The sequence below is a fragment of the Mycobacterium sp. 3-98 genome (genome assembly GCF_035918355.1).
Lineage (GTDB): Bacteria > Actinomycetota > Actinomycetes > Mycobacteriales > Mycobacteriaceae > Mycobacterium > Mycobacterium intracellulare.
This window is the reverse complement of record NZ_CP142360.1, coordinates 3,004,412-3,062,082: the sequence shown is the minus strand read 5'-3', so window position 1 is coordinate 3,062,082 and position 57,671 is coordinate 3,004,412. Positions and strand designations below refer to the sequence as shown.

General features: G+C 68.5%; 49 protein-coding genes, 1 pseudogene and 3 riboswitches (2 of these 53 running past the window's edge). Of the genes and pseudogenes, 8 read left to right on the top strand and 42 right to left on the bottom strand.

The features are described 5' to 3' along the window. The 12 genes from gcvP to QGN30_RS14470 form a co-directional block, all read right to left on the bottom strand. A protein-coding gene (gene gcvP / locus QGN30_RS14525; RefSeq protein ID WP_248923096.1) for an aminomethyl-transferring glycine dehydrogenase crosses the window boundary here: on the bottom strand, nt 1-2,239 show its 5' portion. The gene continues 587 nt to the left of window position 1, outside the view; the window shows 2,239 of its 2,826 coding nt (coding positions 1-2,239); it begins with the start codon at nt 2,237-2,239; its stop codon lies off the left edge, out of view. Nucleotides 2,240-2,291: 52 nt separating this feature from the next. After that, a riboswitch (glycine riboswitch) is annotated at nt 2,292-2,418 on the bottom strand. Beyond that, nucleotides 2,419-2,516: riboswitch (glycine riboswitch) on the bottom strand. It lies immediately after the preceding riboswitch. Between the two features lie 61 nt (nt 2,517-2,577). Then, entirely contained in the window at nt 2,578-3,207 is a 630-nt protein-coding gene (locus QGN30_RS14520) for a MerR family transcriptional regulator (RefSeq protein ID WP_008256979.1), read from the bottom strand. A gap of 255 nt (nt 3,208-3,462) precedes the next feature. Beyond that, complete coding sequence (locus QGN30_RS14515) at nt 3,463-3,957, bottom strand: bifunctional nuclease family protein (protein WP_008256980.1); 495 nt, start codon at nt 3,955-3,957, stop codon at nt 3,463-3,465. 111 nt (nt 3,958-4,068) lie between these two features. Next, nucleotides 4,069-4,818 (bottom strand): transcriptional regulator FtsR, encoded by a 750-nt coding sequence (gene ftsR / locus QGN30_RS14510; RefSeq protein ID WP_248923097.1) that lies wholly within the window; start codon nt 4,816-4,818, stop codon nt 4,069-4,071. Then, the gene (gene garA, locus QGN30_RS14505; protein ID WP_014382626.1) at nt 4,818-5,291 is read right to left on the bottom strand and encodes a glycogen accumulation regulator GarA; all 474 of its coding nucleotides are present in this window, start codon (nt 5,289-5,291) and stop codon (nt 4,818-4,820) included. Before garA ends, ftsR begins: the two co-directional genes overlap by 1 nt. 238 nt (nt 5,292-5,529) lie before the next feature. Continuing rightward, nucleotides 5,530-5,928 (bottom strand): glycine cleavage system protein GcvH, encoded by a 399-nt coding sequence (gene gcvH, locus QGN30_RS14500; protein WP_008256987.1) that lies wholly within the window; start codon nt 5,926-5,928, stop codon nt 5,530-5,532. Between the two features lie 27 nt (nt 5,929-5,955). Beyond that, the gene (locus tag QGN30_RS14495; RefSeq protein WP_416366860.1) at nt 5,956-6,768 is read right to left on the bottom strand and encodes a DUF881 domain-containing protein; all 813 of its coding nucleotides are present in this window, start codon (nt 6,766-6,768) and stop codon (nt 5,956-5,958) included. A gap of 24 nt (nt 6,769-6,792) precedes the next feature. Beyond that, nucleotides 6,793-7,125, bottom strand: a complete 333-nt coding sequence (locus tag QGN30_RS14490; protein WP_008256991.1) for a small basic family protein — start codon at nt 7,123-7,125, stop codon at nt 6,793-6,795. Between the two features lie 52 nt (nt 7,126-7,177). Next, nucleotides 7,178-8,089, bottom strand: coding sequence for a DUF881 domain-containing protein (locus QGN30_RS14485; RefSeq protein ID WP_202288116.1), 912 nt, complete (start codon nt 8,087-8,089; stop codon nt 7,178-7,180). Further along, on the bottom strand, nt 8,082-8,711 hold the full coding sequence (locus QGN30_RS14480) for a CDP-alcohol phosphatidyltransferase family protein (protein ID WP_201407371.1): 630 nt from the start codon (nt 8,709-8,711) through the stop codon (nt 8,082-8,084). The genes QGN30_RS14485 and QGN30_RS14480 overlap by 8 nt, the downstream gene beginning before the upstream one ends. A gap of 93 nt (nt 8,712-8,804) precedes the next feature. Then, complete coding sequence (gene secA2 / locus QGN30_RS14475) at nt 8,805-11,129, bottom strand: accessory Sec system translocase SecA2 (protein ID WP_009957618.1); 2,325 nt, start codon at nt 11,127-11,129, stop codon at nt 8,805-8,807. A 37-nt stretch (nt 11,130-11,166) separates the two neighbouring features. Then, entirely contained in the window at nt 11,167-12,810 is a 1,644-nt protein-coding gene (locus QGN30_RS14470; protein ID WP_009957619.1) for an acetolactate synthase, read from the bottom strand. An 87-nt stretch (nt 12,811-12,897) separates the two neighbouring features. Between QGN30_RS14470 and QGN30_RS14465 the strand changes: the two genes are divergently transcribed. Continuing rightward, entirely contained in the window at nt 12,898-14,817 is a 1,920-nt protein-coding gene (locus tag QGN30_RS14465) for an ABC transporter ATP-binding protein/permease (protein WP_009957620.1), read from the top strand. Between the two features lie 35 nt (nt 14,818-14,852). Here QGN30_RS14465 and QGN30_RS14460 read toward each other — a convergent pair whose 3' ends face one another. The 3 genes from QGN30_RS14460 to QGN30_RS14450 all read right to left on the bottom strand — a co-directional run bounded on the left by QGN30_RS14460 (nt 14,853) and on the right by QGN30_RS14450 (nt 17,719). After that, the gene (locus tag QGN30_RS14460) at nt 14,853-16,346 is read right to left on the bottom strand and encodes an FAD-binding protein (RefSeq protein WP_009957621.1); all 1,494 of its coding nucleotides are present in this window, start codon (nt 16,344-16,346) and stop codon (nt 14,853-14,855) included. A 49-nt stretch (nt 16,347-16,395) separates the two neighbouring features. Further along, the gene (locus QGN30_RS14455) at nt 16,396-16,899 is read right to left on the bottom strand and encodes a VOC family protein (protein ID WP_009957622.1); all 504 of its coding nucleotides are present in this window, start codon (nt 16,897-16,899) and stop codon (nt 16,396-16,398) included. 136 nt (nt 16,900-17,035) lie between these two features. Further along, the gene (locus tag QGN30_RS14450) at nt 17,036-17,719 is read right to left on the bottom strand and encodes a TetR/AcrR family transcriptional regulator (RefSeq protein ID WP_014380182.1); all 684 of its coding nucleotides are present in this window, start codon (nt 17,717-17,719) and stop codon (nt 17,036-17,038) included. A gap of 122 nt (nt 17,720-17,841) precedes the next feature. Between QGN30_RS14450 and QGN30_RS14445 the strand changes: the two genes are divergently transcribed. Next, complete coding sequence (locus QGN30_RS14445; RefSeq protein WP_038536449.1) at nt 17,842-18,288, top strand: nitroreductase/quinone reductase family protein; 447 nt, start codon at nt 17,842-17,844, stop codon at nt 18,286-18,288. An 18-nt stretch (nt 18,289-18,306) separates the two neighbouring features. Here the strand turns inward: QGN30_RS14445 and QGN30_RS14440 are convergent, their stop codons facing one another. From QGN30_RS14440 to QGN30_RS14345, 20 genes are all read right to left on the bottom strand, one after another. After that, nucleotides 18,307-18,984: an Rv1815 family serine proteinase gene (locus QGN30_RS14440; protein ID WP_009957625.1), complete on the bottom strand. Its 678-nt coding sequence runs from the start codon at nt 18,982-18,984 to the stop codon at nt 18,307-18,309. 94 nt (nt 18,985-19,078) lie between these two features. Beyond that, nucleotides 19,079-20,014, bottom strand: a complete 936-nt coding sequence (locus QGN30_RS14435) for a sterol desaturase family protein (RefSeq protein WP_014384765.1) — start codon at nt 20,012-20,014, stop codon at nt 19,079-19,081. A 31-nt stretch (nt 20,015-20,045) separates the two neighbouring features. After that, nucleotides 20,046-20,762, bottom strand: a complete 717-nt coding sequence (locus tag QGN30_RS14430) for an MgtC/SapB family protein (protein ID WP_009957627.1) — start codon at nt 20,760-20,762, stop codon at nt 20,046-20,048. Nucleotides 20,763-20,885: 123 nt separating this feature from the next. Continuing rightward, nucleotides 20,886-21,203, bottom strand: a complete 318-nt coding sequence (locus tag QGN30_RS14425; protein WP_009957628.1) for a DUF732 domain-containing protein — start codon at nt 21,201-21,203, stop codon at nt 20,886-20,888. Next, a complete protein-coding gene (locus QGN30_RS14420) occupies nt 21,200-22,603 on the bottom strand; it encodes a PPE family protein (protein WP_014382635.1) in 1,404 nt (467 codons plus the stop codon). Before QGN30_RS14420 ends, QGN30_RS14425 begins: the two co-directional genes overlap by 4 nt. Before the next feature lie 165 nt (nt 22,604-22,768). Next, nucleotides 22,769-24,013, bottom strand: coding sequence for a PPE family protein (locus tag QGN30_RS14415; protein ID WP_020188631.1), 1,245 nt, complete (start codon nt 24,011-24,013; stop codon nt 22,769-22,771). A 288-nt stretch (nt 24,014-24,301) separates the two neighbouring features. Next, complete coding sequence (locus tag QGN30_RS14410; RefSeq protein WP_009957631.1) at nt 24,302-24,625, bottom strand: DUF732 domain-containing protein; 324 nt, start codon at nt 24,623-24,625, stop codon at nt 24,302-24,304. 61 nt (nt 24,626-24,686) lie between these two features. After that, nucleotides 24,687-25,013, bottom strand: a complete 327-nt coding sequence (locus tag QGN30_RS14405; protein ID WP_014380188.1) for a DUF732 domain-containing protein — start codon at nt 25,011-25,013, stop codon at nt 24,687-24,689. Between the two features lie 56 nt (nt 25,014-25,069). Next, a complete protein-coding gene (locus QGN30_RS14400; RefSeq protein ID WP_014380189.1) occupies nt 25,070-26,473 on the bottom strand; it encodes a PPE family protein in 1,404 nt (467 codons plus the stop codon). 67 nt (nt 26,474-26,540) lie between these two features. Further along, the gene (locus QGN30_RS14395; protein WP_014380190.1) at nt 26,541-27,800 is read right to left on the bottom strand and encodes a PPE family protein; all 1,260 of its coding nucleotides are present in this window, start codon (nt 27,798-27,800) and stop codon (nt 26,541-26,543) included. Nucleotides 27,801-28,595: 795 nt separating this feature from the next. Beyond that, on the bottom strand, nt 28,596-29,765 hold the full coding sequence (locus tag QGN30_RS14390; RefSeq protein ID WP_009954992.1) for a PPE family protein: 1,170 nt from the start codon (nt 29,763-29,765) through the stop codon (nt 28,596-28,598). 438 nt (nt 29,766-30,203) lie between these two features. Further along, nucleotides 30,204-30,378, bottom strand: a riboswitch (M-box (ykoK) riboswitch). Between the two features lie 84 nt (nt 30,379-30,462). Continuing rightward, nucleotides 30,463-32,292 (bottom strand): type VII secretion system ESX-5 AAA family ATPase EccA5, encoded by a 1,830-nt coding sequence (eccA5, locus tag QGN30_RS14385; RefSeq protein ID WP_008257033.1) that lies wholly within the window; start codon nt 32,290-32,292, stop codon nt 30,463-30,465. Next, complete coding sequence (gene eccE / locus QGN30_RS14380) at nt 32,289-33,488, bottom strand: type VII secretion protein EccE (protein WP_009954993.1); 1,200 nt, start codon at nt 33,486-33,488, stop codon at nt 32,289-32,291. The genes eccA5 and eccE overlap by 4 nt, the downstream gene beginning before the upstream one ends. A gap of 19 nt (nt 33,489-33,507) precedes the next feature. Beyond that, the gene (locus QGN30_RS14375) at nt 33,508-35,322 is read right to left on the bottom strand and encodes a type VII secretion-associated serine protease mycosin (protein ID WP_014382639.1); all 1,815 of its coding nucleotides are present in this window, start codon (nt 35,320-35,322) and stop codon (nt 33,508-33,510) included. Further along, a complete protein-coding gene (gene eccD / locus QGN30_RS14370) occupies nt 35,300-36,811 on the bottom strand; it encodes a type VII secretion integral membrane protein EccD (protein WP_008257040.1) in 1,512 nt (503 codons plus the stop codon). The genes QGN30_RS14375 and eccD overlap by 23 nt, the downstream gene beginning before the upstream one ends. Before the next feature lie 267 nt (nt 36,812-37,078). Next, nucleotides 37,079-37,981 (bottom strand): ESX secretion-associated protein EspG, encoded by a 903-nt coding sequence (locus QGN30_RS14365; RefSeq protein WP_008257042.1) that lies wholly within the window; start codon nt 37,979-37,981, stop codon nt 37,079-37,081. 107 nt (nt 37,982-38,088) lie between these two features. Continuing rightward, on the bottom strand, nt 38,089-38,373 hold the full coding sequence (locus QGN30_RS14360) for a WXG100 family type VII secretion target (protein ID WP_008254256.1): 285 nt from the start codon (nt 38,371-38,373) through the stop codon (nt 38,089-38,091). A 41-nt stretch (nt 38,374-38,414) separates the two neighbouring features. Then, nucleotides 38,415-38,711 carry a WXG100 family type VII secretion target gene (locus QGN30_RS14355; RefSeq protein WP_003874404.1) on the bottom strand — a complete coding sequence of 99 codons (297 nt, stop codon included), beginning with the start codon at nt 38,709-38,711 and terminating at the stop codon, nt 38,415-38,417. A 318-nt stretch (nt 38,712-39,029) separates the two neighbouring features. Continuing rightward, complete coding sequence (locus QGN30_RS14350) at nt 39,030-39,329, bottom strand: PE family protein (protein ID WP_008257045.1); 300 nt, start codon at nt 39,327-39,329, stop codon at nt 39,030-39,032. Nucleotides 39,330-39,661: 332 nt separating this feature from the next. Continuing rightward, the gene (locus tag QGN30_RS14345) at nt 39,662-40,873 is read right to left on the bottom strand and encodes a PPE family protein (RefSeq protein ID WP_095763286.1); all 1,212 of its coding nucleotides are present in this window, start codon (nt 40,871-40,873) and stop codon (nt 39,662-39,664) included. Between the two features lie 32 nt (nt 40,874-40,905). On the opposite strand from QGN30_RS14345, the gene QGN30_RS14340 reads away from it, so the two are divergent. Next, entirely contained in the window at nt 40,906-41,103 is a 198-nt protein-coding gene (locus QGN30_RS14340) for a hypothetical protein (RefSeq protein WP_248923099.1), read from the top strand. Between the two features lie 102 nt (nt 41,104-41,205). On the opposite strand, the gene QGN30_RS14335 is transcribed toward QGN30_RS14340, so the two are convergent. The 5 genes and pseudogenes from QGN30_RS14335 to QGN30_RS14315 all read right to left on the bottom strand — a co-directional run bounded on the left by QGN30_RS14335 (nt 41,206) and on the right by QGN30_RS14315 (nt 46,264). Beyond that, entirely contained in the window at nt 41,206-42,459 is a 1,254-nt protein-coding gene (locus QGN30_RS14335) for a PPE family protein (RefSeq protein ID WP_248923100.1), read from the bottom strand. 497 nt (nt 42,460-42,956) lie between these two features. Then, nucleotides 42,957-44,150 (bottom strand): PPE family protein, encoded by a 1,194-nt coding sequence (locus tag QGN30_RS14330; RefSeq protein ID WP_014384781.1) that lies wholly within the window; start codon nt 44,148-44,150, stop codon nt 42,957-42,959. A 7-nt stretch (nt 44,151-44,157) separates the two neighbouring features. After that, a pseudogene (locus tag QGN30_RS14325) lies at nt 44,158-44,319 on the bottom strand (PE family protein); the annotation flags it as partial. A 49-nt stretch (nt 44,320-44,368) separates the two neighbouring features. Then, the gene (locus tag QGN30_RS14320) at nt 44,369-45,580 is read right to left on the bottom strand and encodes a PPE family protein (protein ID WP_014380201.1); all 1,212 of its coding nucleotides are present in this window, start codon (nt 45,578-45,580) and stop codon (nt 44,369-44,371) included. Nucleotides 45,581-46,069: 489 nt separating this feature from the next. Then, nucleotides 46,070-46,264, bottom strand: a complete 195-nt coding sequence (locus QGN30_RS14315; RefSeq protein WP_009954154.1) for a ferredoxin — start codon at nt 46,262-46,264, stop codon at nt 46,070-46,072. A 190-nt stretch (nt 46,265-46,454) separates the two neighbouring features. Here QGN30_RS14315 and QGN30_RS14310 point away from each other — a divergent pair, with 190 nt between their 5' ends. Continuing rightward, nucleotides 46,455-47,618, top strand: a complete 1,164-nt coding sequence (locus tag QGN30_RS14310; RefSeq protein WP_014380203.1) for a cytochrome P450 — start codon at nt 46,455-46,457, stop codon at nt 47,616-47,618. A gap of 39 nt (nt 47,619-47,657) precedes the next feature. Here the strand turns inward: QGN30_RS14310 and QGN30_RS14305 are convergent, their stop codons facing one another. Then, nucleotides 47,658-51,821: a type VII secretion protein EccC gene (locus QGN30_RS14305; protein ID WP_009954152.1), complete on the bottom strand. Its 4,164-nt coding sequence runs from the start codon at nt 51,819-51,821 to the stop codon at nt 47,658-47,660. Beyond that, complete coding sequence (gene eccB / locus QGN30_RS14300; RefSeq protein WP_009954151.1) at nt 51,818-53,335, bottom strand: type VII secretion protein EccB; 1,518 nt, start codon at nt 53,333-53,335, stop codon at nt 51,818-51,820. The genes QGN30_RS14305 and eccB overlap by 4 nt, the downstream gene beginning before the upstream one ends. Nucleotides 53,336-53,750: 415 nt before the next feature. Between eccB and malQ the strand changes: the two genes are divergently transcribed. From malQ to QGN30_RS14280, 4 genes are all read left to right on the top strand, one after another. Further along, complete coding sequence (gene malQ / locus QGN30_RS14295) at nt 53,751-55,934, top strand: 4-alpha-glucanotransferase (RefSeq protein WP_009954150.1); 2,184 nt, start codon at nt 53,751-53,753, stop codon at nt 55,932-55,934. Nucleotides 55,935-55,969: 35 nt separating this feature from the next. Continuing rightward, a complete protein-coding gene (locus QGN30_RS14290) occupies nt 55,970-56,851 on the top strand; it encodes an LLM class F420-dependent oxidoreductase (RefSeq protein WP_009954148.1) in 882 nt (293 codons plus the stop codon). A 4-nt stretch (nt 56,852-56,855) separates the two neighbouring features. Then, complete coding sequence (locus QGN30_RS14285; protein ID WP_008257062.1) at nt 56,856-57,326, top strand: nuclear transport factor 2 family protein; 471 nt, start codon at nt 56,856-56,858, stop codon at nt 57,324-57,326. Between the two features lie 266 nt (nt 57,327-57,592). Then, nucleotides 57,593-57,671, top strand: the beginning of a protein-coding gene (locus QGN30_RS14280; RefSeq protein ID WP_026071377.1) for a molybdopterin-dependent oxidoreductase. It continues 1,697 nt past the right edge of the window; only the first 79 of its 1,776 coding nucleotides appear in the window; it begins with the start codon at nt 57,593-57,595; its stop codon lies beyond the right edge, outside the window.

The window sequence follows — 57,671 nt, the reverse complement described above, 5'->3', positions numbered from 1 at the left end:
TGATCGGCAGGATCGAGGCGGACCCGTACGGCGCTGAGGACACCGGATGCCCGTGGGGCAGCTCGGGGGCGTGCGGGTGCCCCGGCAGGAACGCCGCCAGATGCGAACGCACGGCCACCGGCCCGACGCCCGGCCCGCCGCCCCCGTGCGGAATGCAGAACGTCTTGTGCAGGTTCAGGTGGCTGACGTCGCCGCCGAACTTCCCCGGCCGCGCCAGGCCGACCAGCGCGTTGAGGTTGGCGCCGTCCACGTAGACCTGGCCCCCCGCGTCGTGCACGGCGGCACAGATGTCGGCGATGTCGTGCTCGTAGACGCCGTGCGTGGACGGGTAGGTGATCATCAGGGTCGACAGCCGTTCCCCGTGTTCGGCCACCTTGGCGCGCAGGTCGTCGAGGTCCACGTCGCCGTTGGAGTGGCAGGCCACCACCACCACCCGCATCCCGGCCAGCGCCGCCGACGCCGCGTTGGTGCCGTGCGCGCTCGACGGGATCAGGCAGATGTCGCGGTGCGGTTCGCCGCGGCTGGCGTGGTAGTCGTGGATGGCCAGCAGGCCGGCGTATTCGCCCTGCGAGCCGGCGTTGGGTTGCAGCGAGACGGCGTCGTAGCCGGTGATATGCACCAGCCAGGTCTCCAGGTCGGCGATCAGACGCCGCAGCCCGGGGGTGTCGGAGGCCGGCGCGAACGGATGCTGGCGGGCGAATTCGGGCCAGGTGATCGGCTCCATCTCGGCGGCCGCGTTGAGCTTCATCGTGCAGGAGCCGAGCGGAATCATGCTGCGGTCCAAGGCGATATCTTTGTCCGCCAGGGTGCGCAGGTAGCGCATCATCGCCGTCTCGGTGCGGTACTGGGTGAAGGCGGGATGGGTCAGGAACTCCGAGGTGCGGGTAATGATGCCGGCGCACACCGGCTCGGCCGGTTGCACCCCGAAGGCCTCGAGCACCGCGGCGACGTGTTCGTCGGTGGTGACCTCGTCGCAGGCCACCGACACGTGGTCGTCGTCGACGCGCCACAGGTTGATGCCCTTGGCTTTGGCCGCGGCGATCACCTCGGCGGCGCGGCCCGGCACGCGGGCCAGCACGGTGTCGAAGTACTTGTCGTGCACCAGCGCATCACCGAGCGCGGCGGCGATCGCCTCGGCGTGAGCGTGCACGCGGCGCGCGATCGCCGTCAGCCCCTCGGCGCCGTGGTAGCTGGCGTACATCGCGGCCATGACCGCCAGCAGCACCTGCGCGGTGCAGATGTTGCTGGTCGCCTTGTCGCGGCGGATGTGCTGCTCGCGGGTCTGCAGCGCCAGCCGGTAGGCCGGGTTGCCGTCGGCGTCCAGCGAGACCCCCACCAGCCGGCCGGGCAGTTGGCGCGCGTGGTTGGCGTGCACGGCCAGGTAGCCGGCGTGCGGTCCGCCGAATCCCATTGGCACACCGAATCTTTGGGTGGTACCGAAGGCGACGTCGGCGCCGATCTCACCGGGAGGCGTGATCAGCGTGCACGCGAGCAGGTCGGCGCCGATCGCGACCAGCGCGCCGCGGTCGTGGGCCTGCTGGACCAGAGCCGTCCAGTCGGTGACCCGGCCGCCGGCGCCGGGCAGCTGGGCGACGACGCCGAAGAAGTCGCCGTCGGGCAGGCCCTTCCGCAGGTCGGCGGTGACGAGCTCGATGCCCAGCGGCTTGGCGCGGGTGGCCAGAATGGCCGCGGTCTGGGCGAAGACGTCGGCGTCGACGGCCAGCCGGTTGGTTTTGCCGCGGGCCGCGCGGTGCATCAGCGTCATGGCCTCGGCGGCGGCGGTCCCCTCGTCGAGCATGGAGGCGTTGGCGACCTCCAGGCCGGTCAGGTCGGCGACCATCGTCTGGAAGTTCAGCAGCGCCTCGAGCCGGCCCTGGCTGATCTCCGGCTGATACGGCGTGTACGCCGTGTACCAGGCGGGGTTCTCCAAGATGTTGCGCAACAACACCGGCGGCGTGAGCGTGTCGTAGTAGCCCTGACCGATCATGGACACGGCCACCGTGTTGGCGGCGGCCAACGCCCGCAACTCCGCCAGCGCCTCGGTCTCACTGGCCGGTGCCGGCAGGCGGTCAAGTCCCGGCGCGGCGCCGTTGTCGGCGAGCCGATCCAGGATGCCCGCCGGGACCGCCTTGGACGCCAGCTCGTCGAGGGAGTCGACACCGATGACGGCGAGCATGGCCGCGACGGCCTGGCTGTCCGGGCCGATGTGCCGGGCGGCGAACGTGGATTGATCGGGCACTGGAAACTCCTGGGTAGGCGGGCGACGACGGATCGAGGCAGAGGACGAACGGCCCTCTCCCTCTGTCTTCACCCTGCGCCGGGCGCCTGAGAGATTCGGCGCCGGATGCTTGTCCCGGGCGCCTTTCCCCATCGGCGGGTGTCGACCGGCCAGGCCGTCACCGCTTTCCAGAGGCATCATTGTTTCGCGCGGTCCGGGTGCCTGAGAGGTTGACGGAGAGGTGTTGCTCCTTCGGCGTCCGTGACTGGCCGTCACGGAACTCTCCCGCTCGAATACGATGCGCGGCCCAGTTTACTCGGCCACGGGTGCGCGCGGTCGCGCGCTGTCGGGGCGCGCCGTCAGCCGATCTTGCGGTCGCGGTGCTTGCGCCGGGACGCCAGCTCGTCCTCGGGTTCGGCGATCGACTCGCCGCCGTCGGCCCGCTCGCCCGGGAAGTCGGCGATGACGCCGGTCAGCTCGCGCATGGCGCCGGACACGGCGATGCCGAACACGCCCTGCCCGCCCTGGAGCAGGTCGACAACCTCTTCGGCCGACGTGCACTCGTAGACGGTGGTGCCGTCGGAGAACAGGGTGATGTTGGCCAGATCCTGAACACCGCGCTGACGCAGGTGGTCGACCGCGACGCGGATGTTGTGCAGCGAGATGCCGGTGTCGAGCAACCGCTTGACGATCTTGAGAACCAGGATGTCTTTGAACGAGTAGAGCCGCTGGCTTCCGGAGCCCGCCGCGCTGCGGATCGACGGGACCACCAGCGAGGTGCGCGCCCAGTAGTCCAGCTGCCGGTAGGTGATGCCGGCGATCTGGCACGCGCTGGGACCGCGGTAGCCGACGAGTTCGTCGGGCACGGAGTCGTCCGGGAACAGGCCGGGCTGCACGGGGGGGCCGGCCGCGGTGATGCTGCGGTCGCTACTCGCGTCGGTGCCCTGCTCAGCTAGGTTGAGCTGTTCTTGGCGTGGCTGCTCGCTCACGGTGGTTCCTCTCCGCGATCGCGCTCTCGTCGTTAGCTGCGTTGTTGGCTGCACCGCAGCCACGTCTGCTCAGGCCCGAGTGCTAGTGAGCTTACGCTTTCCGATAGCCGCCGCGCCTGAAGTCGTGATCAAAGTATGGCCGCCCCGGGGCCAACTGGGCGGGCTATCCGCCAGCGTGTCGACATCACGTTGCCAGTTGAGACGGATCCGTGATGTCCCCACCAGGCTAGTCGAGCGCGATCCGCCCGCAGCGCGCTAGGTGGCTTTGAAATCGTCGGGAGACACGCTGTCGAGAAATTCCTTGAACTTCTCCACCTCGTCCTCGCGGACGGCGGTGCCGCCCTCTTCGTCGGTCTCGTCGGGGATCAGCAACCCGGCCTGGGCAAGCACGGGCTCCTCGACGTAGATCGGGACGCCGACGCGCAGCGCTATCGCCACCGAATCCGAGGGCCGCGCCGACACGGTGATGTTGCGGTCGAACACCAGGTCGGCGTAGAAAGTGCCTTCCTGCAGATCGACGATCCGCACCTCTTTGAGCGAATGCCCAAGCGCGGCAATGACATCCCTGATCAGATCGTGCGTCAGCGGACGAGGCGGCTCGACACCCTGCTGCTCGAGGGCGATGGCGGCAGCCTCCGACTGGCCGATCCAGATCGGCAGGTAACGGTCACCGTCGGTTTCGCGCAGCAACAACACCGGCTGGTTTTGCGGCTGCTCTACGCGAATGCCGACAACACGAACCTCACCCATTTGTGTCTGTCCTCCGCATTCGTGGCGCCGGTTGGATTGGCATTCCCAGCGGCGGCGAGGTCAAAAATCCGCCCTACCGCCGAAACCAAGCTGTCGACCGAAGTCTAGTCCTCAGCGATCCAGAACGTCGCGAACGGCGGATTTGATCAACGACGTGTGCAACGTGATGGCCAGCGCCGCAACTTCACGCGCCAAATCGTCGGCGCGATCCCGGGCACCGGCCTTGTTGGCTTTGACTACCGGCCCGGCGATTTGGGCGATCAAATCCGACTGCCGGTCCGCCGCCGACCGGAATGCGCGCAGATGCCGCGGCTCGACGCCGTAGTCCGACAGCGCCCGCGCGCATTGCAGGATCACGACGGCGTGCTCGTCGAAGAAACCCGCGGGCCCGGTGGTGATGACGCCGGCCTTGAGCAAGGCCGTCAGCAGGTCGTCGTCCACGCCCGCACGCGCCAGTAGGTCTTCGCGGCTCAGCCGGACGTGCGTGGCCGCCACCGCCGAGGTGTCCGCTCCCGCGTCCGCGCCGGCATCCCCGGTTCGGTTCACCGACACCAGGCGCGGGACGGCATAGGAGGTTTTGAACGGCGGTAGCTCGCCGTCGGGCTGGGCGTCCAGTTGCGCCCGGATGACCTTCAACGGCAGGTAGTGATCACGCTGCGCGGTAAGGATGAAGCGCAACCGCGCGCAGTCGTACGCGGTGAACCTCCGGTAACCCGACGCGGCCCGTTGCGGCGTCACCAGCCCCTCGGCCTCCAAGAAGCGAATCTTGGAGATGGTGACATCGGGGAAGTCCGGCCTCAACAATTCCAGGACCGCCCCGATCGACATCCCGGCCAGTGCCGAGCTATCGGGTGCGCTCACTAGCCCGAAGATCCTCCATCCTCACCCTGCTTGGGTCCGGTCAGAAACACCAAGCGGAACTTGCCGATCTGCACTTCGTCGCCGTTGGCCAGCACCGCGGAGTCCACGGGCTCACGGTTGACGTAAGTGCCGTTGAGACTACCAACGTCGACGACGCTGAATTCGTTGTTTTCCAACCTGAATTCGGCGTGGCGGCGGCTGACGGTCACGTCGTCGAGGAAGATGTCGCTGTCCGGGTGCCGGCCCGCCGACGTGGTGGGCTGGTCGAGCAGGAACCGCGATCCCGCGTTGGGACCCCGTTTGACGACCAGCAGCGCCGAACCCGCCGGGAGTCCCTCGACCCCGGATACCGCGCTTTCCGTGCCCGCCTGCGCGGGTGCGTCGAGCTCGTTGAGGAAGTCGGCGCGAAAGACAGAGGTCGTCTCTACCGTGACTTCGTCCGAATTCTGGTCTTGCTGACTTCCTGAGTCCATGTCCGTCACGCGCTGCTCCTCACTGGCCGCTGTGGCGTTGTCTGTCCGGGCCGCTCGGCCGGCCTCCGCACCAGGTCTTGTTGCCCGGTATGCCGGTCTTCAAAAGGTAGATCTGTCGACGGTACCGCGCACCGGCCTGCAATGCGCCCACCACTTGGCGATCCGAAACGTCGGTTCCCCCACGTGCCGGCTGCACCGTCGGCCTCGCCGTGCGAGGCTGCAGGGACATTAGCAATCGTCATTCGGTCAGCGTTCCGCGGTAGGCCTCCGCGTCGAGCAACGACGAAATGGCGGACTCCACTTCGGCGACGTCGGATACCTGCACATCCAGCAACCACCCGGCCCCGTACGGATCGGAGTTGACCAGTTGCGGGCTCCCTTCCAGATCGGTGTTGACGGCCGACACTTTGCCCGAGACCGGGGCGTACAGGTCCGACACCGATTTCGTCGATTCGACCTCGCCGAAGGATTCACCGGCGGTCAGCTCCGCGCCCACGTCGGGCAGCTGAACGAACACGACATCGCCCAACGCCGACTGTGCAAAGTCGGTGATGCCCACCCGCAGTGTGTCATCGCCGCTTCGACGAACCCATTCGTGTTCGGCGGTGTAGCGCAGATCGGGCGGGATATCGCTCACGAGTGATCCTGTCTGTTCGGGAATTGCTCACTTGACCGGCTGAGCGTATTGGTGCGGTTTTGGTTGCCGCAAGGTGGTCACGTCCACCCGGTCGGCCTGCTGGACGGACATCCGCGCCCCGACGCGCTTGACGGTGTCCTGCGCGCCACCGGGAATGTTCATCGCCGCGGCCAGGGTGGGCGGATCACCAATCGCCAGAATCGAATACGCGGGCGACAGCGTTTTGGAGTCGACGGTCAGCGACCCCGGCGCACCCGCGACCCACGTGTCGACGCCCACCCGCACGGACTGGTGGGCGTCGTTGACCTCGATCGCCTCCGCGCCCGCCGCGCGCAACTCGTTGATCACGTCGAGCATCGCCTCGGGGGAAACCCCCGGCCCGGGGTCCTCGATCGTGACGGTGACGCCGGGCCCCGTGGCGCCCACGGCGCCGACCAGGATGGACAGCGCCGCCAGCCGGGATTGGGCGGACTGGATGGCGGCCTGGTCGTTGTTGCCGGACGCCTGCAACGAATTCAGCGTGTTCTCCAGCTCGTTCACCTCGCTGCGGAGTGTGCCCTCGCGCTGCCGCAACGAATCCAGCAGCACCAACAGGTCGGCGGGGCGTGCCGTGTCCAGCGAATCGCCCGATTCGGTCTGGCGAACCTGGGTGACGATGGCGATCCCGAGAAGCAGACACAACAGGACGGCCAGCGTGCCGAAACCCAGGCGGGAGCGGCCGCCGCGCAGCATGCCGGACAACCCGCCAAGGGGGTGTTTCCCGCGCAGTTCGTGACGCCCGTGTGGCGCGGCCTGATCCGGCGCCGCGCCGGCGTCGCGATCCGTCGGATCCTGGCTCACGCTGAGCTCGATCGGGTCATGGCGTCACGCCCCGAACAGCCGGCGGCGCAGGGCCGCCGCGTTGCCGAAGATGCGGATACCGAGCACGACGATGATGGCCGTCGACAACTGGGTGCCCACCCCCAATTGGTCGCCGACATAGACGATGAGCGCGGCCACGAAGACGTTGAACACGAACGAGATCACGAAGACCTTGGGGTCGAAGATCCGCTCCAGATAGGCACGCAACCCGCCGAACACGGCGTCGAGCGCCGCGACCACCGCGATCGGCAGATAGGGCTGCACGACTTCGGGCACCGAGGGGTGAAAAACCAGGCCCAGCGCGATGCCGATCGCCAGCGCCGCGATACCGATCATGCGGGGTTTCCCGTCTCGCACAGGCGAAACTGTGTGTTCGGGACTTTTCTCACTATGGCCCAATCTGCTTGGCGAACTTGACATCCCGGACGGATCCGGCAGGCAGCGAAAGACCGTCGGCAACATCCACCGTAACCACCACGCCGTAGGAAATCTCCAGCAGCCTCAGGCGCTGCAGCCCCGGGCTGTTGTCGAAGACGTCGCGCATCGAGCGCGGCGGCCCGATCGCCAGGATGGTGTACGGACTGCTGGTCGGGTTGTTGTCGACGAGGATCGCGCCGCCGGCCTGCCGGATGGTCACGTTGGGCCCGATCCGCACGCCGCCGACCGAGACCGCCTCGGCGCCGCTGGCCCACAACGAGTTGACCACCAGCTGCAGGTCGCGGTCGAGGATGATCTGCCTGCTGCCGCCGACCCGCTGTTTGGACACGTCGGAAAGGTTCGGGCTGGCACCCGGATCGGTCACGGTCAACTTCAGGCCGGGACCGATGATCGCCGTGCTGGCGGCCGCCACGCTGAGCGCGTCGAGCCGTTTCAGCAACCGCTGCCCCTCGGCATCGTCGGCCAGCACGCGGCGCTGCACGTCGTCGAGGCGTGTCGAGAGCTGGTTGCGCCGCTGCGCCAACTGCGTCGCCGAGCCTTCCATCGCCCGCACGTTGCCCAACAGCAGTTGCTGGGCGTCGCGCACCCCGGGGGCGACCGAACGGGCCTGCGCGACCGCGGCGGCGAAAACCGTGGCGATGAGGAGCGCGGCCAGGGACTGCCACAGCCAACCGAACGCGCGCTGGCGTCCTTCGGTGGTAGCTCGCTTGGCCGCCGCCGCGGCGTAGCCGGGATCCAGGTGCTCGGACAGCAGCGCGCGCAACAGCGAGGGCACCGGAATCTGTTGCGGCCGGGCCGCCACGTGCGCGCTGTGACCGGCGTTGGGGTCATAGCCGCCGAGCCGGCGGTCCACGTCAGCCATGGTCGGTCGCCTTCGCCACGGCCGGCGGGCGCGACCCGCGATCGACCTTGGGCATGCGGCGCAACACCAGTGTCATCTGGACCGCATACTGCACGAACGCCCACAGGTAGCCGTACAAGCCCCAGATCAGGAACGCCCATCCGCAGGCGCCCACCACCCGGCTCCACAGCGCGTCCCACGTGCCCAGCAGCACCAGCGGAAAGCCCGACATGAGGGCGAACGTCGCGGCCTTGCCGATGTAGGTCACCGGCAGCGCCGAGAGACCCCGGCTCCACAGCAGCGGCAGCGTCGCGGCCAACAGGCCATCGCGTGCGAGCAGGATCGCGACGAACCACCACGGCACGATCCCGCTGAACGCCATCACGACGGGAACGGCGACCATGTAGAGGCGGTCGACGGCGGGGTCGAGCAGCACGCCGAGCCGCGAGGACTGATTGAGCAACCGCGCGATCTTGCCGTCGGCCCAGTCCGAGGCGCCGCTGAACATCAGGATCGCGACCGCCCATCCGTGGGCGTGCACGACCAGCAAGGCGTAGACGAACACCGGAATGAGCGCCAGGCGGATGGCGCTGAGCGCGTTGGGGACCGTCAGCACCCGGTTGGGCGGAAGCACCGGCTCCATGAGCCGTGACCTTAACGCGACTCCACGCCGAACGCCCGGCTGGGCGCACACTCGAGCGCGAACGCCCGGCTGGCCGCACGCTCGGCGGGTGGTCTACCGGAACACGCCGGGCAGGCTCAGGGTGGACAGCGTGTCATCCGACAGCGGGTTGTCGTTGACCATGTACGTCCACGTCGACGTCGGCCGCGCCAGCTTGGACAGGTCCAGTCCCGGCTCCTCCTCGAGGACGTTCGCGGTCTCGAAGGTCTGCTGGGCCGCCTCGATCGCGTCGGCGGCCAGCGACGCAAACGCGTCGACGGCCAACCGGTGAAACTCGTCCAGCGGGTTCTGCCGGCCCAGCGCCCGCAGGTGGATGCTCTCGCGGATGTCGGCCAGGTAGGCCAGATGGTCGGCCCAGCCGCGGTCCAGGTGATAGAGCATGATCTGCCGGCAGATCGTCTCGAGGCGTTCTTCGGAGATCTCCTCGGCCAGTTCCTCGTAGCGCTTCGGCGCCAGCTCGGCCAGCTCCTCGCGCGCGGTCGCGGTGCGCAGCAACGTATTTCGCCGATCGACGATGATGGCGCGCTGCTGGGCGATCAACTGGTTGTAGCGCCAGGTGTTCGCGTGCACGTCGAGCATGCGGCCCTCGGCGACCCGCTGGGCGTGGTCGAGCAGCCCGGCCGCCTTGGGGCTGACGATCCGGCCGTCCTCGTCGGTCTCCATCGGCAGTTTGTTGTGGTCCAGGTTGGCCGCCACGACGTCGTCTTCCCAGCTGGAGAAGAACACCGACGACCCCGGGTCGCCCTGCCGCCCGGCGCGGCCCCGCAGCTGGTTGTCCAGCCGCTCGGTGTGGTGCCGGCCGGTGCCGACGACGTGCAGCCCGCCCAGCTCGGCGACGCGGTCGTGGTCGGCCTCGTCGGAGCCGCCGAGCCGGATGTCGGTGCCGCGCCCGGCCATCTGCGTCGACACGGTGACCACGCCGAACTTGCCGGCCTCGGCGATGACCTGGGCCTCCTCGGCATCGTTCTTCGCGTTGAGCACCACCGCGGGCACGCCGCGGCGCAGCAGCCGTTCGTGCAGGTCCTCGGACTCGGCGACATCGCGGGTGCCGACCAGCACCGGCTGCCCGGTCTCGTGGACGTCGGCGATGTGCGCGACGATCGCGTCGTTCTTGGCCGCGCCGGTGATGTAGACCCGATCGGACTCGTCTTCGCGAATGTTGGGCTTGTTCGGCGGGATCGGCGACACACCGAGCTTGTAGAACTGGCGCAGCTGCTCACCGGCGGCCAGCGCGGTGCCGGTCATGCCGCACACGGTGGCGTAGCGGTTGATCAGCGCCTGCACGGTGATGGTGTCGAGCACCTCGCCGGTTTCGGTGGTCTCGATGCCCTCCTTGGCCTCGACGGCGGCCTGCAGCCCGTCGGGCCAGCGCTGCAGCTGGGCGATGCGTCCGCGCGAGGAGTTGATCAGGTGCACCGCGTCGTCGCGCACGATGTAGTGCACGTCGCGCTGCAGCAGCACGTGCGCGTGCAGCGCGACGTTGACCTCCGTCAGCGTGGTGCCGACGTGCTCCTCGGAGTACAGGTCGATGCCGCCGAGCGCCTTTTCGACCTTGCGCGCGCCGGCGTCGGTCAGGTGGACGTTGCGGCTGTCGGAGTCCGTGTCGAAATCGGTGTCGGCGTTGAGTTCACCGACCAGCTTGATGATTTCGAGCCGCGGGGTCTCCCGATGCGTGGTTCCCGCCAGCACCAGCGGCACCAGCGCTTCGTCGACCAGCACCGAGTCGGCCTCGTCGATGAGGGCCACGTCGGGGTTGGGCGACACCAGGTCGTCGACGTCGGTCACCAGCTGATCGCGCAGCACGTCGAAGCCGATCTCGTTGACCGAGGCGTAGGTGACGTCGCAGCCGTACGCGGCCCGGCGCTCCTCGCTGGTCGACTCGGCGGTGATCCAGCCGACCGACAGCCCCATGGCTTCGATCAGCGGACCCATCCATTCGGCGTCACGGCGCGCCAGGTAGTCGTTGATCGTCACCACGTGCACGTGCCGCCCGGCGATCGCGTACCCGGCGGCGGCGATCGCGCCGGCCAGGGTCTTGCCCTCGCCGGTGGCCATCTCGATCACGTCGCCGGCCAGCATCCGCAGCGCCCCGAGCAGCTGAACGTCGAACGGCCGCAACCCGCTCGCCCGTTCGGCGGCCTCGCGGGCGATGGCGAGGAACTGCGGGATGTCCTCGGAGTCGGCGAGGTCCTCGAGGTTGAGCAGCCCGGCCGCCTTGCGCAGCTGCTCGTCGCTCAGACCGGCCGCCTCGCCGTCGTATTCCGAGGAGTCGTTGACCTGGGTGAGGGAGCGGCTGCGGTCCTTTTCGGTGCTGGCGCCGAGCAGCTTCCAAAAGCGGCTGCTCAGCCGTCCGGGTTGAGCGCGGGTCGTCTTAGGCACAGGTCAACGGTACGCGGTGGGCTGCGGCGCCCACTCATCACGCGAGGTTGGATCGGCGTGGATAGGCGATGTCCGGGTCGGTGAGCACGTTGACGACGGCGGGCATTCCGCTGGCGAAGGCGCGCTCCAGGGCGGGCCGCAGCTCGCCGGGTGCGGCCACCAGCTCGCCGTGGGCGCCCAGGGCGCGCGCCACCTCGTCGTAGCGGGTCCCCGGGCGCAGTTCGGCCACCACCGAATAGCCGTACAAGGCTTCCATGGGGTGCTTTTCCAGGCCCCAGATGCCGTTGTTGCCGATCACGGACACGACGGGCACGTTGTGCCGGACCAGCGTGTCCCATTCCATGCCGCTGAAGCCGAACGCGCCGTCGCCCTGCAGCAGCACCACCTGGCGCTGCGGCCGGGCCAGCTTGGCGGCCAGGGCGTAGCCGGGCCCCGAACCCAGGCAGCCGAAGGGGCCGCTGTCCAGCCAGCACCCCGGCAGGTAGCTGTCGATCACCCGGCCGGCGTAGGAGCCGAAGTCGCCGGCATCGATGACGACGATGGCGTCGCGGTCCAGCATGGGCGCCAACTCCGCGTACACCCGCATGGGGTGCAGCGGGACGCGGTCGTCGGCGAGCTCGGCGTTCTCCTTGGCGCGCGCGGCGGTCTCGGCCGCCCGGAGTTCCTCGACCCAGTCTCGGTGCCCGGCGCCCCCGGCGGTGGCCAGCGCCGCCAGGATCGTCAGCAGGTCACCGTAGAGCTCGGCCTGCACCGGCCGCGGATGGCGGCGCTCGGGTTGGACACGGTCGACCACGACGAGCTGGGTCTGTTGCCCGAACACCGCGCCGAAGCCGAGCCGGAAATCCATCGGCACGCCGACGATCAGCGCAACGTCGGCCTCCCCCAACGCTTTTCCGCGAACCCGGGAGAACGCCAACGGGTGGTCGGCCGCGACCGCGCCGCGGGCCATCCCGTTCATCAGCACCGGGATCTGGAGTTCCTCCGCCAGGCGCAGCAGTGCGGCTTCGCCGTGTCCCCACCACACGTTGGTGCCGGCCATGATCACCGGGCGCTTCGCCGCGGCCAGGAGACCGACGGCCCGGGTCAGCGCCCGGTCATCGGGTGCGGGTCCCGGCGGCACGTCGATAAGCGCCCCGGGGCGCGGGCCGTCGTCCGACATGGAGAACACGTGGTCCATCGGGAAGTCGACGAATCCCACGCCCGACGGCGCGCCGACCGCGGCGCGCAACGCGTCATCGACGAGCCGCCCGGCGTCGGCCGCCGATTGCGCGGTGGCGGCGAAGCGGGCCAGCGGCGCGACGAACGGCACGTGGTCGATCTCCTGCAGCGAGCCCATCCCCCAGCGCTGGGCCGGCGCCCGGCCGCCCAGCACCACGAGGGGCGACTGGTTCTGCTGCGCCGCCGCCATCGCGCTCATCCCGTTGGTGACGCCCGGCCCCGCGGTCAGCGCCGCCACGCCCGGGACCCTGGTCACCTTCGACCAGCCCTCGGCGGCGAAGGTCGCGGTCTGTTCGTGGCGGGTGTCGATCAGCCGGATACCCTCGTCGCGGCAGCCGTCGTAGATCGAGAACAGGTGACCGCCGGACAGCGTGAAGACGGTGTCGATTCCGCTGGCTTTGAGCCGGCGCGCGACGAGTCGGCCGGCATGTACGGTCTGGCTGGACGGAGCGTCGATGCTCATCTGCGCAGCCTATCGACAACCGCTCGGGTAGCTTGCGGGCTCGGGTAGCTTGCGGGGAAGTGCCGACCTCAGAAGGAGACGCCGAAATTGGACACGAAGCTCTTCAAACCGTCCATTGATTGGTCGTCGGCATTTCAGGACTCCCTGCGGTGGCTCGCCATCGCGTGGGTCATCGGTGCCGTCTGTCTGCTGGCCGCGCTGGTCGCCGCCAGGTACCTGACCCCGTGGGGCCGTCAATTCTGGCGGATCACGCGCGGCTACTTCGTCGGGCCGACCAGCGTCAAGGCATGGCTGGGACTCGGCGTGCTGCTACTGCTGGTGCTGTTCTCGGTCCGGCTCAACGTGCTGTTCAGCTATCAGAGCAACGACATGTACACGGCTTTGCAGGTGGCACTCAAGGGGCTCGCCACGGGCAACGAGGAAGTCAAACACTCGGGGATCCACAACTTTTGGGTCTCGCTGGGGATTTTCATCCTGCTGGCGGCCATCTTCATCGCCCGTGTGATCCTCGACATCTACCTGACGCAGCGGTTCATCATCGCCTGGCGCATGTGGCTGACGGGCCATCTCACCGACGACTGGCTCGCGGGCCGGGCCTACTACCGGGATCTGTTCATCGACAAGACCATTGACAACCCAGATCAGCGCATCCAACAAGATATCGACATCTTCACCGCGGGGGTGGGCGGCACCCCGAACATCCCGTCCAACGGGACGACCAGCACCCTGCTGTTCGGTGCCGTCAACGCGGTGGCATCGGTGATCTCGTTCGCCGCGATCCTGTGGAACCTGTCCGGGGACTTCAATCTCTTCGGTGTGAACGTGCCGCGTGCGATGTTCTGGACCGTCCTGGTCTATGTCTTGATCGTGACGGTGGTCGCGATTTGGCTTGGGCGCCCGCTGATTTGGCTGAGCTTCAACAACGAGAAACTCAACGCCGCATTCCGTTACGCCCTGGTGCGGTTGCGCGACGCCGCGGAGGCGGTGGGCTTCTACCGTGGCGAGCGCGTCGAACGTACCCAATTGTGGCGGCGCTTCACGCCGATCATCGACAACTACCGCAGGTACGTGCGCCGGACCATTATCTTCAACGGATGGAACTGGTCGGCGACGCAGACCATCATTCCGCTGCCGTTGGCGATTCAGGCGCCGCGCCTGTTCACCGGGGAGATCGCCTTCGGCGATGTTACCCAGACCGCGCAGGCTTTCGGCAACATCAACGACTCACTGTCGTTCTTCCGCAACAACTATGACGCGTTCGCGGCCTTCCGGGCGGCGATCATCCGGTTGCACGGCCTCGTCGACGCCAACGACAAGGGGCGCGCGCTGCCCACCATCCTCGTCAAACCCAGCGAGGAGACCGCCGTAGAACTGCGCGGCATCGAGGTGCGCACGCCGGAGGGCGACCAGCTGGTCGACTCTTTGGACATCCAGCTCGACCTGGGCGACAGCCTGGTGATCACCGGACGCTCCGGAGCGGGCAAGACGACGCTGCTGCGCAGCCTGGCCGAATTGTGGCCCTACGCCTCGGGAACGCTGTGCCGTCCGGATGGCGACAACGAGACGATGTTCTTGTCGCAGTTGCCATATGTGCCGCTCGGCACGTTGCGCACCGTGGTGTGTTACCCGAATTCGCCGGACGGCGTCGCCGATGACCAACTGCGCGACGTGCTCACCAAGGTTGTTCTGGCGCCGCTCATCAGCCGGTTGGACGAGGAGCAGGACTGGGCCAAAGTGCTGTCCCCCGGCGAGCAGCAGCGCGTCGCGTTTGCGCGCGTCCTGCTCACCCGGCCGAAGGCGGTCTTCCTCGACGAGGCGACTTCCGCGCTGGACAGCGGCCTGGAATACGCGCTGTACCAACTGGTTCGGGCGGAGCTGCCGGAATGCGTGCTCGTGAGCGTGAGCCATCGGCCCGCCGTCGAGCAGCACCACGAGCAGCAGCTGCAACTTCTCGGCGGCGGCGCGTGGCAGCTGGGGCCGGTCGAAAAGGAGCCCGCGCAGGTCTAGCGGCTACGCTGCCCCGGCGCTGGGTCGTCGCGCGCCTACGCTCCCCCGGCCCGCCGCGCCGCGTGCGTTCCGGCGCGGCGCCCGAAGAACGAACCCTCACCCAGCTGTGTCCCGCTGGCGTAACCCTTGCCGTCCTGGGCGAGGTTGGACGCGCAGGCGCCGGCGGCATACAGGCCGGGCACCACGGTGCCGTCGTCCCGTTGCACCTCACCGTCGACGGTCACCGCGAGGCCGCCGATCGTGAAGCCCGAGTACATCGCGCGGCCGAGCGACAAATCGAACACCGCCCACGGCCCATTGTCTTGCGGCGCAAGGAATTCCGGCTGCTTGTGGAAATCGGGATCCTCACCGGCGGCGGCGAACTCGTTGTAGCGGTCCAGCGTGGCCGCGAGGTTGCCGGCCGGGATGCCAAGCGCGGCTTCCATTTCCGCGATCGTCTCGTAGCCATCGAGGAAACGGATCAGCGGCATCGCGGGCATCTCGGTGTGCGCCTCGTCGACGATCAGGTAGGCGGTCTGCTCCGGCTGCTCGAGCACGAACGCCGAGGTGCGCGAATGGTAGGAGTCCTCGGCGACGAAGCGCTTGCCCTCCTTGTTGACGATGACACCGGTCAGCAGGATTTCGGGCGGGTAGGCCGCCGCGGTGATGAACAGCTCGTCCATGTGCTTGGTGGCCCCGCCCGCCGAGACCCCCATCCGGATGGACAGCCCGTCGTCGTTGGGGTTGCCCAGGATGTAGGGCGCCGCCAGACCGTGATGCTTGGTGCGCCGCGGCTGGCCCAAAGCGGGAGTGTGCTCGGCGACCATCTCCGGATTCATCGCGAACCCACCGGCCGCGATGATGACGGCCTTGGCCTTGATGGCGCCCGTTTCGGTGAAGTGCTTCCAGGCGACGCCCACCACGGCGCCGTCGTCGTCCAGGATCAGATTGGTCGCCCCGGTCTCGTAGCGGGTCTGCACGCCCAGGGCGTCGGCGCGTTTCACCAGCAGGTCGATGACCATGGCCGCGCCGCCCAGCTCGCCGGGGACCGGCACGGAGTGCCCGCGCGGCGCCGGCTTGGCCCTCTCGCAGAAGGGCCACACCTTTTCGTTGCCCGTGTAGCTGAGGCCCTCGGTGCCCGGCGGCACGACGACTTTGCCCGGGTAGTAGCTGCGCTCGAACTGAAAGCCCAAGTCTTCCAGCCAGTTGAAATGCTCGACGCTGCCGTCGCAGTAGGCGCGGATCTTGTCGAGTTCGGGCTCACGCGACACCTCGACGAGGTACTTGTACATCTCCTCGGCGGAGTCGTCCTGGCCGGTCGCCTGCTGCACCGCGGTCCCGCCGCCGAGGTAAAAGTGCCCTCCGGCAAGGGAAGTGGTGCCGCCGGCCGCGGCCGCGCGTTCGAGCACGAGCACCCGCGCCCCTTCGGCCGCCGCACTGACCGCGGCGCAGCCGCCGGCGATGCCGAAGCCGATCACCAACACGTCGACCTCGTCGGACCACGACGTCACGTCGTTGGCGCTGACTGTTGGCGGTATTTCGGTGCTCATTGGCGCCACTCCTCCTGATCGCTCTGCTTTGCATCGTCGCCGGCGCGGCTCATCGCCGCTGCTCCTGTTTGATGTAGTCGTAAAACGCCCTCATTTCGGGCGCGATGTATGCGAACTCCACAAACGGCACGCCCGCTTGCGGCGCCGCGACGTAGGCGAATTGGATTCCGCCGGGCATCACGCCTTGCTGCACGACCGCGGCGCCCCGCTCGGCGGCCTGGACCAGCGCCGCCTCGAATTGCTCGGGGCTTTCGGCCTCCATGCAGATGTGGTGCAAACCGGCCCCGCACTCGCGCAAAAAGTCACTATAGATGTTCTCGCCCCGCACCGGTTGGATCAGCTCCAGCTGCATGTCGCCGAGATAGCTCAGAGAGATGCTGGCGATGAAATCGGCGGGCTTGCCGTGATAGCTGCAGGCGTCCGGAGCAAAGTGCACGTCGGGGATGCGCACCCACTTCCTGACGCCTAACAGGCCGGTGAGCGCCGTTTCTGTCGCGTCGAGGTCGGTGGTAACCCAGGCGATCTGCGTCGGCGACTCGAGAAGAGGGGTCATCGTCTCGCACAATAGTCCAGCCGCCGCGCCGCCAGAAAGGGGCCGAACGACTTTGCCATGCCGAATCGTTCCGCGCCCGAAATCCCGGGGTGAACACGTTCTAATTCGCGCCCTGTCCCGCCGGCGCTCCAAGGCGTCAATGCTGGGCGAGCACGTCCACCAGGAGTCGCACCTGGGTGTCGAAGATCGCTTCCGGGTCGGTCAGGGTGTCGGCGCCGTATTGCCCGAACACCTCCAGGCTGATGGCACCGAGCACCCCGGCCCACAACAAAAAGCACTTGGCAAGCACCTGATCGTCACCGGGAAATCCGAATTCGTGCCGGATGCGTTCGAAGTCCGACGACATCGGTTGCGGCGCAAGGTCGTTGGTCAGGCGAATGTCCCCGGTGGCGATTCCGGACGCGACGGCGTCGAACAAGGCCGCGACGACCCGGGTGCCGACGGCCACCGTGCGCTCCGGAGGCGCGTGATAACCGGGGACCGGGCTGCCGTACAGGAGCGCCCAGCACGCGGGGTGCGCGACGGCCCACCGTCGGGTCGCCCTCGCGATGGCGATGACGTCGTCGCTCCACAGTTCTCCCACGGTTTCGCGGGCGCGTTCCACGGTGTCGGCCAGGTCGGAATAGGCGTCGACCAGCAGCAAGGTCAGCAACTCGTCGCGGCTGGCGACGTACCGGTACACCGCCGAGGAGACCATGCCCAGGTCGCGGGCAATCGCGCGCACCGACAGTCCGGGCGCACCGCGTTCCACCAGCTGGCGGCGACCGAGTTCGATGATGCGCGCCTCGATCTGTTCCCGCGACTGCTGGCGTTTGCCCACGCGGTCAGTCTGACACAACCGAGAACACTGCTCTTGCTTTCCGAACCGGGGTGTGGCAGCGTCATCAAAAGCGAGAGCGCCGCTCTCGTTAATTCCGAGGAGCTTCGCCGGAAGGACCCGCCATGCCCACGCGCTATGAAGAGCCGAACCGGGCCGCCCGCGCGGCCAACGTGGTGATCCGCTGGCTTGCCGACGCGGGCATCAGCATCGCCGGCACCCGTGCGCTGCGCGTTCGTGGGCGCAAGTCGGGCAAGCAGCGCGCGGTCGTGGTCAACCTGCTGACCGTCGACGGGGTGGACTACCTGGTCTCGCCCCGCGGCGACACCCAGTGGGCGCGCAACATCCGGGCCGCGGCCGTCGTCGAGGTGGGTCCCCGGTGGCGCCGGCACCGCGTTCGCGCCACCGAGGTCGACGACGCGGCCAAGCCCGATCTGCTGCGGCACTACCTGTCCCGGTGGTACTGGCAGGTCAAGGACTACGTCGCGGGGCTGACGCCGGACAGCAGCGACGAGGAGTTCCGCGCCGCGGCGCCCACGATTCCGGTGTTCGCGCTGACCAAGGCGGGCTAACGGCGTCCGATCGGGGCCCTAACGGGCGTTGTCCCGCGCCCCGAGATCCTCGCGAACCTGCTGCGAGGTGGCCCCCCACGACACCGCCGCCGGGAAGTCCCCCCACACGCTGTTGAAGATCCCGACGAGCTGTCCCGGACCGCCACCGGGCGCCAGATACACCGGCCCGCCGGAGTCGCCGTTGTGGCTCTGCACGCCGTTGGACATGGTGAACCAGCCGTTGTTCACGCTCTGCACCGTCCCGCAGGTCTCCCCGGTGATCACGCCGTAGTGACAGATCGGCTGCCCGGGCGCCAGCGAAAGTCCGGGGTCGGAGACCAGCGGACGACCGCTCGGCAGGATGTTGTTCGCCGTGACGTCGTTGTCAAGCACGATCGCTTCGTAATCGTTGATCACCTGGCTCGTGGACACCGTCGTCCCGCTGGGGGTGTTGTCCCGGAAGGCCGCCAGGCGGCCGATGACGGTGCCGCCCCGATCCGTGACCACTCCGCCCCCGCCGCGGCAGTGCCCCGCGGTGAACGCGACCTTCAGGGCGGGGTCGACGTATCCCAACGTGCAGACGCGGTTGTCCTGGCGTATCTCCATGCCCGGATACACCAGGACATCGGCCTTTGCCGGCGCGGCCGGCAGCAAGGAGGCGAGCGCGGCGACAGTAACCGACGCGGCGAAGGCGCGCGTTGCCAGGCGATGCACCATGAACTCCGATCCATCGGGCGGACACCGACGGGAGGTCGAGGTTACGGCGTAACCGTCCTCCACGTTCAGCTTTTCGCGCCGCGCAGCGCCGATGTTACAGAGAGGTCACGAGCGCGGCGGCCGCATCGGTCTGGCCGGCCGTGCGCGGGGCCCAGCCGGGCGGACCGAACACGTAGCCCAGCCGGTCCCGCAGCCGGGTCGCGGTTCGCCAGTCGCGGGCGATCGCGACGTATTCGCGCGTCTGCAGCTTCCAGATGTTGAAGGTGTCCACCTGTTTCGTGAGGCCGTAGTGGGGGCGGAACAGCTCGGGCTGGAAGGTGCCGAAGAGCCGGTCCCAGATGATGAAGATGCCGCCGTAGTTCTTGTCGAGGTACACCTTGTCCATTCCGTGGTGCACCCGGTGGTGCGACGGCGTGTTGAAGACGAACTCGAACGGCCGCGGCAGCTTGTCGATGCGCTCGGTGTGGATCCAGAACTGGTAGATCAAGTTCACGGAGAAGCTGAAGAACACCATCCACGGCGGGATTCCCAACAGCGGCAACGGGATCCACATCAAGATCTCGCCGCTGTTGTTCCACTTCTGGCGCAGCGCGGTGGCGAAGTTGTAGTACTCGCTGGAGTGGTGGGCCTGATGGGTCGCCCAGATCAACCGCACCCGGTGGGCGATCCGGTGGTAGGCGTAATACAGCAGGTCGACCCCGAGAATCGCGATCACCCACGTGTACCAGCGGGCCACCGACAGGTGCCACGGCGCCACGTAGGCATAGATCGCGGCGTAGCCGAGCAGGGCCAGGGTCTTCCAGCCGGCGGTGGTGGCCACCGAAACCAGCCCCATCGAGATGCTGGTCAGCGAGTCGCGGGTGCGGTGCGCCCCCGACGGGGGCCGCGCGGCGTCGGCCGCGAGGTGTTCCAGCTTGCGGGCCGCGGTCCATTCGAGGGTCAGCAGCAGCAAGAAGAACGGGATGGCGAGCAGCACCGGGTCCCGCATCTGCGGGGGCAAGGCGGACAGGAAGCCGGAGAGGGCGCTCACACAGGTAAGACTACGACGGCCGCCGCGCCGCTCAGCGACGATCGTCGGTCTGCACGTCGTCGCCGGCGTACCACTGGACCGCGCGAACGCCCGGCAGCAGGGATAGCTCGGCCACCAGCCGCTCCAGCCGGGCGGGGGCGTCGCCGTCCATCAGCAGGTGGGCGGTCAAGGTGATCTCGTCGTCGGCCGGATGCCCGGTGTGGATCCCGCGAAGCGTGATGTCGTTGCCGCCGGCGTGCTGGACGATCTGGGCGCGCGCGTATTTCTCGTGCTTGGGGCGGCAGACCACCTGCACCAGATAGGGCAGCAGGCTTTCGTCTTCGTCGGCACTGTTGTCGCGGTCGATCAACCGGCCGAGAGGGCGCCCCAGCACGTGAATGCCGATGACCGTGCCGGTGCCGATCAACGCGAAGACCAGGTGCCCGGAAGCGGCCAGCACGCCGATGGCCGCCGAACACCACAGGGTGGCGGCGGTGTTGAGGCCGCGAACGTTGACGCCCTCCCGCAGGATCACGCCACCGCCGAGGAAGCCGATGCCCGACACCACATAGGACGCGACCCGGGTTGGGCTGGAATCCGACGTGGCCGCGGCGTACAGGACGAACAGGGTTGCGCCGCCGGCAACCAGCGCGTTGGTGCGCAGGCCGGCCCGACGGGCCCGCCACTGCCGTTCCAGGCCGATGAGGGCGCCGCAACCCACGCCGACGCCCAGGCGGAGCGCGAAATCGACGGCGCTCAGCGTTTCCACGACACGCTCCTTCCCGGTGGCTCGACGGCGAAGGGAGCTAACCAAATCCGGGTTAACCGCAAGTGGAGCCCAACCGAACCGCCGACGTCGGGAGGTATCCCCCCGCGGGCGGCGAGTCTCAGGCTAACCGGCTTTGGGCGTGATGTGGTGGGGGCAGTAGGCGCTCGAGGCGAGGGCCGCGAACTTGGCGGCGGCGTCCATCGTCATCCCGGGGTTTTGATCCTTGATGTCGCTGACGACCTGCAAACCGGTTTCGCCCCGGCCCATCAACCCGCACACGGCCTTGGCGGAGGTGATGACTTGGCTGGAGCTGCTATAGGTGATGCCGGAATTGTCGAGGTTGGCCAAAAACGCGGCATCGTCACCCTCCGGCTCGGCGTGCGCGGGCGCCGCGAAACCGATCACGCCGACGGCGCCGAGCAGCGCAGCGAAACGTTTCATGCCGATCCCGCCTTTCCGAGCCGGGCGTCGGGCAACGTCACCTTCGGCTTGTCTCCGCTGGACACGTGCACCGCGTGGATGCCCGGCTTTTTCGACAATTGGTCGAGCAGATCGTCGAGTCCGGCCTTGTCGACGTTCCAGTGCTGCACGGCTTCCGGTTGTTTTTGCAGCTTGGCGATGACGTCGTCGAGTTTGACGGGCTCGGCGGCCTTCGTCGCTCCCCCGGCGCGGGCCCGCACGCCCCCGCCGCTCACGACCTGCGGCGTGACGGCGCCAAGGGCGCCTCCGGTCAGGCTGCCCAGCGCCATCTGACCGAGCAGGCTGCCCGGGATTCCGGCCGCGGGCGCCGCGGCGATGCCGGCGCTCGGCGCCAGGCCGCTGGCCAGCCGGATCGCCGGGGTGGCCGACGCCCAGGCCGGTGGCACCGACAGCTTGCCCACCACGTTCGCCTCGCCCATGCCCGCCGATACCGCGCTGGTCAGGCCCGCGCCGGCCGACCGCATCCCGAGCCCGGCCCCCAGCGCGGACTTCGGGATGTCCAGGCCCTCGACCGGCAGGTTGTAGAACATCTTGAACTCGGTCATGGCGAGGTTGATCGGGCTCATGCTGTCGTTGGCGACGGTGCTGAACCGGCCGATGTCGGCGAGGATCCCGAAGGTGTTCTGCCACGTCGTCCCGGCCAACGGCGACCCGGTCAGGGTGTTGAGCACCTGGTCCCAGAACTCCATGTAACCGCGGGACGCGTTGCCGATGGCCTCGAGCAGGTCACTGAAGATGCCCGACGGCGGGGCCACCGCGTCCGTGGCCGCGGCGGTGCCGCTTGCCACGCCGGTGGCCTCGCCCAGCGCGGCCGCCTGCGCGGCGATCCCGGTTTCGTTGGTGGTCTGGGGCGGCTCGGTGAACGGTGCCAGTCGCGTGGCGGCCGCCGACGCGCCGGCGTAGGCGTACATCGCGGCGGCGTCCTGGGCCCACATTTCCGCGTATTCGGCCTCGGTGGCGGCGATCGCGGCGGTGTTCTGCCCGAAGGCGTTGGTTGCCAACAGCGTTGCCAGCCGGACGCGGTTGGCCGCGATCTCGGTCGGCGGTACCACCGCCGCGAAGGCGCTCTCGTAGGCGCCCGCGGCCGCCGTGGCCTGCACGGCCGCCGTCTTCGCCTGCGCCGAGGTCTCCGACATCCATGCCACGTATTGCGCGGCCGCGGCGGCCATCGCGACCGCCGACGGGCCGGCCCACGCCTCGTTGGCCAGGCCCTCGACGATCGCACCGTAGGACGACGCCGTGGACTGCAGCTCGGCGGCCAACGCGTCCCAGGCGGCGGCGGCCGCCAGCATCGGTCCCGCCCCAGGGCCGGTGTACATCTGGCCGGAGGTGATTTCGGGTGGCTGCACTGCGAAATTCATCGGCGTGCCCTTCCCGTGCCAGCCGGGCCGCTGGCCGCCGGCGAACCGGGAGTGCCGGCAAACATGCCGTGAATCGCCGACGTTCGCGGCGGTGAGGTCACCGAAGACATCGGTCGTCCCCCGCGGTCCGCTGGATCAATGCCATTGGTGTCATGTCAAGGCCCATCAATCCGCCGGCACCACGATGATCGTGGCGGTGGTCGCGACGCCGTCGGCGGCCGCCGCGGCGACGCCGGTCGTGCCGTTGCTGACGGTGCGCACACCCGCGCCCGCCAGCGCGCGTCCGGCCACGCTCGCCATGGCCATCTCGCCGAACATCGCCCCCTGCGACGTGGCGGTCATCGCCGGGACGGCTCCTAAACTCGCGCCCGGCAGTACCGACGCGACCGTCTTCATGACGGGGGCGGCGGTGGCCCAGCCCTGCGGAACCGACAGGGATCCGACCAGGGTCGCGCGGCCCATCGACCCGGCCACGCCCCCGATCTCCGGTGTCACCGCGGAGACGTAACCGCCCCGCAGCGGCGCAAGCGGCGACAGCCCCCCGGCGATGGCCTTTCCGCCGCCCAGCAGTTCGGCGACACCCGGCGCGTTTTGGGACAGACCCAGGGCCTGCAGCGACAGCAGCCACCATCCGCCGGGCACGATGATCGCGCCAATGGGGCTGTACGCGCCGGTGACGGCCGCGAAGAAGGGCCGCAGGGCGGCCGTGATGGGGTAAATGGCTTCGATGATCGATGCCGCCGGCGTCGCCGCCGCGGCCGACGGGGTCGCCGCCAGTCCTTGCAGCATCGTCGGCGTCACGTTGATCAAGGCCGACAGCTCGGACGGGATGTCAGAGGCGGCACTTTGCGCGATCGCCGCGGATTGTCGTGCCACCGCGGACGAATCGGTGGTCCGCGGCGGCTCGGTGAAGGGCGTCAGCCGCGTGGCCGCCGCCGACGAGGCGGCGTAGGCATACATCGCCACGGCATCCTGGGCCCACATCTCGGCGTACTCCGCTTCGGCCGCCGCGATGGCCGCGGTGTTCTGGCCGAGGATGTTCGTGGCGATCAGCGTCATCAAGAGACTGCGGTTGGCGGCGATCACCGGTGGGGGCACCGTCGCCGCGAACGCGGTCTCGTAGGCCGCGGCGGCGAGCCTGGCCTGGGTCGCCACCTGCTCTGCCTGGGCGGCCGTCGCCGTGGCCCACGCCACGTAGCGCGCGGCCGCGGCGCTCATCGACGCCGCCGCCGGTCCCAGCCAGGACCCGACGGTCATGCCGGCGATCGTCGAGCTGTAGGCCGCCGCGTAGGAATACAGTTCGGCTCCCAGCGCATCCCATGCCGCGGCGGCGGCCAGCAGGGGCCCCGATCCGGCACCCACGTACATCCGTCCTGAATTGACCTCTGGTGGCAGCGCCCCGAAGTCCACCCGTTGCCTCCCGTCCTCCTCTGGCGCCAGGGTAGGAGCGAATATGCGGCCTTCCCGCAAACAAGCCACGGCTCAAATGGAATTCATGAGATTCGCCGGGGCGGCATATGTGTATTCCATGTGTTGCACCGGCTCCGCTCCAACGCGTCCTTCGACTGAGAAATTCTCAGGATCGGCGTTCGGCACCGGAGCCCGCTCCACCGGTCGCGGATGCCCGCGCGGTGAATGTCCGCTAGACGCAAGGGATTTCGGTGCGGCAGAACCGCACGGCCGCCGTGGGCTCTGGAGCTATCTTTTGTTAAGCTGCTGCGGGCAATAGAATTTCGCCGCAATCGCCAAGAACGACGTCGCGTGGTCGTCGGTGAGTCCGGGGTTTTGGCTCTTCAATTCGTCCACCATTTGGGGACCCAACTCGCCGTTTGCCATCGACACGCATACGGCTTTGGCGAACTTTACCGCCCCATCCGGGGTCGAGTACGTGATGCCGGCGCCGCGCAGCGACGCAAGAAAAGCGGCCTCGTCGCCCCCGGTCGTCCCCGGGTCGCTGTGCGCGAGCGGGGTCGGACCGAGGATGACCGAAACGCCGACGCCCAGCGCCGCCAGCAGTCTCATGACTCGCGATTCTCCCATGCGGCGACGAGGCATTCGGCCGCCCCGGCGGACGGCCGACGCGTCAGGCCTTGGAGAGTTGGTTGGGGCAGTAGAACTTCGCCGATAGGACAGCGAAATTGGACGCCATCTCCATGTCCATCCCGGGGTTGCGGGTCTTGACGTCGTGGACGACCTCCAAACCGGGTTCGCCGTTGTCCAGACACGAGCACACGGCCCGTCCGGCGGCGACGGCCGAGCCCGGCGTGGCGAAGCTGAACCCGGCTTGCCGCAGCGCCGCGATGAAGCCTCCGTCGTCAGCGCCCGGTTCCGGCCCGGGATCGGCGTGAGCCGGTGCGGCAAGGCCGATCGTCGCGAAGGCACTCAGGAGCGCCAGTAGTCGTGTCATCACTCATCACCTTCCGTCATCACGCGCGGTCGCGGCGTGAACACCGATTGCCTTGTCCCCTAACCCAACTGGGCGTCCGTCGGTAGGACCTTGGACTTGTCCCCCTTCTTCAGATGCACCGCGTGGATGCCGGGCTTCTTGGCCAGCTGCTCGAGCAGCGCGTCGAGGTTTTCCTGATCGACGTTGTGGTGCTGCACGCTTTCGGGCTTCTCCGAGATCTGTGCGACAAGGCGTTTCAGCTGTTCGGGCGATTGCTTGTCCTTGAGGTCCTTGATCGCGGCCATCCGGTTGCGCACCCCGCCGCGGACCACGGTGGGCGCCCCAGAGCCCAGCCCGCTGCCCAGCATCCCGGCCAGGCCCATCGAACTGAACAGGCTTCCCTCGCCCAGCGCCGCTGCCGGTACGGCCTCGGTCCCGGCGGCCGACAGTGCGGCGGCGACGGTCCTGACCGACGGCGTGGCCGTGGCCCAGCTGGGCGGGATCGAGAGCTTGCCCACCAGGGTGCCGGCATTGCCCATGCCGGCGATGGGGTTGATCGCGCTGTACAGCGTGCCCCGACCGAAGCCCAACGCGCCGAGCCCCGCGCCGAGCGCGTCCTTGGGCAACGCACCGTACGCGATGGGAGGGGCGAATTTGAGCCACTGCGACAACGGAAAGTTGACCAACAGGCCGACGTCGTTGAACTGGGTGGTCAGGCCCAGCGGCACCTTCACGGCGTTGTACATCGCGGTGTAGAAGCTCGCCCCGCCCGGGACGGTGTTGAAGAGATTGGTCATGAACGTCTGGTAGAGGTACGCCAGGTTCGCCGCGCCGGAGAAGGGCCCGCTGTAGGGCAGCGTGGTGGTCGCCGCCGTCGCCGCGGCATTCGCCACGTTGGCGGCGGGGGTGCTGGCGGCCGACGTCACCGCGGCCGCTTGCATCGGTTCGGCCGCCGCGTTGGTGGTCTGGGGCGCCGGGCCGAACTCCGTCAATTTGTTGGAAGCGGTCGCCGAGGAGGCGAAATAGGTGTCCATCGCCGTGGCGTCCTGCGCCCAGAACTCGCCGTATTGGGCCTCGTTCACCGCGATCGCGGACGTGTTCTGCCCGAAGAGGTTCGTCGCCACCAATTGCGCCAGCAGCGCCCGGTTTTCGGCGATCACCGCCGGCGGCACATGGGCGGCGAAGGCCGTCTCGTAGGCGGCCGCCGCCTCGGTGGCCTGGGTCGCGGATTGTGCGGCGGCGGCGGCGGTTTGCTGCATCCAGGCCACGTACGGGGCCGCCGCGGACGCCATGGCCAACGATGACGGACCCGCCCAGGGCCCGGCGGTCAGGCTCGAGATCGTCGCCGCATAGGACGTCGCGGTGGACTGCAATTCGGTGGCCAGGCTCTGCCAGGCCGTCGCCGCTGCCACCAGCGATCCGGCGCCCGGACCGCTGTACATCCGGCCCGAATTGAACTCCGGCGGAAAGGCTCCGTAAAACAACCCTGCTACCCCCTGCCTCGACATTCGAGCGAAAGCGACTGGCGGCCATGCGGTTTGGTCATCGCGGTCATTCCTCGATGCAGGGGATCACGATGATGGTGGCTGCGGCCGGATCGGCTTCCGCGGCAACACCGCCCAGCGCTCCCATCGCCGTCGCGGCGCCGCCGACCGGACGGGTTGCGGCGGCCGCCACGGCGCGTCCGGCCAAGCTCGACAGGGCCATCTGGCTGAACACGCCCTCCTCGCCGGCCAACGCGGCCGGCGCCGCCGCCAAGTTCGTCGGCAACCCCTGGGCGAGCGTCCGTATCGCCGGGGCGGCTTCCGTCCAGCCCTGCGGGACCGACATGCCGCCGACCAGAGCGGCTTTGCCCATCGACCCCGAGACCTGCCCCGCCCCGATCGCGGAGCTGAGCATGGGCTTGACGGCGTTGGCGCCACTGGTGAGCGGGGCCAACGCGCCCGAGATGGCTTTCGGCCCAGCCAGATAGGCGGCCGCACCCTGCCCGTTCTGTCCCCAGGCGTACGCCTGGCCGAACGACAGGAACGGGCCGCCGGGGATGGTGGTCCACGACTGCGGCGAGTACACCCCGGTCACCACCGACCAGAACTCGTTCCAGTTGGTGATGAAACTGGGCGTCGTCAGTTCGGCGGACGACGTTCCCGACGAGCCGGCGTTCGCCACGGATTGCGCCGCAGGCTGCAGCGTGCCGCTCAGCTGCGACAGCTGGGTGGCGGTGTTGGAGCCGGACTGCCCGCCACTCTGGGCGACCGCGGCGGCTTGGGCGGGCCCGGCCGAATCGTTGGTGGTGCGCGGGGGCGGTGCGAACGGGGTCAGCGCCGACGCGCTCGCCGAGGACGCCGCATAGCCGTACATGGCGGCGGCGTCCTGCGCCCACATCTCCATGTAGTGGGCCTCGGTCGCGGCGATCGCCGGGGTGTTCTGGCCCAGGATGTTGGTGGCGACCAGCGTGGCGAGCAGGGCGCGGTTGGCCGCGATCACCGGCGGCGGCACGGTGGCCGCGAACGCCGCCTCGTAGGCGCCGGCGGCGAGCTTGGCCCGCGCGCCGGCCTCCTCGGCCTGCGCCCCGGTGGCGTGCATCCAGGCGACGTACGGGGCGGCAGCGGCCGCCATCGCCAGCGACGAGGGGCCCGTCCAGGGGCCCGTCGCGAGCGTCTCGATGGTCGAGCTGTACGACGCCCCCGTCGTCTGCAATTCCGCGGCCAGCTCGTCCCAGGCCGCGGCGGCGGCCAGCAGCGGGCCCGATCCCGCGCCGACATACATTCGGCCCGAGTTGTATTCCGGCGGGTACGCGCCGAAGTCCAGCATTCAGGACCTCCTCGAGTCTCGGCCACGCCGAGCGCGGCATCGCGGGCTCGACAAATTCGCGCCTGGAAGGGAATTCACGAAACAAGCCTTCGAATGCGGGCGCAGATTCCGTGGGTTGGAAGACAGCAAGCCCTACTCTCCTAGCTGTAAACCGGTGCCATAAAAGGCGGACGAATGAGTAGTCAAGCCACGCTGCTATCGCAATGAAGATGTTGCACCGTTGGTATTCAGGCGGCGTTCCCGCCAGGTAAAGCCGTGTAAAACATCGATGTCGCGGCCTTCGGGACCGGTGTGAGAACGGCGCATGAGATCCTTTCGATTAGTGGCGCAAATCACCCGGTATGCGCCCGTCGGGCAGGGTGGGCGTGCTGATGTATTGCTTCGAAGGTGTCCGCATTGAGACGCGACGCGACCGCCAAAAAACTTTCTTTATCGACGATGAGTTTTCGCTTTCGGAATCGCCAAAGGCGCGATTCCGCGCCATTTGCGCGAAATGCGATTAAGCCCCAGTTCGAGCCGACGGCGTCGTCATCGCCGAACTGGCGGGTGTGGTCACGCTGTGTCGTACGGTCTGTTCATACCACTAGACGCGGCCAGCCTGCCGTGCCGCTGGTGGGCCACTGACAATTTCCTGTGGGACGAATTCCCGTAGGGCGCAGCGGCTTTCGGGTGTGACACAGACCTCTCGACGCACCGCGGCGCTGCGGTCGGCACCGCGAATTTTTCCATGTGCCGTTGTAAAGATCCGGGCGGTAACGGTTTTCGGCCAAAGCCAAGGGCGCTCGTGCCGGAGACCTACCCGGCGGCGGGCGGGCGCACCACGAAGTTCGGCCGGAATCCGTACTGCGGGACGGCGCGTCCGAGTCCGTGGTTGCCCATGGGGCTGAACGGCATGCCGGGCATGCCGGCCGCCATCGCCGGGGGCGGGGCCACCATCGGGGTGCCGCCCAGCGCCGACGGCAACGGGCTGGCGACCGGAGCGGGCGGGGCCCAGCTCGGCGGCACCGACAGCGGGCCGACCAGGGACGCGCGGCCCAGTCCCGCCGAGACCGACGCGCCGGCATTGCCCACGCCCGCCAACCCCGACAGTGACTGGGCGCTTGTTCCGATGCCGGTCGCCACCGGCGCGCCGCTCGCCAGGTCGTTGAGGGCGCTGGTGCTGGCGCCGATCAGCGTCGAACTCGTCACGGTCTGCACCACCTGCGCCGGGTCGAGCGCGCCGGTCGACGTGATCGTGTTCCAGAAATTGCTGTTCGGGTCCAGGATCGACGACAGGCCGGACGTCGATCCGGTCGACGATTCCGTCGGCGACGACAGGGTCTGCAGCGCGTTGGGCACGGCGGTGTTCAGCTGCGACACGGTCGCCTGCTGGTTTCCCGCGGAGGTGCCGGTCGCCTGGGCGACCGCGGCGGCCTGGCGGGCTTGGCCGTCCTGGCTGGTGGTTTGCGTGGGATCGGTGAACATGGGCAGGCGAGTGGCGGCGGCCGAGGAGCCGGCGTAGCCGTACATGGTTGCCGCGTCCTGGGCCCACATCTCGCCGTACTGCGCCTCGGTAGCCGCGATGGCGGGCGTGTTCTGGCCCAGCACGTTGGTGGCGATCAGCGTCGCGAGCTGTGCGCGGTTGGCGGCGATCGCCGGCGGTGGCACGGTGGCCGCGAACGCGGCCTCGTAGGCCGCGGCGGCGGCCTCGGCCTGGGTCGCGGCCTGCTCGGCTTGGGTGGCGGTCGTGCTCATCCACGCCACGTACGGCGTCGCGGCCGCGACCATCGCCGCCGATGCCGGGCCGTGCCATTCCTCGCTGGTCAGCGAAGAGAGCGCCGACCCGTACGACAGTGCGGCCGAACGCAATTCCGCGGCCAACCCGTTCCACGCCGACGCGGCAACCAGCATCGGGCCCGACCCAGGCCCGGCATACATACGCGCGGAGTTGATTTCGGGTGGGAGCGTTGCGAAGTCCACGAACATTTCGGGCCCCTCCCCTAGCCGGCCGCGATCGTGTCGGCCAGCGCCCGCGCCTCCGACGTGCGGCGCGCGGCGTCGACGCTGAATTGTGTTGAGGCCAGCGCTGATAACTCAGTCACCGCGTGGCAACACGACATGGGAAACGACATCGGAGTTCTCCTCACAGCAGAGACCGAACTCAGCCGTGGTTCGCCCGAATCAGGCTAATTCCGCGCACACTCGCGCACGCACGCGTAATGCGTTGGCGTGCGCGAGAATATGTGGAAGGAGCCGATTCAGGCTACGAAACGTGGCCGGGGTCGGATCGCAACGAAATGGTCATCGATCTGGGATACGGACTATCACCGGGACTCATTCCGCTCTCACCTCCTCGCGGCCAGGGCATACGGGGATGCCATACGTTGCACGCGGGGATAGGCACCCAACGCGAGAATCGTTGGGCGCGCACCCCTCTCGTCAGAGCTTCGGCACCACACGGCGTATCCGGTCACCAGAGCCGGAAGCCACTTGGGCTCAACCCTTAATCCGGGAGGAGCTGTCCTGACCCTGGGCGTCTCTCGACGTTCGAGGTCAGTGGCCTATGTCCGTGCAGACGCCTCACCTAGCGAGGTGCTTGCACAGGCCATGGTGGCACTCGGGCTACGCCGAGTCAAATTGACGTGCAACACAACCGCGTACCAGCACGTAGCCGCCTGGCCGGTTAGTTCGCCTTCTCGGCGACCGCCGCGTTCAGGCCCTCGGCGAGATCCTCGCGGGTCAGCTCCTTGAACCGCAGCAGTTGGCGCTCGCTGAATTCGGTCACGTCGCTGGCCAGGACCGCATCCAGGTCCTCGTCATCCAGGCGGAAACTGCGGTGATCGCGGGCCTTTTCCACCACGTTGCGCACGAAACCGGCATTGCCCAGCGTGTCGATGCCGCGGATGAGATCGCCGTCTTCCGAATACGTTTCGTCGAGATAGAACTTGGTGTAGGACGGCAGGAGGGCCTGCGCCGATTCATCGGTGATGACGTCTTCGTTTTCCTGGCCCATCAACCGGGTCAGCGCGACCAGTTCGTCCGGGGTGTAGCTGAAGAACTCGATCACCGTCGAAAAGCGCCGCCGCAGACCCTGATTCACTTCGAGCATCTTGTCCATGGCCTTGGCGTAGCCGGCCCCGAAGACGACCAGCTCGTCGCGGTGGTTCTCCATGTACAGCAGCAACGTGTTGATGATCGCGTTGCCGTAGGGGTCGCCCTGCTGGTAGCCCTTTTCGTGCAGGGTGTGCATCTCGTCGAAGAACACCGCGCCGCCCAGGGCGCCCTCGAGCATCTCCTCGGTGTTCTTCTCCGCGTCGGCCATGTACCGGCCCAGCAGCTTGGTGCGGCTGGTCTCGACCACCACCGGTTTGCGCAGCACCGTCAACCCACACAGCTGCTTGCTGAAAGCCCTTGCCACCGAGGTCTTTCCGGTTCCCGGCGGACCGAGCAGCAAGGTGTGGCGCGACGTCACCGGCACCGGCAGGCCCATCTTGGCGCGCGCCAGGTTCACCTTCGTCGTCGACTTGATCAGCTTGATCTCCCGCTTGGCCCGCTCCATGCCCAGCATGGCGTTGAGCTCGGCATCGCCCTCGGCCAGGTACTTCGCGGCCTCCTCGGCGTGACGGGCGGCCTCCGCCTCAGCGCGGGTGGGCGCGCTGTCGGGGTCCCAGGGGTCGGTGCGGGCCTCGATCGTCTCGGGGTCGGTCAGGATCAGGCGATAGTTCGGGTTGTCCAGCGCTTCGCGCGCGGGGGTGAACTTGGGATCACGCGAATAGACGCGCCGCAGCAGCTCGACGGCCTCGTCCTCGCGGCCCAGGTGGCGCAGGCACATGCCCTGCGTGTACAGCGCGATGTTGGCCGCGCCCGGTACCCGGTCGCCTTCGATGGCGTCCTGGCCGCGGCGCAACGCCTCTTCGAACACGCCGAGCGAGGCCAGGGCGGTGGTGGCCATCGCCGCCCCCGCGGCCTTCAGCTCGGGCTGACGCCACCCCTTGCCCTCGGAGAATTGGTTGAGCACGTCCGGCCACCGCCCGGTGCGGAAGTACAGCACGCCGCGCACGTAGCTGACCAGCTCCTCGTCGAAGGCCTGGCGGGGTTCGACGCCGTCGAGCAGCTTCGCCGCTTCCGCATAGTGTTTGGCCTCGGCAAGCACAGCCGCGTAAGCGCACGCCAGCGACTCCACGCTGGTCACCGCCAGCCGCAGGAACAGCCCGTCGGAGACCTCCGGGCGGAACTGCAACTCGGTGACCCCGAGGCGGCGGGTCTCCCACCCGAACGTCCGGATCGACGACCAGGCACCGGCGAGCACGTCGAGGCTCTGCTCCCCCGCCAGCATCCGCGCCAGCCAGGCGTCGCACATCGACGGGTCCAGGTTGGTCGCCGTGGTGAACATCTGCGACGCGACCTGCGGGTTGTGGCTGGGTTGCAGCCCGTTGACCGACACGCCCGACGCCAACAGGCCGGCGACCATCGCGTTACGGGCGCCTTCGGCGGTTGATTGGGGCCTCGTCATTGCGCTACAGGTACGCCCGCCGAGCTCCCTCGCAGCTGGTCGACGGACAGCGAGAGCTCATCGTCGTCGGCGCGCAACGGACGGCTCGGCACGGATAGCAGCGGGCGGGCCGTCGGGGCGGGCAGGCTGGCCCGCACCGCGGCCAGCTGACGACCGGTGAGGCGGTTCAGCCCCGACGACACGTTTCGGCGCAGCCGCTTCTCGGTGTGATAACGCACCCACGCCGACACCTGCGGACGGCCGCCGCGGGACGTGAGCCGGATGGTCAGCACCGTGGCGAAAGTGTCGTCCTCCCAAAGCTCCTCGAGTTTGTCGGTGGTGATGTCCGACGGCGTCAGCCACAGGCTCGTCACGAACCCGTTGAAGTGCTTGAGGCGGCGCCATCCCGGACGACTCCACGTCGGCTCCAGGTCGGCGAGCACCGCGCGGTCGACTTCGGCGAGTTCCTCGGCGGTCAACGGCCTTGCCGCACAGGTCAGCCCGTCGAGATCTTGGGCGAGCCGTTCGGTGGCCGCCACCAGGGTCGACGCCAGCGAATCGCGAGCCGCCACGGCGGCGACGTTGCGCTGCGGGTTCATCCGCAGCACCAGCCAGGTCCTGCGCACGTAGGAGGTGGGCTGATCGTTCGCCACCTCCCATTCCTCGGGGCCCCAGTCGTCGAGCTTGGACAACTCGGCGGCATTCCCGCCCCGGCGCACCTTCACCGACACGATGTCGATGTCGTCGAGGTGGATGTCGAACTGGCGCAGCCCCGAGGCGACGGCCTGCACCAGCAAGGTGGGCCGGGACGACCGGTGGCGGTGGCGCGACGCCGGGTCGTCCTCGCCGCCGTTGACGGCGATCACCGTGACCAGCTGGCCCTGGTACTCGCGCACGCCGACCTTGTCGCGGCCGAATCTGCGTTGGTGATCGATGGCCGGGGTGCAGCCGGCGGCCAGCGCGGAGCCCGGGTCAGCGGACCAATCCCACAGCCAGGTCGCAATCCCCGACGTCACCGTCAGGCCGTGGTAGGTGACCAGCGACAGCAGCGCGACCAGCACGGCCAGACCCACGCCCACCCAGAACGCGACGCGGTAGGTGCCCTGCCAGGACTCCGGGCAGTGGCTGGCCACCGCCATGATCACGACGTCGACCAGGAACACCGTGGTCAGCCGCGACCACGACAAAGACAACCCAAACCTGCGCTGTGCCTTCATGAATGCTGCTGCTCCGCCCCTATTGCTGGTTCCGTGATCGCTTCATCAGCATCGCCGTGCCGAACACCCCGCCGCCGATGAGCAGCGCCACGAACAATCCTCCGGCGGCAACCCATACTGGCACCATATCCCGCGGCGGGGCGGGTTTCGGAACGGTCAGCGGCGCCGACAGCTGCTGCGGCGGCTTCACCGGACCGTCGGGCACGTCCCAGGTCAGCGCCGCGACGGGGTCGACGACCCCGTGGCCGACCTGGTTGTCCACCCCGCGCGCGGGCGCGCGGGCGGTGCGCGTCAGCCGGTTGATGACCTGATACGCCGACAGCTGCGGGAATTTGGCGCGCACCAGCGCCGCCACCCCCGACACGATCGCCGCGGAGAAGCTGGTGCCCGACGGAACCAGCAGCGTGTTGTCCGGTCCGTCGATCGCGTTGATGAGCCCGTCGTCCCGCGGCGACAGCCCGACGACGTCCGTCCCGGGCGCGGCGATGCCCACCCACGGCCCGGCCACGCTCGTCGACGCCTGGCCCTGATTGCCCTGGCTCAGCGGGCGCCCTTCTTCGTCGACGGCGCCGACGGTCAGGACGTAGTCGCTGAACCAGGACGGCGTCACGACGGTGGTGACGGCATTCCAGTTGCGAGGATCGTTGGGCTGCAACGGATCATGAGGCGGGTTCTGCTTGCAGTCCTTTTTGCTGGTATCGCCGGCCGCGGCCACGATGACGACGTTCTTGTCGACCGCCGCGTAGCGGACCGCGGCGCCCAGCGAGCGCTGGTCGATGACGTTGCGCGCGCTCATGCATGTCACGTCGGAGATGTTGATGACCGACGCACCCATGTTTGCGGCGTGCACGATCGCCCGTGCCATCGTCTGGACGTTGTCGATCTTCGCCGACGTCTGCGGATCCTCATCGCCGGTGTAGGCGTCCTTGAGGCCGAAGGCCTGGCTGGACTGCCGGATCGCGATGATGTCGACGTCCGGCGCGATCCCGCTGAATGCGTCCGGTCCGCCCTTGGTGGGTGCGGGTGGCGGCGGTGCCGGCGGCGGGTCGAGCGGGCGCGGATTATCGACCGTGACCACGTGCCCGCCACCGGAGTAGCCGGGGATGGTCACCGTGCCGGTGCCGCGGTTGCCCGCCGGGGCCTGCCCGCCTTGCGGCGGCCCGGGGGGCGGTCCGCCGGGCGGCGCCGGTGGCGGCGGGGGCGCCCCGAAGGGGCCCGGAGCAGGCTGCTCCTGGGGCGGCGGGGGCACCATCGTCACGGTCTGGGGCAGCGGCGACAGGGTCACCGTCTGCGGCGGCGGCGCTTTCGGCGGCGGCTCCGTGGTCGGAATGGTGACCGGCTTGCGCGGTGCCGCCGGCGGTACCCCGGCGCCGTTGGCCGGCGCCGCGCCGATCATCGACGCCACGAGGGTGCCGTGCGCGTCGCAGTCGGACAGCCCGTCGCCGGACATGATGTAGTCGCCACCCGGGATCAGGTGCGGAAACCGCGGATGCGGCGTGACGCCGGTGTCGATGACGGCCACCTTCTGGCCGGCGCCGCGACCGAACTGCCACGCCTCTTGCAGGTTCAGCATGTCCATGTATTTGGGCTGCAGCCGAAAGTCGGTCCCGGGCAGCACGCCCACCTCGGTGCAGTACGAGTTCTGCTTCATGGGCGCGCCCGGCCCGGGTGGGCCGTCCGGCGGCACCGCCGCCGCGTCGATCGTCGGAGGCGAAATCGCATAGGCGGGCGGCAGATTCGCCAACGCGCCCGAGGCGAGCAGGGCAGCGGCGACGGTCGCGGCGGTCGCGCGGCCACGCCACACTTTGCGGTCAGCGATAGCGGATTGCTGCATAGACATTCATCAACCACAATGCCAGCGGGAAAATCGGCATCAGGCAGAGGTATTCAATCCATTCCACGAATTTGCGGAATAGCGGGCTGTAGACCGTGTTCGGCACCACGGCCGCGGACGTCAGCCCCGCCGCCGGCACCAGAACCAGAATCGCCGCGCAGATCGAGACCGCAAGCGAAGACTGCAACACGAGCGCGTACCGCACCACGACGGCACCGACGATCAGCACGCCGGTTCCGGCCAGGGTGATCGCCTGCCAGCGGTCGACGTACGAGCGGCCGCGCAGCAACAGGAATCCCGCGCTGAAGCCCGCCAGCAGGACCGGCAGCCAGCGCTGCCCGGTGTGCGGGTCCGACAGGGCGGTCAGCGAGACGACCATCAGCACGCCGAGCCCGATCAGCAAACCCGACAGGAAGGAGCGGGCGCGTTCGGCCTGCGTCAGGACGTCGCGGACCGAGGCGGGTCCCTCCAGAACGGGGGGGCCTCCGTCGTTGCGCACCACGGTGGTGGGCAGGTCGGGCCGGGCCTCGAACACCCATCGGCTGGTGGCCGACGGGAAGACGGGCAGGCGGATGCCGGCCAGCCGTCGTGAGATCGCCGGTGCGCTCTGGTAGATCAGAACCGACACCAGCACGACGCAGGTCAGCAGCGTCACGGCGCTGGTCATGGCCACCATCCGCGCCAACGCGGCCACCGCCGCGATCGAGCTGACGGTGACGATCGCGGTGTAGATCGACAGCCGACGCCCGGTGAAACGCAGCGCGAGGATCGCGGCGATGGTGAGCACGCCGAAGCCCAACACCGCGTGGGGCGACCCCACACCGCCGGGCGGCGCGGCCGCCGCTGCCACCGACACCGGCGCGAGGCTGCTCAACAGCATGGTGTCGGCGACGCGCCGCTCCTGCAGCGTGGTGGCCCGCATCAACAGCAACAGCGAAACGCCCAGCATCAGCGCGCCGATCACGCCCGCGTAGACGGTCGGCAGCCACGAGTTGTGGTGCCAGCGCCACCAGCCCAGCAGACCGGTCGCGGCCGTCACCCCGATGGCCACCATCGACGCACCGACCTGCACGGCAACCACCGGGTCGATGGCGGCGAAGCGCTTGCTGAGGTTCGCCGCGACCGCGGTGGAGATGTGCTCGATGACCTGCGAGCGGTGCTCGGTGTCCGGGATGAATCGGATCCACAACCGGTCGCCGTCGTAGACGTCCTGCTCGCTCAGCGATTGGGTCGCCCGCAGCGGCGAGCCGTCCACCAGGCACAAGGCCCACCGGCCGCGACCGGTGGCCTCCAGCGGGGCCTCGCCGAGCTCGCGGAGCCGGCTGTTGACGACCTTCAGCAACGGGTCGGTCATCACCGAGACGGGGGCGTTCGCGTCCAGCAGGACGCCGATCTGGACGCCCGTGCCGGCCATCACGCCGACGACGACCGCCTGGGGCTGTGAGATGCCCTCTACATCAGGCTGTGGTACTTCAACGACCGCAGTCATCGCCTTGCACTCCCTACCGTGATGAATGTGTGAGCCCGTGCCGCCGTTCGCGTGCCGGCCGGCGCCGGTGTTCTCGCCGAGGTGCTGCGATCCCCCGCGCAGCGCATTCCTACTAATTGGAATTCCATCTGCCTCGCCTTGCGATTAAGAGTTGTGGTTGACACCGGTTTTCAGTTTGCTGATGCCTTGACAGAAGTATGCCGTGTTCGCAGCTCAACCGCATGTTGAGTGCGACCACATTGATGAAATCTGTGTTTCGCGCGAAGGTCACACCCTGCTGTGAGTTTTCCACTCGCCGTAGGGAAGGGTGTCGAGCACGGTTTTGACGCCGACCTGCACCAACTGCGGGGTTGCCGGGCAGATGGCGAGCCACGCCTCTCCCGAACCCGCGGTCCGGGCTTGCTGGTAGAGCGCGATGCGGCCGCCGGAGCCGTCTTTCAGCGACAGCACGGACGCGCTGGGCCCCTTGGCGTCGTCCTGGTACTGGCGGGCGTACACCGCGACCTCGGCGGCGGGGTCCGACAACGCCTGGCCCAGCGCGGCGACGGTGGCGGCGCTGATGCCCATCCGGCGCAAATCTCCGCCGGAGAACACGTTGAAACCCGACTCCTGCCAGGACTTCGTCGCTTCCAGCATCTCCTCCAGCGGCACGTTGACCGCGTTGATCGCGGCGGGCTCGGCGTGGTGGATGGACTCCAGCGCGTCGATCACCAGCGACGCGATCGAGGCGCTGTCCGCGACGGCGACGTCGTCGACGGTGATCTCGCCGCCGACCCGAACCGCCGACACCCAGTGCTGGCCGCGACGCGCCAGGACCACCCGAAACTCGTTGTCGGGGATGTCGCGCGAGCCCGGGGGCTGGTTCTCGTCGTCGAGGACGCCGTAAGCCAGCTTGCCCCGCGACAGCAGCGCGACGACCTCGAGGTCGGGCGCGGCGAGCACCTTCATCCGGGCGGCCACGTGCTCGTTGACCTCGTCGTTCTCGACGATGCCCTGCTCGCGCATCACCGCCATTCCGGGATGCTCGTTGAGCCAGTCGTTCGAGTCGGTGGAAACGTAGGGCCGGCACCGCAACTCCGGGGCGACGTGGCGAATGTCCAGCAGCGCCTGGAGCATCCAGAAGCCGTCGACGTTGACGGTGATGTCGGTGCGGGTGCTCTGTTGGTCCATCAAATCCTCAACTGGTCCCTGGGTAGGTCAAGCTCACACTGCACGGTAACCGCAGGACGCGGCAGCACACCGACGGGTGGTGTGCTGCCGCGCCTGTGGTCGAGGCGTCAGGCCCAGCTGGACCCGACGGCGCTGTCGGTGCTGGCCATGTTGTTGCCCGCGGACTGAACCTTCTGTCCGTGGGAGTTGGCCTGCTCGTAGATCACCTGGAAGTTGCGACCCAACTGGGTGATGAACTCCTGGCATGCGACCGAACCGGCACCGCCCCAAAAGTCGCCGGCAGCAAGCACATCGCGAATGATGGCCTGGTGCTCGGCCTCCAAGGACGCGGCCTGGGCGCGGATCAGGGCGCCGTGGGCGTCTACGTCGCCGAACTGGTAGTTAATGCTCATTACATGGCTCCTTAAAAGTGTTGGGCAGCAGCAGTTCTGGGCTAGCTGCTGAGGATCTGCTGCGAGGCCTGCTCTTGCTGCTCGTAGTTGTTCGCGTCGCGGATCAGCCCGTCGCGCACCCCGTGGAGCATGTTGACGATGTTGCGGAAGGCCTGGTTGACCTGGCCCATGGTGTCATACGACGTGGCCTGCGCCTGGCCGCTCCAGCCCGCGCCCGCGATGTTCATCGACGACGCCCACATCTTGCGAGCCTCGTCCTCGACGGTCTGGGCGTGGACCTCGAAACGGCCCGCCATCGCCCGCATCTCGTGCGGGTCGGTCATGAAACGTGTTGCCATGTCGGCTGTCTCCTTATTTAGGTAATGAATGGGTGATGTGCTTTAAGACGGTGGCCGGATCGTTTACGGATTACGCAACCGCCGTGCCGAACAGATAGAAATAACCCCCCCTTTCCGTCAGCCGGCGGCCACCGGGCGTTGTCACGGTGAGACGGACGTCAGACCCGAACCGCGGCGTTTGAGTTGACGGAGTGCGTGTTGCTGTGGGGGATGCTGCGCGGGACCGTTCCTGCGGCCCCGCGCTCGGCCCCCGATGGGCGGCTACGTTGGAACCCACGTCGGTGACAATCTGCCCCAAGCCCGAACCGCCGATACGAATCAGCCGGCGGCGGCCGCGTTGGCTGCCTCGGTCGCAGCGTACGAACCGGAGCTGGTGGACAGGGTGTTGACGAACGCCTCGTGAATGGCCTGGGCCTGGGCGCTCACCGCCTGGTACATCTGCGCGTGCGCGGCGAACTGAGCCGCGGTCAGGGCCGACACCTCGTCGGCAGCGGCGGGTACCACCCCCGTCGTTGGGGCTGCAGCGGCTGCGTTCTGGGCGCTCAAGGTCGACCCGATAGCCTGCAGATTCCCGGCCGCCGCGGCCAAAGCCTCCGGCTGTGTGGTCACGAACGACATATTTGTTTCCCTCCTAGTTCATTCCCCGACTCTGCGAGAGTAGATGACTGCGACCCCTGAGGCCGGGGTGGACGCAGCGTGTTTGCAATTGTTCACGTGGTGGTACTGCGAATTCACTTTCGTTAACGACACAGTAACAGCGTCTGACCTCGACCGCAGCCCTTCGCTCGACAGCCGGAACAAACGGCATCTGCCCCGGGTCGAAAAAGTTGCTGGTGGCCCCCGACGGCGACGAACTCGTCGCACCGGCGGGCGCGATGGTCTTTGCCGATAGCGCGTCCCTCGAACCTCCTTTCGTCCGTTTCAGCTGGTCGATCACCTACGGCCGCGGCTCAGCCCGCGAAGGGTGGTCGGGCCATGACGGTGGGTCGGAAGCCGTATTTGGGGCCGGCCACGCCGTGCCCGCCGGCGCCGGCACCGGCCAGCGGCATGCCCCCGAGCAGGTTTCCGGGCCCGCCGGCGGCCTCGGGAGCCGCGCTGATGGTGCTGACCGGGATCGCATGCCCCAGCGCCGGCGCCGCCGCCGGAGCCCCCGACCAGGCCACCGGCACCGACAACTTGCCCCCGATCGAGGCCGCACTGCCCAACGCCGCCACCGGATGCGCCGCGGCCGCACCACCACCGAGCATCCCGCCCAAACCCCCCAACGCGGGCAAGGCCTTGGCCGCCGCCGGGGCCGCACTACCGATCAACCCCAACGACTTGGAAATCTGCACAAAGTTGTTCCCCATACCAATGCTGAAATACGGCAAACCCTCAGTGTTATAGAAGAGGCCCGCGAACGGGGTGTAGCCGTTGACCAGCGTGCCGAGGTTGGTGGGGAAGGTGGTCTGCCCGGTCAGCAGGAACCAGAGCTCGGTCAACGGGTCGGTGGCGGTCGTCGCCTGCGCGGTCGCGTTGGCGGTGGCGTTGCTGGCGGGTTGGGCCATCGACTGCAACACCTTGGAGGTGTTGGTCGCCGTGGAATCCGTGGTCGCCTTGGTCACCGCCGCGCTCTGAGTGGCCTGCCCCGACGCATTGGTGATCTCGGGCGCCTTCTGAAACGGCGTCTGCTTGGTCGCCGCCGACGACTGACCCGCATACCCATACATCGCCCCGGCATCTTGCGCCCAATACTCCCCATACTGAGCCTCCAACTGCGCGATCAGCGGCGTGTTCTGCCCCAACACATTCGTCGCCTGCAACTGGCTGACCTGCATCCGATTCGACGCCACCAACGGCGGGGGCACCGACGCCGACAACGCCGCCTCATAAGCCGCCGCCGCCGCCCGCGCCTGCGTGGCCGCCTCCTCAGCCTGCGCCGCCGCCGACGTCATCCACGCGATATACGGCTGCACCGCCTGCGCCATCGTCGCCGAGGCCGCCCCCAACCACTCCTCACTACTCAACGCGGTCACCACCTTCTCGTAAGAAAGCGCCGCCGAATTCAACTCCGCCGCCAACGCACTCCACGCCGACGCCGCAGACACCAACGAACCCGACCCCGGACCCGAATAAATCCGCGCCGAATTGAACTCCGGCGGAAAAGCCCCATAGTCCAGCACGAATAGCCCCTTAACCTGTGATCTGCGGATCGATGCGTCGAGTTGCGAACGACGTTAATGCGCTGGTGACCGGCCTCGCGGCGTTCGCCCGGCGGGCGGCGTCACGGTCGGCCGCCCGGGTGGGCGGCGCCACCGGCCGCGGCGCGCCGACCGACCGCGTGCGCATCGGCCCGGATATCGATCCGGAACTGCCCAAACGGCCGGAGCCGAGGGGTCGCCCGCTCGGGTAGGGGCGGCGCGATGTCGTGGTGGCCCGGGGCGCCGGTATCGGGGCCGGGGATAAAATCCGGGCGCGGCTAAAGGTGAGGGTGTGCATTGCCGAATTCCGCCGCTTATCCGGCCGAGGGTGGGCGTGTCAGCACGCTGTAGCGGAATCCGTATTTGTTGACATAGCCCGCGGCGGCGCCACGGCGACCCAGCGCCCCCGCGGGCATGCCCCGCAGCAGACCGTTGGCCGGCCCGGAAGTGCCCGTCGCGGCGGCCTGCACCGGCGTGGCCTCCATCTCCGACACCGTCGCCGGGCTGACCGCCGACGTCAGCGTCGCCCAATGCTGGGGCACCGACAACGCCCCGACCCGCGCGGCCTGCCCGGCACCCGCGGCCACCCCACCGCTCACATGGCCCAGCCCGCCACCGAGGTTGCCCAGGCCCAGGCTCGCGAACTGCGGTGTGGGGAACCACGCACCACCGGCACCCGCCGTGCTACCACCGGGACCAAACGTCAACTGCTGCGCGATCGACGTGCAGAAGCTCGCAATACCGTTCGAGAAGTACGCCAGACCCGTCGTCCGCTTCAGGATCGTGTCGTAGATCGTGGGGCTCAGGCCCAGCCAGTTGTTGGTCGGGGTCGGCAGCCCGGACTGCGCCAAGTTCTGCAGCGTGCTGGTGAGCAACCCTGACTGCGTTGCGTTGGTCGCCGTCGTCGGCGCCTGCGCGGCCTGAGTTGCGCTGAGCGACAACGCGTGTGGCGATGCCAGCTGCGAGGTGGTTTGTGCGGTGTTGCCCGCCGGTTCGGCGACCGCCTTCGCCACCGCGGCGGCCTGGTCGCCGGTCGCGTCCGGGGCCGTGGTGTTGGGCGGCGCCGTGAACGGGACCAACTCCGAGGCGGCCAGCGACGAACCGGCGTAGCCGTACATCGCCCCGGCGTCCTGGGCCCACATCTCCATGTACTGCGCCTCGGTGGCCGCGATCGCGGGCGTGTTCTGCCCGAGGAAGTTCGTCGCCACCAGGTTCGCCAGCAACACCCGGTTGGCCGCGATCACCGGCGGCGGCACCGTCATCGCAAACGCCGCCTCGAACGCCGCCGCGGCGGCGCGAGCCTGGCCGGCCGTCTCCTCGGCCTGCGCGGCCACGACACCCAGCCAGTTCACATACGGCATGACCGCCGACAACATCGACGCCGATGCCGGACCCACCCACGCGGCGTGGGTCAGTTCCGAGATCACCGAGGCGTAACCGCTTGCGGCCGTGCCCAACTCGGCGCCGAGCCCATCCCAGGCCGCGGCCGCGGCCATCATCGGCCCTGAGCCCGGGCCCGCGTACATGAGACCGGAATTGATCTCCGGCGGAAACGCCCCGAAGTCCATGGCTATGAGGCGCCGGGCTCGAACGACATGTATCCCCTCGTACCTGGTCTCGAGTCGATGACATCGGGCAGTTGCTTGCTTGGGAAGGCTAAATGGGCGCACCGCCCCCTCGCCGGTTCCTCGCCCGGCCGCAGCTGCGGCGACAACCAGCCCCAGCGGTTCTGCGTGCGCGCGCCGACGCCCGGCCGTCCCGGGGCGCGCGCCGCCGCGGCTGGCGGTTACCTGCGGGAATATCGCGTCAGCACTCGCCAGGGCGGGACGATCCGAGGTGTCGCCGCGGCGCGGAAACCCCCGCCGCGGGACAAAAAATCCGGCCGCAGATAAAGCGGATGCGAGGTTCGCCGCCGCGACGACGGTCGCGACGCCCAGGGGCGGCCCGACAACTCCCTAGCGAGGGCCGGTGGGATTGGTGCGGACGCAGCGAAACACGCCCTGCCGCAGGTGCTTTCGGGGCAGGGCGTGTTTTCGAACGCGCCGGTGTCGCTGGGCTTGGGAGGCTATCCGGCGAAGGGTGGTCGGGCCATGACGGTGGGTCGGAAGCCGTATTTGGGGCCGGCCACACCGTGCCCGCCGGCGCCGGCACCGGCCAACGGCATGCCCCCGAGCAGGTTTCCGGGCCCGCCGGCGGCCTCGGGAGCCGCGCTGATGGTGCTGACCGGGATCGCATGCCCCAGCGCCGGCGCCGCCGCCGGCGCCCCCGACCAGGCCACCGGCACCGACAACTTGCCCCCGATCGAGGCCGCACTGCCCAACGCCGCCACCGGATGCGCCGCGGCCGCACCACCACCGAGCATCCCGCCCAAACCCCCCAACGCGGGCAAGGCCTTGGCCGCCGCCGGGGCCGCACTACCGATCAACCCCAACGACTTGGAAATCTGCACAAAGTTGTTCCCCATACCAATGCTGAAATACGGCAAACCCTCAGTGTTATAGAAGAGGCTGGCGAAGGGGTTGTAGGCGCTGACGAGGTCACTCACGCTCCCGCTCCCGCTTCCGCCCGAGCTGGGAGCGGTCGCGGTCGGGGTCGTCCCGGCTGTGGGCTGGTTGGTCCCGCTCGACCCGGGTGCCGCCATCGTCTGCAAGATTTTTGACGTGTCGGTCGCAGTCGAGTTGCTCGTCGCGTTGGTGACCGCAGCAGTCTGGTTGGCCGTCCCGGACTCGTTGGTGATCTTTGGTGGCTCCTTAAAGGGCGTCTGCTTGGTCGCCGAGGATGACTGGCCCGCATAGCTGTACATTGCTCCGGCATCCTGGGCCCAGTACTCGCCGTACTGGGCCTCCAGTTGGGCGATCAGCGGGGTGTTTTGTCCCAACACGTTGGTTGCCTGTAACAGCTTGGATTGCATGCGGTTAGACGCAACCAGCGGTGGCGGCACCGACGACGACAACGCCGCCTCATAAGCCGCCGCCGCCGCCCGCGCCTGCGTAGCCGCCTCCTCAGCCTGCGCAGCCGCCGACGTCATCCACGCGATATAAGGCTCCACCGCCTGGGCCATCATCGCCGAGGCCGTACCCAACCACTCCTCACTGCTCAGCGAGGTCACCACCTGCTCATAACTGAGCGCGGCAGAATTCAACTCCGCCGCCAACGCACTCCACGCCGACGCCGCAGACACCAACGAACCCGACCCCGGACCCGAATAAATCCGCGCCGAATTGAACTCCGGCGGAAAAGCCCCGTAATCCAACATCATTGACTCCTTAACCCGTTGCGGCCGCGTTGGCCGCCTCAGTCACCGCGTACGACCCGGAGCCGGTGCTCAGGGTGTTGACGAACGTTTCGTGGATGGCCGCCGGCGCAACGCTGACGGCCTGATATATCCGTGCGTGCGCAGCGGCCTGCGCCGCAGTCACCTCCGGGATGAGGTGGGTCATGGGGCATCGCCTCCGTCTGTCGAGGTATCCATGGGTGTCATCCGGCCGAGGGTGGGCGTGTCAGCACGCTGTAGCGGAATCCGTATTTATTGACGTAGCCGGCGGCGGCGCCCCGGCGTCCCAGTGCCCCGGCGGGCATGCCACGCAACAGCCCGTTGGCCGGTCCGGTGGTTCCCGTCGCCGCGGCCTGCACGGGGGTGGCCTCCAGGTCGGGCACCGTCGCCGGGTTGACCGCCGAGGTGAGCGTCGCCCAATGCTGGGGCACCGACAACGTCCCGATCCGGGCGGCCTGCCCGGCGCTCGCGGTAACCCCGCTCAGGTGGCCCGCTCCGCCACCTAGGTTGCCCAATCCCAAGTTTGCGAACTGGGGCGTGGGGAACCACGCACCGCCGGCACCCGCCGTACTACCACCGGGACCAAAGGTCAGCTGCTGGGCGATCGACGACGCGAACTGCCCCATACCGTTAGAGAAGTACGCCAGACCCGTGGTGCGTTTGAAGATCGTGTCGTTGAAGGTCGGGTCGCCAAAGATGTTCTTGAGTGAGGTCGTGGTCCCGGTAGACGCCGCATTCGTTGCGGTCGTCGGCGCCTGCGTGGCTTGAGACGCATTCAGCGACAACGCTTGTGGCGAGGCCACCTGTGACGTGTTTTGTGCGGTGTTGCCCGCCGGTTCGGCGACGGCCTTCGCCACCGCGGCGGCCTGCTTGCTTGATGCGTCCGGAGTCGAGGTTTTCGGCGGCGGCGCGAACGGGGCCAACTCCGAGGCCATCGCCGACGATGCGGCGTAGCCGTACATCGCCACGGCGTCCTGGGCCCACATCTCCATGTACTGCGCCTCGGTGGCCGCGATCGCCGGGGTGTTCTGCCCGAAGAAGTTCGTCGCGATCAGATTCGCCAGCAACACCCGATTGGCCGCGATCACCGGCGGCGGCACCGTCATCGCAAACGCCGCCTCGAACGCCGCCGCGGCCACCCGGCCCTGACTGGCGGCTTCTTCGGCCTGCGCGGCCACCGCGCTGAGCCAGCTGATGAACGGGGTGATCGCCGAGATCATCGAGATCGACGCCGGCCCCACCCATGGCCCACTGATGAGCTCCGTGACCACCGAGTTGTACCCGTTGGCCGCCACGCCCACCTCCGCCGCGATCTCGTCCCACGCGGCGGCCGCGGCCATCATCGGCCCCGAGCCCGGACCCGCATACATGCGACCTGAATTGATTTCGGGCGGTAACGCACCGAAGTCAAGCACCTATCCTCCTCAGTCGGCCGAGCCCGCAGGCGATTTCGGCTGTCACATGGGAATCAGTGGTGGCGGTAATCACGGCTCTGTAAACGACCCCACCGGTCGATGGCTGCGTCCGCGGGAGCCCGTCAGCGGCCGTTCGGTCCGCGACTCGGCCGGCCGGGCGGGCCGGTGCATGCTGACCAAGGGGCTGCGTCCGGAAAGGTGATCTGCCACCACGCTTCTCGGACTTCTGGTCAAAAACGACATGCACCTTCTGCCTCGGCCAATCCCGTTTTCAGCAACCGGGCGACAGCTCCATGCCTCCGAACTGCCGCCCGGCACTGAGATTAGTTCGTTATGGGGCAAACGCCGACACGCAAAGGCCGCTGTTTATCAATGGCCAACCACTGTTCATTCCCGGTCGGCAGCAGTTCATATAGGGCAACGGTTTGTTCATTCACCGTTTGCTTGCACGGCGCGGTACCGCGGCCGTCCGGCGGCGTCGTTGCGCCGTCAGTCCTCGTCGAGGATCAGCGCCATCTCGGGGCAGGATGCGACGCCATCGCGAGTCACCTGCTCGTCTTCGGGCCGGACGTCGCGCTCCTGAAGAATCGAATAGCCGGACTCGTCAATGGGAAAAAGGTCGGGGTCGACGGCGTAACACTGGGCGTGGCCCACGCATTTCGACTGCTCCAGGCGAACCCTCACGAAGTTTCCTCCCTAGGCGGCCCGATACGGCGCTTCACGGTCCGATACCCAGATTAGTCGGTCGGTAAAGTATCGAGGATGTTCGCCATCAAGGACGGGCGCCGAATGGCTCGAATGGGCCCGGCTGTTCGGATCCGTGTTCCTTTGCCCCCCATGCAATATTGATGCGCCCCCAGATGTTGGTGCCGGCATGAGCGACGGCCAATACGGCTCGTTCCACTTACCCCGGCTGGATGTCGACAAGTTGCCGATGAGCGCCGACCGCGGGCTGGGGTGGAAGACGCTGCGCGACGCGGGGCCGGTGGTGTTCATGAACGGCCACTACTACCTCACCCGCCGCGAAGACGTGCTGGCCGCGCTGCGCAACCCCAAGGTCTTCTCCTCGACGGTGCTGCAGCCCCCCGGCCACCCGCTGCCGGTGCTGCCGCTGGCTTTTGACCCACCGCAACACACCCGCTACCGCAAGATCCTGCAGCCGTATTTCAGCCCGCACGCGCTGAGCAAGTCCCGTCCCGCGTTGGAGCGCCACGCCCGCGACATGATCGGCGCGCTGGCCGGTCGCGGCAAGTGCGAGGTGATGGCGGATCTCGCGAGCCTGTACCCGTTTCAGGTGTTCCTGGACCTCTACGGCCTGCCCCTCGAGGATCGCGATCGCCTGATCGATTGGAAAGATTCCGTCATCGCCGACAAGCCGTTCCTCACCCAGGCCGATATGGCGAAGGGCCAGCAGCTGCTGCAATACCTGGTCGACGCCATCGCGCAGCGCCGGCAAAACCCGGGCTCGGACATGTTGTCGCAGGTGATGACCGGCGGCGGCGACTTCAGTGACATCGAGCTGCTCGGCATGAGCCACCTGTTGATCCTCGCCGGCCTGGACACCGTCACCGCGGCGATCGGATTCTCGCTCTTCGAACTGGCGCGGCGGCCGCAGCTGCGCGCGGAGCTTCGCGACAACCCCAAGCAGATCAGGGTTTTCATCGAAGAGATCGTCCGGCTGGAACCGTCGGCGCCGGTGGCGCCCCGGATCACCACCGAGTTCGTCGAAGTCGGCGGCATGACGTTGCCGCCGGGCACCTCGGTGCGGCTGTGCATGGCGGCCGTCAACCGCGACGACAGCGACCCGATGTCCACCAACGAGCTCAACATGGACGGGAAAGTCCACCGGCACTGGGGTTTTGGCGGCGGTCCGCACCGGTGCCTGGGCTCGCACCTGGCGCGCATCGAGCTGACGGTGATCGTCGCGGAGTGGCTCAACCAGATCCCGGATTTCGAGCTGCCCGCGGACTACTCCCCCGTGATCAATTACCCGTCAAAGAGTTTCGCGCTCAAGGAGCTGCCGCTGCGCTGGGGCTGAGCCCGGGGTATTTCCCGGGCCGCCCCGGCGCGGCCGGCCCTACTTGCGTATCTCCGTCGCGGCGACCTGAACGAACACGCCGGTGTCCTCGGCCATCAGCAGGCCGCGGCCGCGGGGCAGCGGACCACCCTTCATCTTGCCGCGGATGAATCCCTCGTCGGGGTCGGCGTCCATCACCAGCAGGGGCGCGTTCGCCTGGGCCAGCGCCCGCAACATCGGGTCGCTGCCCGCCGACGACCAACCACCGAACGTCCGGGTGACGATCACGTGCAGGCCGACGTCGGCGGCCCGGGTCACCCACGGTGCGGCCTTGTGCAGCGGCGAATCGAAACCGGCTGGTAGCTGCTGGATGTCGTCGACGATCAAGAAGATCTCCGGTCCGCTCCACCACGACCGCGACAGCAACTCTTCGGCCGACAGGCCCGGCGGTGGCTCGCGGCCGGCCAGGACCGCGGCCAGTTCGCCCATCATCGCCTGCACGCCGTCGAGGTTGTAGGCGAACTTCTCCACGTAGTCCGAACCCAGCGTCGTCAGCAGCTGACGCCGCGGGTCCACCAGCCACACCTGCGCCGAGGGTTGCCCCGCCGGCGGCTGCGGGGCGCTGGTGGCTCCCGGCGCGTACAGCCGCCCGATCTCGGACATGATGGTGGCCAGCGTCGTGGTGCGCCCACATTCGCGGCGGCCGGTGACCATCAGGTGCGCGTTCTCGGCGAAGTTGAGGTAGACCGGCGACAGGTCCAATTCGGAGATGGCCCAAGCGATTCCGCCCGCACCGACGCCCTGGCGGGTGTCCTGGGCGGCAATCTCGCGAAGCTGATCGATGCCGAACGTCGCCGGCAGCCGGCGCACCGGCGGGGCCTGGCCGCTCGCGACACGGCTGACGGCTTCGACGATGCTGTCGGACTCGAACCGGTTGTCCGGCGTGCTCGCCAACGCGGGCCGGGCCACGAGCGTGTGCAGACCGGACTGCGGGTCGGCGTCGAGGCGGACGTAGTTGACCGCGACCATGCCGCGACCCGGCTTGACCGGAACATCCTTGGCGAACCGGGACCGCACCAGCTTGGCGTCTTCGACGGCGGCCAGCCGCAACTCGACCCGGGAGCCGAAGCCGCTGCGCACCGGCGGCCGCAGCTCGGATTCGCGATCGGCGGTGACCACCACGTGCACCCCGAACGAGGGGCCCTGGTTGATGATCACGTTCACCTGCTCGATCAGCACCTCGTTCTCTTCGGCCAGCGCGCGGTAGTTGTCCACCACCAGGTAGACGTCGCCGAACCCGTCATTGGGGACCGGCCCGGGCTCGCCGCCGAACCTCCGCCGCCGGAACACCTCCATCGAGGCGATGCCGTACTCGAGGAAGGTGCGCTTGCGCTCCCGCACCAGGGCCAGCAGCTCGGCCACCGTGCGGCGCACGCCGTACGGGTCGGTCGGACCGGCCACCTCGCCGACGTGGGGCAGCCCGGCGACCGTGGTCAGGGCGGTGCTGCTGTAGGCCAAGCAGTAGAACTGGATCTGCTCGGGTGTGTGGGTCAGCGCCGCCGCGCAGATCAGGGTCTGCAGCGCGGTGGTTTTGCCCGAGCCGCCGGCCCCCAGGATCAGGACGTTGGCACCGGGGCCGGACGTGTCGACGGTCCACGGCGGCTGGTCGTGCTTGAACGGGCGGTCGATGATCCCGATCGGGAAGACCAGATCCCGCGCGGTGCCGTAATCCTGCTGCCACGGGCGGCCGAGGAACCGGTTCACCAACTCGTCGATCGCGACGGGCTGGTTCAGCGGCGGCTGCCACAGCCGGTAGGGCTGGAAGTCGATCTTGCGCAGCTGATCGATGATGACCGTGCCGACCTTCGGCGTCCGGATCCCTTCGACGTCGTCGTCCGGTCCCTCTACCTCCGGCAGGTCGCCGTCGGTGGGGATCGCCGGGGTATTGACCTCGGGCCCCCCGACGCTGACCTCCAGCGGGGTGAACGAGTTCGTGAACAGCTGCGGGCGGACGTAGTCGATGCTGTGCACCAACGCCGGCGCCTCGTCCCCGTCGTCGGTGAGGCCGCGCGGAAAGTAGTCCCGCCAAAGGAATTCGGCCTGGAACCGGACGATGTCCTCCAAGCTGCGGCGGAAGTACCCCAGGCCCGCCTGGGCGGGCAGGTTGACCGCGTTCGGCACGCCGGCCGCCTGCGCCGCACCGGCGGTACGCGCCTTGAGCACCAGCCGGTAACCCATGTTCTCCATGAGCTTTTCGGCGCGGCTCTCGATGGTCTGCGACGCCATCATCAGGTGGATCCAGTAGGCGCGGCCCTGACGGCCGATCGAGTCGAGGACGTCGACCGCCGTCGGCATGATGCGGAACCATTCGTAGAACTCGTCGATGACGACCACGAGCATCGGCAGCGGCGCCATGTCCTGGCCGCGCGCCCGCATCCGGCTGCGCACCGAGTTGTATTCCTTGGCGTCGTCGACACCCGCGCTGTCGCAGATCGCCTTACGACGCGCGATCTCCCCCCACAGCGCGTCGAGGAAGCGCTCCATCAACGCCTGGTCCTCTTCCAGGTCGGTGATGATCCGGGACACGTGCGGCACCCCGGCGAACGGCTTGACCGCCGACCCACCCTTGAGGTCGGCCAGCACGAACTGCAGCTCCTCCGGCGGGTGGCTGAGCATCAGCGATTCGATCACCGTCCGCACCAGGGTCGACTTCCCCGAACCCGTCGTCCCGGACATGACGCCGTGGGGGCCGTCGCCGCCTTCGTCCAGCGACTTCATGTCCAGGAACAACAGCTCGCCGTTGTCGGAACGCACACCGAACGGGGCCCGCAACCGCGACCGGCCCATCGAGTCGTTGCGGCTGCCCCACAACGCCTCGAAATCGATGTGGCCGGGATCGTCAATTCCGTAGTAGGACATGATGTCTCGGGCGCCGATGTGCGCCACCCGCTGGCCGATCTCCTCGTACGCCTCGGCGAGCCGCCAGCGCGCCAGCTTCTGCGCGAACTCCTCCGCCTCGGCGACGCTGATGTGGTCGGTGAGGGCGAAGAACCACGGCTTCTCGTCGATCACCATCCAGGTGTCGCGGTCGCGGGGCAGCGCCTCGATCACACCCATCTTGTCGAACCGCAGGGTCCGCTCCGGCACCGCGCTCCACATCGGCGAGCCGGTGAGATCGAAGAACGTCACCCCGTCGACGCCCTCGCCGCTGATCACGTACTCCCATTGGGGGTCAACGGCGTCGGCGATGATCACCGTGTGCGGCGTCGGCGTCTGGGCGGCCGAGCTGGCGTGGCGGGGAGTGAAAGACCCACGGCCGGCGAACAATTCGGCCTGCTCGGCGGCGAACTCACGCACCGAGCTGTACACCATGCGCGCGTTGCCCGCCGCGTCCTGGCGGCGCGGATCACCGAAGTGGGGCAGCCATTTCACCCAGTCCCATTCGTCCACATCCGAACTGACCACGATCATCCGAACATGGTCGGGGCCGTGGGAGAACGCCAGCTGGCAGACGATCGCCCGCATCAAACCCAGGACCTGCTCGCGGTCCCCGGCCAGCGAGTACCAGGGTTCGACCAGCACCGAGATCATCTTGGGCAGGTTGTAAACGACGCTCTGATAGCGCCCGAACTCCTGAAGCGCCTTACCGGTCACCGGCTCGAGCTCGATGTCGGTCGGCATGTTCTGGGGCTCACCCCAGGTCACCTCGGGACGTGTCATGCCGACGCCGACACGGACCACGCCGAAGTTCAGGTCCTTGCCGTCGGGCTTGCGTTCCCACATGCGCGAGGATCCGACCGCGGCGGCCAGCGTGGTGGGCGCGGGGTGGAACCACCGGTAGTTGGCGTCCATGCTGTCGGCCGACTCGTGGGCGGTCTCGCGCAGCATGTCGAGCATCAACATGAACTGGGCGCGCATCGAGTCCAGCTTCGGCCGGCTCATCTGCTGCTGGCCGCCGAACCGGCCGCCGAACATCATCATCGCGACGCCGCCGATCATGAAGATCGGGAAGATGGCGCCCGCGCCACCGAACACGTGCGAGCCGCTGGCGAACGTCATGCCGACCATGCCGATCAGCAGGCCGACCACCAGCACACCGACCACCACCAGCCACCAGGGCTTGCCCTCCGGCGGCGGAATGCTCAGCGGGGTCGGAAGGACGATGTTCTCCGGCTTGATGACCGGGGGCTTCTCCGGTGTCGGCCGGGCAAATCCACGTTTCACTTCGGTACCGTCAACTCTCCTGGGGACATATCCATCGGCAGCGTGTCGTGCTGCACCAGCGCATCCGAGCGCGACAACGTCGGCCCCTGCGGCAGCAGCCGCAGCGCCACCCACGGCGCCAGGGCCGGTTTCGTCTTCAGGCCCAACGCTTCTCGGACTTCACGGGTGTCGTCGACCCCGAACCGGGCGCCCGCGTCCGTGAGCCACCACAGCGATTCGGTGGTCTTGGCACCGGGATCGTTTCCGGTGACGGCGACGAAGTTCGCGTAGTCGGGCCCGAAGAACACCTGGTCGGCTTCGCGGCCGGTGGTGTCCGCCTTGACCAGCGACACCACCCGGTTGACGTCCTTCGTCTCGACCGGGATGGTCGCGCCGGAGATGACCTGCACGCGGGCCCGGTTTTCACCGGAGGTCTTCTGCCACCACCAGCAGGTCGCCGGGTTCTCGCGGATGTCCATCACGTTCAGGGGCGCATCCGGGTAGGACGACAGGTCCAGCTTGTTGACCACCGGCATCTTCGCCAACGCGGACGGTTCCACCGTCACGGGTTTGGTGTTGCCCGGTCCGGCGTTCTGCAGGATCTGGGCCACCAACGGCGGCAGCGTCTGCACACCGTCGGCCAACACCAGCGAATACTGTTGCGGCCCACTGATTTGCGGGGTGACGATCACCGTGCCGATCGGTCCGGGCGCCCCCGGGAACGACGCGCCGGCGCCCGCGTTCTGAATCTGGGGCACCGTCAGTTCCGGACCCACCGGCAACGCGTCGTAGAGGGCGCGGCTCATCGGCTTGGCCATGCTGACCTGCTCGGGGGTCAGGCCCAGCGGCAGCAGCACCGACCGGTTCGCGGCGTCGATGCGCGAGCGGCGTCCGTCGCGGATCACCCAGGCGTCGCCGCCGTAGTTCAGCACCACCGCGTCCGTCCCGGTCAGCACCCGCCGGTGGTGGCTCAGATCGGGATTGCCGTCGATGACCGTGACCGTCACGCCGGACGGGGCGCCCGCGCCGGTCGAGTTCGCCACGGTGTCGCAGACCAACCATGACGAGGCGCCCGGGCTGGTGGGGTGGAAGCTCGACGGCGCACCCGGGATGCCCACCATCGGGCCGCGCGGCAGGCTGGCGATCTGGCTCGACCGAACCAGGTGCGGATTGTCCGGGCGGCCGGTGATCAGCCGCGCCGACGCCAGGTTCAGCGCGGGATACAGCCGGTCCCCCACCCGGACGTACAGGGCGCCCGAGTCGCGGTCGGCGATGATCGGCGACTCGTTGATCTGGCCGGCCGGGCTGATGAACGAATAGAGCAGCGCGCCCAGGCAGATCACCAGGGCGGCCGAAATCGATGCCACCACGGCGAGGTTCTGCCGTCGGCCGGGCTCGACCTCCATGCGCACGCGCCACCGGGTCAGCGCTATCGCGGTCCGGCGGGCAAGGAACTGATAGCCGGTGACCTGGGTCCGCGTCGACAGCCCAAGGCCGTACCCCGACCCGCGCTGCCCGCGACTCTCTTCCGCCACTAATTCACCATCCGGGTTGCTCGAACGCCTGGATTCGGCCCCTGTGAACCGATCCAGCGCGAATTACATGACAACGGTAAGGCACCTGCACGGACCTCGCCATGCGGCGCCGAAGCGCATTCACTTCTGCCTCTGCTCATCGCGCCCGGATCCGGCCCGTTCACCGCGCCGGCGCCCCCGCGCGGACGGCCCCGACCGGCGCCGTTGAGCTGGCAGTTTCTGTTCCCCCAAGATCAGCCACCGAATCCCCTCACGGCATCGTAGTGGCCCATCGCGCCGGCGTCCTGTCGAGCGCGCGGAGCGGGTCACCGACGGGCGGGGCAGATGAACGGAAGGCGGCCGTCCAGCAAAGAAAACGCCAACTCGCGTCGGGTCCGGGTCGCCGGTCGGCGAATCCTGGCAGCAAGATGGCCCTATGACCGAACTCGCACCGTCGCTGATCGAACTCGCCCGGAGGTACGGCATCGCGACGGAGTACGAGGACTGGAGCGGCAGGCGGGTGCGGGTGTCTGAGGCGACGCTCAAGGCCGTGCTGGCCGCGCTCGGCGTCGCGGCCGGCGACGAACAGGAACGCAACCTCGCGCTCACCGCCAAGCTGAGGTCGCACTGGGCGCGGCGACTGCCGGCGACCATCGTCGGCCGCACCGGTGAGCAGATCCGGTTTTGGGCCCACGTCACCCACGGTGCTCCCGCCGAGGTGTGGTTGGCGCTCGAGGACGGCACGGTGCGCGGCGACGTCGCGCAGGTCGACAACTTCACCCCGCCGTTCGACCTGGACGGACGCTGGGTCGGCGAGGCCAGCTTCCTGCTGCCCACCGACCTGCCGCTGGGGTATCACCGGGTGCACCTGCGGTCCGGGGACTCCGAGACCAGCACCGCGCTGATCGTGACGCCGGATTGGCTCGGGCTGCCGGAGCGGCTCGGCAACCGTCGCGCCTGGGGCCTGGCGGTTCAGCTCTACAGCGTGCGGTCCCGGGGGTCCTGGGGCGTCGGGGATCTCACCGATCTGACCGACCTCGCGGTGTGGTCGGCGTCGCGCCACGGCGCCGATTACCTCCTGGTCAATCCGCTGCATGCGGCGGCGCCTCCGGGTCCGAAGGGCCGGATGGAGCCGTCGCCGTACCTGCCGACGTCGCGGCGCTTCGTCAATCCGATTTATCTTCGCGTCGAGGCGATCCCCGAATTCGCCGACCTGGGCAAGCGCAGCCGGGTCCGCCGGCTGCGCGCGGACGTCCAGGAGCGCGCCGGCCGCGTCGACACCATCGACCGCGACAGCTCGTGGGCGGCCAAACGGGCCGCCCTCAAGCTGCTGCACGAGGAACCGCGGTCGGCGGGCCGGGAACTGTCCTACGCGGCGTTCCGCGACCGGGAGGGCCGCGCACTCGACGACTTCGCGACCTGGTGCGCGCTGGCCGAACAATACGGCGATGACTGGCATCGTTGGCCCGAAGCGCTGCAACATCCCGACGCGTCCGGGGTCGCAGACTTTGTCGAAAAACATTCCGACACCGTCGATTTCCACCGCTGGTTGCAATGGCAAATCGACGAGCAGCTCGCCGCGGCCCAGTCCCAGGCGATCCGGGCCGGAATGTCGTTGGGCATCATGGGCGACCTGGCCGTCGGCGTGCACCCCAACGGCGCCGACACCTGGGCGCTGCAGGATGTGATGGCGCTGGGCGTGACCGCCGGGGCGCCACCGGACGAGTTCAATCAGCTCGGCCAGGACTGGTCGCAGCCGCCGTGGCGGCCGGACCGACTGGACGAGCACGAGTACCGGCCGTTTCGCGCGTTGATCCGCGCGGTACTGCGGCACGCCGGCGGGGTGCGCATCGACCACATCATCGGGTTGTTCCGGCTCTGGTGGATCCCGCGGGGTGCACCACCAACCGAGGGCACCTACGTCCGCTACGACCACGAAGCCATGATCGGCATCGTCGCCCTGGAGGCACACCGGGCCGGCGCGGTGGTGGTGGGCGAGGACCTCGGCACGGTCGAGCCGTGGGTGCGTGACTACCTGTTGTTGCGGGGGCTGCTGGGCACGTCGATCCTCTGGTTCGAGCTGGACCGCGACGGGAACGGCGGACCACTGCCGGCGGAGCGCTGGCGGGAGTACTGCCTGTCCTCGGTCACCACCCACGACCTGCCGCCGACGGCCGGCTACCTGGCGGGCGACCATGTGCGGCTGCGTGACTCGCTGGGATTGCTGACCCGGCCCGTCGCCGAGGAGCTCGAGTCCGACCGTGCCGAGTTGGCGGCGTGGCTGGCCGAGTTGCGCCGGGTGGGGCTGCTCGATGAAGGCGAAGACGACCCGCAGCAGGTCGTCCTGGCGCTGTACAAGTACCTGGGCCGGACGCCGTCGCGGCTGCTGGGGCTGGCGCTCACCGACGCCGTCGGTGACCGTCGCACCCAGAACCAGCCCGGCACTACGGACGAATACCCCAACTGGCGGGTCCCGCTGACCGGTCCGGACGGGCGCGACGTGCTGCTCGAAGACGTGTTCACCGACCCCCGGGCCGCCACGCTGGCCGAGGCCGTGCGCGCCGCGATCGCCCCGGCCGCCTCGGAAAGCTCGGAGAGCGTTCAAAGCGCGGCCCGCTGACCGCGCGACCGGTCGGCTTGTTAGCTTCACCAACCATGAAGGTCTCAGTGGTGGCCCCGGTCGCCGACGGTGTCACCGCGGACCCCGAGTGGATGGTGGCCTTCGCGCGCCACCTCGAAGCCTGCGGATTCGAATCGATCGTCGCCGTCGAGCACACGGTCCTGCTCACGCGCTACGACAGCGTCTATCCCTACGACCGTTCCGGGCGGGTCGGGCTGGCCCCCGACTGCCCCATCCCGGACCCGCTGGATCTGCTGGCCTTTCTGGCCGGCCACACCACCAGCCTCGGGCTGGCCACCGGGGTGCTGGTGTTGCCCAACCACCACCCGGTGGTGCTCGCCAAGCGGGTCGCCACCGTCGACGCCCTCTCCGGTGGAAGGCTGCGGCTGTGTGTGGGTGTGGGCTGGCTCAAAGAGGAGCTGCAGGCGTGCGGCGCGGACTTCGACAATCGGGGCAGGCGGGCCGACGAGCAGCTGGCGGTGCTGCGCGCGCTGTGGGCCGACCGACCCCAGGGGGCGTCCTTCCACGGTGAATTCTTCAGCTTCGACAATGTGATGAGCTATCCCAAACCCGTTGCCGGGGAACGGTTTCCGGTGCACATCGGCGGCCACAGCCGAGCGGCCGCACGCCGTGCGGGGCGCTTCGGCGACGGCTTCCAGCCCCTTGGCGTCACCGGTCCGGCGCTGGCGTCGCTGATCGGGCTCATGCGCGAGGAGGCATCGGCGGCAGGCCGCGACCCCGCGGCACTGGAGGTGTCGCTGGGCCACAGTGTCACCAAGATCGACGCCGAGCGCGCGGCGGGCCTGGTCGACCAGGGCGCCGACCGGCTGGTGCTGGCCATGCCGCCGACCGCCGACCTCGAGGCGGCCAAGGACGCCCTGTCGGCGTGCGCGCAGCGGCTGTCGCTGGTTTCGTGAACCGATGACGCTTTCCGCTGACGAGCGAATGGCGCTCAGCGATGTGGTTCACCGGTACGCCGCCCACGTCGATGACCGTGAATTCGGCGCCGTCGCAGAGCTTTTCACCACCGAGGCCGAGTTGGTCGTGCCCTCGCCACCGGCCGATCTGTTGCCGACACATGCGCATCGCGGCCGCGCCGCCATCGCGAGGGCCGTCGGGGCCGTGGCCGCGGTCGCGCGCACCGAGCACGCTATCGTCGGCGAGGTGTACGAGGCGGCCGGGCGGCGGGGGGCCGCGCGCGGGCGCGTCGCGTGCGTCGCTCACCACTGGAACCCGCGGGGCGACGAGGTGGTGGATGTGGTGTGGCACCTGCGCTACGACGACGCATACGAGCTGACGGCCGCCGGCTGGCGGATCGCCCGCCGCGCGCTGACGATCAACGCCCTCGAGACGCGCCCGGTGCGCCGGCTGTTACCGCGCGACACCGCCTAGCCTCGTCTGCTAGGAGGTTGGGAGAGAATTCACAGCAATCGCCAAGGAGCCGTGTTTGCGGAAAGAATTGAGCATTCCGTAGGCAGTTGCGGCAACCGGCGTCCGAGCCGGAGCGGATTCCGCCCCCTGGCAACTGTTGCCGACGATCACACGACGGGACACGACGCGCCACGGAAGGATTTTTTCCAATCAAACTTGGATTTATCCAGGTGTTTTGGTGTATTTTCAACCCCGTGACGCATGCCGAAAGCAAACGTATTGACCCGGTGGGGAACGGCTCAGTCTCGACGTTGGCGGTAGGCACGCCGCTGACATCCGATCCTGGTTATCGGCACGAGATCCATA

What these genes read in the sequence shown, in the direction of transcription:
- QGN30_RS14515 (WP_008256980.1), bottom strand. Translation starts at nt 3,957, where the DNA reads ATGGGTGAGGTTCGTGTTGTCGGCATTCGCGTAGAGCAGCCGCAAAAC.
- garA (WP_014382626.1), bottom strand. Translation starts at nt 5,291, where the DNA reads ATGGACTCAGGAAGTCAGCAAGACCAGAATTCGGACGAAGTCACGGTA.
- QGN30_RS14490 (WP_008256991.1), bottom strand. Translation starts at nt 7,125, where the DNA reads ATGATCGGTATCGCGGCGCTGGCGATCGGCATCGCGCTGGGCCTGGTT.
- QGN30_RS14485 (WP_202288116.1), bottom strand. Translation starts at nt 8,089, where the DNA reads ATGGCTGACGTGGACCGCCGGCTCGGCGGCTATGACCCCAACGCCGGT.
- QGN30_RS14480 (WP_201407371.1), bottom strand. Translation starts at nt 8,711, where the DNA reads ATGGAGCCGGTGCTTCCGCCCAACCGGGTGCTGACGGTCCCCAACGCG.
- QGN30_RS14470 (WP_009957619.1), bottom strand. Translation starts at nt 12,810, where the DNA reads ATGAGCATCGACGCTCCGTCCAGCCAGACCGTACATGCCGGCCGACTC.
- QGN30_RS14460 (WP_009957621.1), bottom strand. Translation starts at nt 16,346, where the DNA reads ATGAGCACCGAAATACCGCCAACAGTCAGCGCCAACGACGTGACGTCG.
- QGN30_RS14455 (WP_009957622.1), bottom strand. Translation starts at nt 16,899, where the DNA reads ATGACCCCTCTTCTCGAGTCGCCGACGCAGATCGCCTGGGTTACCACC.
- QGN30_RS14445 (WP_038536449.1), top strand. Translation starts at nt 17,842, where the DNA reads ATGCCCACGCGCTATGAAGAGCCGAACCGGGCCGCCCGCGCGGCCAAC.
- QGN30_RS14440 (WP_009957625.1), bottom strand. Translation starts at nt 18,984, where the DNA reads ATGGTGCATCGCCTGGCAACGCGCGCCTTCGCCGCGTCGGTTACTGTC.
- QGN30_RS14425 (WP_009957628.1), bottom strand. Translation starts at nt 21,203, where the DNA reads ATGAAACGTTTCGCTGCGCTGCTCGGCGCCGTCGGCGTGATCGGTTTC.
- QGN30_RS14420 (WP_014382635.1), bottom strand. Translation starts at nt 22,603, where the DNA reads ATGAATTTCGCAGTGCAGCCACCCGAAATCACCTCCGGCCAGATGTAC.
- QGN30_RS14410 (WP_009957631.1), bottom strand. Translation starts at nt 24,625, where the DNA reads ATGAGACTGCTGGCGGCGCTGGGCGTCGGCGTTTCGGTCATCCTCGGT.
- QGN30_RS14395 (WP_014380190.1), bottom strand. Translation starts at nt 27,800, where the DNA reads ATGCTGGACTTCGGCGCGTACCCGCCGGAATACAACTCGGGCCGAATG.
- QGN30_RS14390 (WP_009954992.1), bottom strand. Translation starts at nt 29,765, where the DNA reads ATGTTCGTGGACTTCGCAACGCTCCCACCCGAAATCAACTCCGCGCGT.
- eccA5 (WP_008257033.1), bottom strand. Translation starts at nt 32,292, where the DNA reads ATGACGAGGCCCCAATCAACCGCCGAAGGCGCCCGTAACGCGATGGTC.
- eccE (WP_009954993.1), bottom strand. Translation starts at nt 33,488, where the DNA reads ATGAAGGCACAGCGCAGGTTTGGGTTGTCTTTGTCGTGGTCGCGGCTG.
- QGN30_RS14375 (WP_014382639.1), bottom strand. Translation starts at nt 35,322, where the DNA reads ATGCAGCAATCCGCTATCGCTGACCGCAAAGTGTGGCGTGGCCGCGCG.
- eccD (WP_008257040.1), bottom strand. Translation starts at nt 36,811, where the DNA reads ATGACTGCGGTCGTTGAAGTACCACAGCCTGATGTAGAGGGCATCTCA.
- QGN30_RS14365 (WP_008257042.1), bottom strand. Translation starts at nt 37,981, where the DNA reads ATGGACCAACAGAGCACCCGCACCGACATCACCGTCAACGTCGACGGC.
- QGN30_RS14360 (WP_008254256.1), bottom strand. Translation starts at nt 38,373, where the DNA reads ATGAGCATTAACTACCAGTTCGGCGACGTAGACGCCCACGGCGCCCTG.
- QGN30_RS14355 (WP_003874404.1), bottom strand. Translation starts at nt 38,711, where the DNA reads ATGGCAACACGTTTCATGACCGACCCGCACGAGATGCGGGCGATGGCG.
- QGN30_RS14350 (WP_008257045.1), bottom strand. Translation starts at nt 39,329, where the DNA reads ATGTCGTTCGTGACCACACAGCCGGAGGCTTTGGCCGCGGCGGCCGGG.
- QGN30_RS14340 (WP_248923099.1), top strand. Translation starts at nt 40,906, where the DNA reads ATGCGTCGAGTTGCGAACGACGTTAATGCGCTGGTGACCGGCCTCGCG.
- QGN30_RS14335 (WP_248923100.1), bottom strand. Translation starts at nt 42,459, where the DNA reads ATGGACTTCGGGGCGTTTCCGCCGGAGATCAATTCCGGTCTCATGTAC.
- QGN30_RS14330 (WP_014384781.1), bottom strand. Translation starts at nt 44,150, where the DNA reads ATGATGTTGGATTACGGGGCTTTTCCGCCGGAGTTCAATTCGGCGCGG.
- QGN30_RS14310 (WP_014380203.1), top strand. Translation starts at nt 46,455, where the DNA reads ATGAGCGACGGCCAATACGGCTCGTTCCACTTACCCCGGCTGGATGTC.
- malQ (WP_009954150.1), top strand. Translation starts at nt 53,751, where the DNA reads ATGACCGAACTCGCACCGTCGCTGATCGAACTCGCCCGGAGGTACGGC.
- QGN30_RS14290 (WP_009954148.1), top strand. Translation starts at nt 55,970, where the DNA reads ATGAAGGTCTCAGTGGTGGCCCCGGTCGCCGACGGTGTCACCGCGGAC.
- QGN30_RS14285 (WP_008257062.1), top strand. Translation starts at nt 56,856, where the DNA reads ATGACGCTTTCCGCTGACGAGCGAATGGCGCTCAGCGATGTGGTTCAC.